The organism is uncultured Draconibacterium sp. (assembly GCF_913060805.1).
GTDB lineage: Bacteria > Bacteroidota > Bacteroidia > Bacteroidales > Prolixibacteraceae > Draconibacterium.
This window is the reverse complement of sequence record NZ_CAJXTC010000014.1, coordinates 57,672-115,342: the sequence shown is the minus strand read 5'-3', so window position 1 is coordinate 115,342 and position 57,671 is coordinate 57,672. Positions and strand designations below refer to the sequence as shown.

The following is a 57,671-nucleotide window of genomic DNA, read 5'->3' as shown; positions in this document are numbered from 1 at the left end:
AAAACGCTTTATAATTTTCCGCTTCCAACATTAAATTAACATTCTAAATTACAAAATGCCACGTGTAATTTACAGCAAATTACCAAAATAATTTTCAATGAAATAGACAATTCACAGCAGTACATTTTACATGAATTGTGCGGTTACCAAGAGGTAGCAAATGCTCCTTGTACGGAAAGAATGTGTTGTTTTTTTTCTGAAGAAGAGTTTTTTCGGTCGGGATAGTACTTTATAAGGCAACAGTCTTCGGAAATAGGTTCTATGCTGTAAGCATTAGTTTTACTGATGATTATATCCGGAGAAACGGTGTTTGTTGCCGGCGTTTGTTTTTGTTGTAACAGCACTTTTTTGCCTTCGAAAACTGCTAGTCCTTTATCGAGAAAAAGCAGATCATCTTTGTATGTATCTTCTGAAATTAGGAAAACGGTATTCGTTAATCGTTTCTGTTGTTTTATGTCCAGCAACGAACTTAAGTTATAATCGTCAACCGAAAGTGTGTCTGCTGAAATTACATACATTTTGTTAGCATTGATAAAACAAACCACCGGTTCTTGCGAGTTAAGTACAATTATTTCGTGCTGATTGATTTGCTTGTATCCTGAAAACAAAATAAACGCAGCCAAAAATACAGCAAACGAAAGTGCCGATTTCAGAAAAACAGTCCGCCGCGAATTCAGAAATAAAAAGATGGTACCCAGAATGGCCAAAACAAAAATTAGCTCGGGCAGATGAAGTACAACATCGGGTGTTGAGTTGGGAAATGATTCGATTGAGAAGAGTGAAAAATATACACCTTTTATAATCCATTTTACAACGAACGCGATTGAAGAAGCCAATAGCGGTATTTTTGAAAAGACCAATAGTCCCAGCCCGAGAGGAATAAGCAGCATGGCGGCCGGAATTACAACAATGTTGCTCAATAAAAAGTAAGTGGGGAATTGACAAAAGTAATAGGCCGAAAGTGGAAAAGTTGCTATTTGTGCTGCAATTGAGACGGTTATCAAATTCCAGAAAAACAAACCTACCTTGTTTTTAATGGGCCATAATGCAGCAATTTTTGGCTGCAGAAAAACAATACCGAAAACAGCCATGTACGAGAGTTGGAATCCAACTTCGAAAAGATTGTTGGGATTTATTAATAAAAGCAGAAAGGCTGAGGCTGCAAGCGTGTTGTAGATATTTGCTCTTCGATTAATATTACCGGCAATTATAATCAGGCTAAACATGGTGCAGGCCCGCAAAACCGATGGCGACAAACCGGTTATAAACGCATAACCCCACAAAAAGCTGATTGAAAGAATGACGTAAATAAACTTGCCGATTCTTCGTTTTTGCAGAAACCCAAAACAGAACGAAAAAGCAAAGAATAGTATACCAACATGTAATCCGGAAACGGCCAGCACATGCATGGCTCCGGCCGAAGAAAATATGCGTTTTGTTTCCCGGTCGAGTTCGCGTTTGTAGCCGAGTGTCAGCGCTGAGAGAATTTCGGTTTCCTGCGCCCCGATTTCCTGGTCGCGGTATATTTTAAGCAGTTTATCGCGAATCGTTTCGGCCCATAAAAGTGGCGTGTTGTTTACGTAGCCTGTTAATTTCCAATTCCCCGATTTTAAATAAACCTGCCTGAAAATGTGTTTCTTCGCGAGGTAATTTTTGTAATCAAATTCGTAAGGATTCCCGCGGTTTTCAACCGGTTCGGGCGACTGCTCAAAAATTATCTGGCTGCCCGGCTTTAACAGTTTAATGTCTTCGCCTTTTTCAAAATAAACCAACACTTTTTCTCGTGTGCCAACCAGTGTGTCTTCTGTTTTTACCGAATGCAAAAGAAGCAGACTTTTGTATGAATTGGTTTTCTCCTGCGGCGTTTCCAGCACTGTGGCTGCCATTAATCCGTTGGTTTCGGGAGACGGTAAATTGTTGTATTGTTGGTAAGTGATGGCACCGAATAATACAAGCAGAACAAAAGTTGTTCCGCCAAAAAGTGGAGCAAGATAAAAGTTGTAACGTTTGTGAAGGAGAATTAGAAATCCGCAAATGGCAATGGCCGCATAAATTAGCAGTGTGCTGATTCCCGTAAATATTGAAGCAAGGAAAATGCCGGTGGCAAAAGCGACCGTGATTCGTAAGAAGGGTATGTTTTTAAATGTATTTTCCAAAACCTACGCCTGAAGGATTAGCCCTTAAACGAAGGTTTTGGAAAAAGGTTACATTATTTTGGAACTTTAATTCGGTAATGTGGACGAACCTTGCCTTTTGAAATGGCAATAAGTTTACTTTTTAATAAACGTTTGCGCAGTGGCGATAAATAATCGACAAACAAAATGCCTTCCAAATGATCGTATTCGTGCTGAATTACGCGGCCGGCAAAACCTTTGTAGGTTTCGGTGTGTTCCTCAAAATTTTCGTCGAGGTATTTAATGGTCACCTCGTCGGGGCGATCCACATCTTCCCTTATTTCGGGCAAGCTTAAACAACCTTCGTTCATTGTCCATTCGTCGCCTTTGGTTTCAATGATTTCAGGATTGATAAAAACCTTTTTAAAACCTTCCAATTCCGGCTCTTCGTCGGCACCCGATGATGCATCGATCACAAACATTCGAATCGACAATCCAACCTGTGGTGCTGCCAAACCAACACCGTCAGAGTAGTACATGGTTTCCCACATATTTTCAATTATCTCATCCAATTTTGGATGATCTTTTTCAATTGTTTTGGCTTTCTTCCGTAATAAAGGGTCTCCGTATACTGTTACCGGGTATTTCATTCTTTTCTATTTTATATCAATTACAACTCTACTAACCTTTTGAAACTTGTTTTTTTAGCGTAACGAGTTGCGTTTCTGTTCTAAATAATTCTGTAAAATAATGGTTGCACTAATGGCATCAACCAATGCTTTGTCTTGCCGTTTTTGTTTTTTCAGTCCTCCGTCAATCATGGTTTGAAAAGCCATTTTCGACGTAAAACGTTCGTCGTAAATTTCCAGATTCATCTCCGGATATTTCTGCTGAAACTTTTTCAAAAACGGATTGATAAATCTAACAGACTCCGAGGCCTGGTTGTTCATTTGTTTGGGATAACCCACAACCACCGTTTCCACCTGTTCTTTTTCGAAATAATCTTTCAGAAAATCCCAAATGGTGTGGGTTGGAACTGTTGTTAAGCGGCTGGCAATAATCTGCCCCGGATCGGTTACTGCCAATCCTGTTCGCTTTTTTCCGTAATCTATTGCTAATATCCGGGCCATACTTTAATTAAATCGCCGCAAAAGTAGAGAGAATTGCTTAGAAAAAAAAGTGCATAAATGCCTGTTCTCTAGTAGCTGTAACTTTTATCACACGCGGCTGTAGCTTTTTTGGCACACGCTTTGCATCTACAAAGGCAGATATCGATTTTTATTTTGGCGCCAACAGAGCATAGCAAACAAATTGTTGAATTTTAAAGTCTATTGTCATGAAAGCAACAACTTTTAAATTGTTTGCCACGATAATTACTCTGGCGGCAATTACAATAATAACAACAGTTCCGGCCCAGGCCCAGCGCAGGGGAGGAGAACGAGGAACAGAAAAAAGAGAAGCTCCGAAAAGGAGTAGCAGAACTGAGGTAAAAACAAAGAGTGCCTCAAAAACTTATCGACAGTCAACTCCGAAAAAAGCGGATAGAAACGTTCGGTCATCGAGTAAATCAAATAGCAGTCGAAGCAGTGCAAACGTTCGTTCGAGCAACAAAACGTACAACGATTCTCGTTCGGCAAATCGCGACGTTCAGCGTAAAAGTAGTTCTAATAACAACTATAAACCGCAAAAAAGTACTACAAGGTCTTCAGCAAATGTTTACCGACAAAGTCAACCACAAAGGGCAGAGCAGGCGCGAGGCAGAGAGGCAAACAGACAGCCATCGCGGGTTTATACAAATTCAAAAAAGTCGAGCCCTGCCGTTTCAAACGGAAGAGGGACAAGCCGAAAATCAGTTTCCGAAGCACGTAGATACTACAATGTTGACAGAAACGACAAACGGTTTACTCCGAATAGAAGTTACCGCGGAAGCAGCCAGCAGTGGAGTAGCAGAAATCGCCCAAAAGCAATGAACTACAACCACCGCGACAGGAAGTATTATTCAAACTATAATTACTACAAGAATAATCACTGGGATCGTCGTTGGGAGCACTACCGCTGGAACCACAACAGCTGGCGCGACTACTACGGTGGGTACAATCCATACTCTTACCGCTATCACAAGTATTATTATTACAATAATCACTACGGTCACGTAATCCGCAAGTTTGTTTATCGTCCAACCGTTTTTGTACACAACCATAATCGCTACTATTGTTACGACGGACATTTTTTCCGTTATCACGCAGGAATTGGTTATGTGTTGGTGAATCTGCCATTCGGGTTTTCATTCGAAAGTTTGCCTTATGGCTACGAGCAAGTTCATATAAACGGCTACCTGTATTTCAGGATTGGAAATTTATTCTTCGAATCATCGGCATTAGGTTTTAGCCTGGTGCACTATCCCGACAGGTATTACGCCTACAACGACGATTATTACAACCAGGGTTATGTTGATGATTACTATTACGAACCTTATTAACAGTAATTTGAGTTAAGATATTGAAACAGGCTAGACCTTAGAATTATACTGTTTCTTACAGCACTGCCCGTCAGCATTTATATGGCGGGCAGTTTTTGTGTTTAAAAAGTCGGATTTTGATTGGCCCATTTTGAGAATATGTTATTGAACCTATTTTTATGTCAAACATTTTGTCTATTTTTAGTAGTCCAAATACAATAAATATGGCAAACAAATTAAAACGAGATCAACTTCCAGCGGCAAAAGCAAAAAACTGGAAAAGTAACTTTAAAGAAGAAGCCGATAAAACCTTCAACCTAAAATTGACTCCAATCATTTTGCAAAAAGAAACCTATAAATCGTTGATTGGCGAGAATGAAAACCGGGTGCGTGTATATCTTGGGTTGGAGCCCGAAAAGGCCGGCGATAAATATGTGCTTTGTGGTTATGCAGTGTCCTCTTTTCTTTTGGGAAGTGGCGATGTTTATGCCGACTACGAAACACCGGTATATAAACTGAGTAAGGTAAACGAAGATTTTTCGGACAATACCGAAGCAGTGATAGAAAGTATACGATTGTACCGTAAATGGCGGGCCGGCGAAATTGATGATAAACACGAAGGTGCAGCCTATCGTCAGTACATTTATCCAAATGCATATTTGCTTACTAAATTCGAGTTACACGAGTTGTTCAATACGCAAAATCATGCCAGTATAAAAATTGAATTCGGAATTAAAAAGACCATGGACGTTATGGTTAGCGCTGCTTCCGATCAATTACTAAAATCGGCAGGAGATGTTGAAGATCCGGAAGATCTGGAAGAATTCAATAATACAGGGGTTTGTCCTCCATTTTGCGACGAACGAAGTATTTATAATCCATAACAATTAAGGTTTGAGCTTTATAATGTATAACTGGGTATCAATTCTGATACCCTTCTTTATTGGTATTTATCGGTACAAACATCTTGACAAGAGCTTGCGTTTGTTCCTTTATTTTGTGATTTATGGAACGGCCAATGAGATTGTTTCCCGTATTGTTATCCAGTATGGACTGATTACTTACGATGGGGAAACCAACACTCAACCTTTATCGCATTTGTATTTAATGCTGGAGTTTCTGCTTCTTGGTTTCTTTTATTCGCATGTTTTAAAAGATATTATCAATAAACGATTAATGATCATCCTGATTATTTCGTTTGAAGTTTATTGTATCATTAATACACTGTTTTTGCAATCTGTATTTCTATATCCGGCTGTGCCACTGGCTCTAAGTAGAATATTTCTTGTCGGGTTCTCTCTTTTGTTTTTTTACAAAATAATGACTGAAGCGAGGATTCTGAAATTATGGAAAGAACCGCTTATATTCCTTAACCTCGCCGTTCTAATCTATTATTCCGGCATTTTGTTTTACTCGCTGTTGTTTAATCTCATTTTAGATTATTCAAGAGAGTTTGCAAAAATTACAAACTACTATTACGCGGGGTTAAATACGCTGTTTTACGTACTTGTTGCTATTGGTTTCTGGAAATCTGACCGGTAACCTCAGTTAGTTGAGGTCGATAATTTTCAGGGGAAATTCAAATTCTGGTCAAACGCATTGTCCGAATATTGTCCTGATTTTACAGAAAGTTCAATTTTGTTAACTATTTTAGCATTGACTAAAATGTGAATTGTGGAGGGAGCCGGGAATTCGGAAATATTATTGGTCTATTTAATAGGTACCATCGGCATGCTGTTGTTGGCGGGTGGCATCTTTTTCTTTTTTATTGCCTATCAGAAAAGATTGCTGCAGAAGCAACTGGAATTGAACCGGGTGGTTCAAAATCAGCAGGAAGAAATTATAAAAAATACGATCCAGTCGCAGGAGAATGAGCGAAAACGTATTGCCCGCGATCTGCATGACGAAGTTGGAGCCATGCTTTCGGTGGTAAAACTTACTGTGGGGAGAATTGAGAAGAAAGCAGAAGAAGGCAAAGCAAAAGAGCTGGCTACCGAAACTAAGACTTACCTCGACGATGTAATCCTTCAGGTACGCCGCATTTCAAGGTCGTTGTTACCGCCATCGTTAGAAAAACTGGGATTGTATTTTGCTCTCGAGGAGCTGGCCAACTGGGTGAATAAATCGGATCAGATGGCTATTGAGTGTTGGAAAAGTGGAGAGCAATTTCGTTTTGACAGTAAACAGGAGCTGGCCGTTTTTCGTATCGTGCAGGAACTGGTAAATAATGCCATTAAACACGCCGAAGCAACACGCATTTTAATTGATATTCGATTTGCCAAACAGTTGGTCTCGCTTGTTGTAGCCGACAACGGTAAAGGCTTTTTACTGGAGGAAAAAATGCAAACCGGACTTGGTTTGCGCAACCTCGAAAGCCGGTCGGAAATGGCAAATGCAAAGTTTAAAATGAAATCATCGCCTGGGAAAGGAACCCGCGCAATTATAGTTCTGCAAGCTGATGAGTGATCAAAAAGTAGATATCGTAGTTACCGACGACCATAAGCTTTTTAGAAAAGGTATGGTTGGCTTGTTAGACGATTTTGATATTGTTGAGAATATTTACGAAGCCGGTAACGGAATCGAATTATTGGAACTGCTCGCCGAACTGGACAAAAAACCTGATCTGGTTTTGCTCGATATTAATATGCCCGAAATGGATGGTGTTGAGGTAACCGGGCATTTACGTAAAGAGTATCCTGACATCCGGATTTTAATACTCAGTATGGAAGAAGCTCCACAGTTGGTTGCTCACCTGGTTAGCGAAGGAGTAAATGGTTACTTATTAAAAAATGCCGAGCCTGATGAGTTGGAGCTGGCCATTAAAAAAGTACTAAAAAACGATTTCTACTTCTCGGGTAGTTTGTCGGGGGCCGTTTTGCAGGGATTAAAGAAAAATACGACGAAAGATTCAGCATTTCTGCTGAAGCTTACAAAGCGCGAAAGCGAGGTGTTGAAGCTGATCTGTGAAGAATTAACGGCCACCGAAATTGGTGAAAAACTGGGACTTAGCGCACGTACCATAGAAGGGCATAAATACAACCTGCTTGAAAAAACCAAAACTAAAAATGTTGCAGGACTTGTAATCTATGCCATCAAAAACAATCTCTATAAAATATAAAAGGAGCACAAAATATGCGCTCCTTTTCGGATTCCATCTTCTTATTTTTTATCACTGTGACTCAGGGAAATGGGACAGTGTATGTTGAAGTAAAATGTGTTGAAAGTTATAGGATAAAAAATAACTAAAAAGAGGGGAGGAAATACAGTTCAGCGTTTGTGATGTGAATGTGTCTAACGAATGTGAATTTATTTTACGCTTCATTTCCATTTGATGGATCCTTTAGTTGTTATGGCAAAGTTCGGGAAGAAGTCTCAAAAAAAATAGCGTAGAATTACTCGATTTTAACCAGGTAATTCTACTTGGTTTTTGGCAACCTGTCAAAAAAAAAGAGCCACTCCGAAGAGCAGCTCTTAATTATTTAGCTTCAATAATTTCTATTTTAAATTAGCTTGTGCAGCAGCTACACGTGCAATAGGTACACGGTATGGAGAACAACTTACGTAGTCCATTCCAACACTGTCGCAGAACATCACTGATGAAGGTTCGCCACCGTGCTCGCCACAAATACCAACTTTTAAATTCGGTTTTGTACTGCGGCCTTTTTCTACACCTATTTTAACAACCTGTCCAACACCTTCCTGGTCGAGTACCTGGAAAGGATCGTTTTTCAGAATACCTTTTTCAATGTAAATAGGTAAGAATTTACCGGCATCGTCGCGCGAGTAACCAAAAGTCATCTGTGTAAGGTCGTTTGTTCCGAACGAGAAGAACTCGGCATGCTCAGCTACTAAATCAGCAGTCATTGCAGCACGTGGAATCTCGATCATTGTTCCAACCATATAGTCACATTTTGCACCTTTTTCAGCAAATACTTTTTCAGCAGTTGCGTTAATGATGTCTGCCTGCATTTTAAATTCTTTTACAGTACCAATCAGCGGAACCATAATCTCAGGACGTGCATCAACACCTTTTTGCTTCAGGTTAACAGCAGCTTCAATAATGGCGCGTGCCTGCATTTCGGTAATCTCAGGATAAGTATTTCCTAAACGACATCCGCGGTGACCCAACATCGGGTTAAATTCGTGAAGGTCTTCAACCAATGCTTTTACCTCTTCAACGCTAATTCCCATTTCGTCAGCCATCTCTTTTTGGTTGGCTTCTTCGTGAGGAACGAATTCGTGTAATGGCGGATCGAGCAAACGAATAGTTACTCCGTAACCGGCCATCGCTTCCAAAATACCTTCGAAATCTTCGCGCTGGTAAGGCAATAATTTATCTAATGCTTTGCGACGGTCAACTTCGGTTTTAGCCAAAATCATTTCGCGCATCGCTTTAATTCTTTCACCTTCGAAGAACATGTGCTCGGTACGGCAAAGACCAATTCCCTGCGCACCAAAGTCGCGAGCAACTTTTGCATCAGCAGGAGAGTCGGCATTGGTACGAACTGTCATACGAGTGAATTTGTCTGCCAGGTCCATAATTTTTGCGAAGTTTCCGCTCAATTCAGGATCCATGGTAGCTACTTTGCCATCGTATACTTCACCAGTCGATCCGTTTAACGAAATCCAGTCGCCTTCTTTAAATTCTTTTCCGTCGATGGTCATAATGCGGGTTTTGTAATTGATTTTTACATTACCGGCACCCGACACACAACATTTACCCATACCACGTGCAACAACCGCTGCGTGCGATGTCATACCTCCGCGGGCAGTTAAAATACCTTTGGCAATGTGCATACCTTCCAAATCTTCCGGCGAGGTTTCAACACGTACCAAAACTGCTTCAGGATATTTGTTGGCTTCGTCGGCAAAGAAAACAACTTGTCCGGTTGCAGCACCTGGCGATGCAGGCAAACCTTTTGCCAATACACTTGCCGCTTTCATGGCTTCGGTGTCGAAAACAGGGTGAAGTAATTCATCCAGTTTTGCAGCGTCGATGCGTTGCAATGCTGTTTTTTCGTCGATACGACCTTCTTCCAGCATATCAACGGCCATTTTTACCATGGCTGCTCCGGTGCGTTTTCCGTTACGGGTTTGCAGCAACCATAATTTACCTTCCTGAATGGTAAATTCAAGATCCTGCATATCGCTGTAATGATCTTCCAGTTTTTGTTGAGTCTCGTTTAGCTGCTTGTACATTTCCGGCATTGCTTCTTCCAGTGATGGAAATTTCGATGCACGTTCTTCTTCCGAAACTCCTTGTAGGGCAGCCCATCTTTTTGACCCCTCGAGAGTAATTTCCTGTGGAGTTCTAATACCTGCAACGACATCTTCTCCCTGGGCGTTTATTAGGTATTCTCCATTAAAAATATCTTCTCCGGTTGCAGCATCACGCGTAAATGCAACACCTGTGCCTGATGTTTGTCCCATGTTTCCAAATACCATAGCCTGACAGTTAACAGCAGTTCCCCATTCGTCAGGAATTTGCTCCATTCTGCGGTAATATATTGCACGGTCATTATTCCAACTTCCAAAAACTGCAGCTACTGCACCCCAAAGTTGTTCCCACGGATCGGTTGGAAAATCTTTGCCGGTAACATCCTTAACGGCAGCTTTAAAACGCTTAACCAGTTCCTGTAAGTCTTCAGTAGTGAATTGCGTATCCAAAGCAATACCTTTTTCTTCTTTCAACTGATCGATGATTTCTTCAAAAGGATCGTGCTCTTCTTTACTGGCAGGTTTCATTTCCATAACTACATCGCCATACATTTGAACAAACCGGCGGTATGAGTCCCACGCGAAACGAGGATTTCCAGACTTTTTAGCAATGCCCTCAACGGCATCTTCATTCATCCCCAGGTTCAGAACTGTATCCATCATTCCGGGCATCGATGCACGTGCACCTGATCGTACAGACATCAAACATGGATTTTCTTTGCTTCCAAACTCGGTTTCTGTTAGTTTTTCAACCAGCGCCACTGCGGCCTCAACTTCTGGCTTTATCAGGTCGAACGTTGCTTGCTGACCTTTTTCGTTGTACATGGTACAAACTTCTGTTGTAATCGTAAATCCGGGAGGAACAGGAACGCCAATAAGGTTCATCTCCGCAAGGTTTGCACCTTTACCTCCAAGTAGGTTTTTCATGTCTGCTTTACCCTCTGCCTGTCCGGCTCCGAAAGTATATACATGCTTTGTCATAAAATTGAAATTTTAGTTATAATAAAATAGAATTAGAAACATTATTGAAATGGATTGCTAAAGTAACTTTATTTTTCCACTTTAGAAAGTTTTTAAACTGCTTTAAAGCCTGTTTTAGAGGCATGTATCGTAATGTATTTAAACATTGTTCTATTTGTATATGTCTGATTTGCTTTAATAGCATTTTGTTCGAATATATACTGTTTTTAGTGCTAATGTTTTTTTTCGTACGGTTTTAATGTTTGTATTTCCGAACGTATGAAAATCCGTTTTGTTTACGCTCTAAACAGCAAGTTTATCTCGTGAAAATGAAGTGTTAACATTCTTTAACTTCCGTTGATACGCGTTAACTAAAATGCGCCGTATTTTTGTAGCATAGAATTTGAATAGTTTAAGTGTTTTTTCATAGAGAATAGATTTGGTTAGGTTAGGAAACAGAGATGAGTTGAAAACGTCTCTGTTTTTTTATGCCCAATTTTTCGGGATGAAAACGTTTCCTGTTTTCGGCAGATTCTTTCCTGAAAAATACAGATTCCCGTACTTATAACATTCTTTAACTTCCGTTGATACGCGTTAACTAAAATGCGCTGTATTTTTGTAGCATAGAATTTGAATAGTTTAAGTGTTTTTTCATAGAGAATAGATTGGGTTAGGTTAGGAAACAGAGATGAGTTAAAAATGTCTCTGTTTTTTTATGCCCATATTTTTGATGAAATGCGCTTCCTGTTTTAAATAATTGAAGGTGCATAGGATAAAGTGAGACATCCCTTTCTAAAATTATCATATTTGTTTGCTGCCGCAGGCTTTCATCTTTGCCTTGAAGCAAAGACGAAACACGAGGAAGGCATTTCCGAGCTCAAGGCTGCTTTTGGCAGTTACCTTCCATTTTCATAAAACCCAAATTCGGACGGGTGATCTCCTCGATCCCTCGGAGCTTCCCGTTCTCATTAAGGTTTTATTTCAATTCCAGGTAAATACCAAAAGAGGCCGTTCCGCTTATGGAAAGTTGAAGGATATGCGATGTTGTTCGAAGCTTCGGCCTCGGCCGGTGAGCCGGAAAACAAGTGATGACGACGGTAAAAAATTACTGTTGTTTGAGGAGGAACGACGAGTTTCAGGAATTTTAGTCGGCATCGCGTAGCTTTTCCGAGTGAAGTGGGCGCAGCCTTGGGTTTTGTGTTTACTATTTGGGCTAAGCCAAATAGTAAAATCGGTCTGATAAGACAAAAGCATTGTTTTCTGAAGTCAGCTCCAATATTGTGTGGAACTTTTATAGAGAAACAAATTATCAGGTATTGAGAATATTGGTACTTGAAAAGAGTTGCTATAATGGAATTATAACAGGTCTGTTTTTAGTGGTTTCGCAACTGCAAAACACAGATACCCATACTTATAACATTCTTTAACTTCCATTTAAACGCGTTAACTAAAATACGCCGTATTTTTGTAGTGTAGAATTTGAATAGTTTAAGTGTTTTTTTCATAGAAATAGATTTGGTTAGGTTAGGAAACAGAGATAATGTTGATTGTCTCTGTTTTTTTATGCCCAAATCTGCCACTTTTTCATACAAATTTCCACTTTCCTGAAAATGTTTCTGTATATTTCTGTGTTGTTGTGACATTCTGTCTGTCAGTTGGTTATGGCTCGAAAGTTGTTTTGGTTAACGACGAATTTTAATACGTAAAGCCATGAATTTTAATAATTTCACAATAAAATCGCAGGAAGCCATTCAACAGGCTTTTCAAATTGCCCAGGGAAATAACCAACAGGCAATCGAAACCGGTCACATTCTTCGCGGAGTACTTCATTCAGCCGAAAATGTAACCGAGTTTTTACTTAAAAAATTAGATGTTAATGTGCCAATTTTTAAACAGGCACTCGATCAGATTATTCAATCGTATCCAAAAGTTTCGGGAGCTGAACAATATCTTTCTTCCGGGGCAAATCAGGCTCTGCAAAAAGCACTTGGTTTGGCGCAGGAAATGGGCGACCAGTATGTTTCGGTTGAGCACATTTTAATGGCGTTGCTCGAAGTAAAAGACAATACCAGCCGTTTGATGAAAGACAATGGTATTGCAAAAAAAGAGTTGAAACTGGCCGTTGAAGAATTACGAAAAGGATCGAAAGTTGACAGCCAAACGGCAGAAGACAAATTCAATTCTTTAAATCGGTTTGCGATCAACCTGAACGAACGTGCCCGCTCGGGTAAACTCGATCCGGTTATTGGCCGCGACGATGAGATTCGTAGAATTTTGCAGATCCTTTCGCGCCGTACAAAAAACAACCCAATATTACTGGGTGAACCGGGAACCGGGAAAACGGCAATCGCCGAAGGATTAGCGCACCGCATTGTACGTGGAGACGTACCCGAAAACCTGAAATCGAAACAGGTATTTTCGCTGGATATGGGAGCTTTGGTTGCCGGGGCAAAATACAAAGGCGAATTCGAAGAGCGTTTGAAAGCCGTGGTTAACGAAGTGGTACAATCAAACGATGAGGTAATTCTGTTTATCGACGAGATTCATACACTGGTAGGTGCCGGAAAAGGCGAAGGTGCAATGGATGCAGCCAATATTTTAAAACCTGCACTGGCCCGTGGTGAACTGCGCGCTGTTGGAGCAACAACACTGGCCGAGTACCAGAAATATTTCGAGAAAGATAAAGCGCTGGAGCGTCGTTTCCAGATCGTACATGTTGACGAGCCGGATACTTTAAGTGCCATTTCAATTTTGCGTGGTATTAAAGAGAAATACGAGAACCACCATAAAGTGCAGATAAAAGACGATGCAATTATTGCGTCGGTTGAATTGTCGCAACGGTACATTTCCGACCGGTTTTTGCCCGATAAAGCCATCGACTTAATGGATGAAGCGGCAGCAAAACTGCGCCTGGAAATTGATTCTGTTCCCGAGGAACTGGATGAAATTCAGCGTCGGGTAAAACAGCTGGAGATTGAGCGCGAGGCAATAAAACGTGAGAATGATACCAAAAAGTTGAATTCGCTGAACGAGGAAATTTCGAATCTGAAAGAGGAGCAATCGCAGCTTCGTGCCAAATGGCAATCGGAGAAATCGGTAATCGAAGCCATTCAGAAAAAGAAAGAAGAGATTGAAACTTACAAGTTTGAAGCCGAGCAGGCTGAACGTCAGGGTGATTATGGTCGTGTGGCCGAGTTGCGCTATGGAAAAGTAAAAGAGGTGGAGGCCGAGATTGAAAAACTGCAGGCCGAGTTGGAAGAAATGAAAAAAGGTGAAAACCTGATTAAAGAGGAGGTTGATACCGAAGATATTGCCGAAGTTGTGGCACGCTGGACCGGTATCCCGGTTTCGAAAATGTTACAGAGCGAGCGCGAAAAGTTGCTGCACATGGAAGACGAGTTGCACAACCGTGTAATTGGTCAGGACGAAGCGATTGTAGCCATTTCGGATGCAGTGCGCCGCAGCCGTGCCGGATTGCAGGACGAAAAACGCCCGATCGGATCATTCATCTTTTTGGGAACCACCGGAGTTGGAAAAACCGAACTGGCAAAAGCGCTGGCTGAATACTTGTTCAACGACGAGAATATGATCACACGGATCGATATGTCGGAATACCAGGAGAAATTCTCAGTAACCCGTTTGATCGGTTCGCCTCCGGGATATGTTGGCTACGACGAAGGGGGGCAGTTAACAGAGGCTGTGCGCCACAAACCTTATTCAGTGGTGCTTTTCGACGAGATCGAAAAAGCGCACCCTGATGTATTTAATGTGTTGCTTCAGGTGTTGGATGATGGCCGATTGACGGATAACAAAGGCCGGACTGTAAACTTTAAGAATACTATTATCATCATGACTTCGAACCTGGGATCGCAGATCATTCAGGAGAATTACGAAACCATGAATGACAGTAATGAATTCCAGGTGCTGGAGAAAACACGTAACCAGTTACTGGAAATGTTGCGAAAAACAATACGGCCGGAGTTTTTGAACCGTATTGACGAAACCATTGTATTCACACCGCTGTCGAAAGACGCGATTAAAGAGATCGTTCGCTTGCAGTTCGAGCAAATTGTAAAACGTTTGGCCTCAAGCGACATGAAAATTGAATTAAGCGAAAAAGCAAGCGAGTGGTTATCGACAGTTGGATACGATCCTCATTTTGGTGCACGTCCGGTAAAACGTGTGCTTCAACGCTTTGTGCTAAATGAATTATCGAAACGGATACTTTCGGGCAAAGTGGATAAAACCAAGCCGATCGTAATCGATTATGAAAATGATTCGTTGGTTTTCAGCAATTAAAATACCGAATAATATTTTTAAGACGGCTCTCTTTGGGGAGCCGTTTTCTTTTTACAGTAATTCCTCTACTTCGGGAGTGGCGGCCTGCAATTGAGTAATGGCATCTTCAACCATTTTCGGAACGTCGTTCAGATTATTGGCCTGGCATTCCAATTGTATTTTTTTCAGTAAGGTTCCGGTATCTTCCATTCCAAATGTCATTGCCGAAGATTTTGCCGTATGTGCCTCGCGTGCCAGTTTTTCCCAGTTTTTTTCTTGCAGGAATGAACTCATGTTCGTCACGAACTCACTAATTTGTTCCAGAAAAATTTCTGCCATCTCCTTCATAAACTCCTTGTCGCCACCTGCAAGTGTTTCTAGCTGAGATGTATCGATGTGTTGAAATTTGTTGCCCATTTTTTTTATGATTGCGGTCAGCAATTTAGCAAAATAATCGAGAAAGCTTTTTGTGCTGTTGCTGATAAAATTCATATTTGCACTGTTTTTGAATACATAGTTTTGCTCTACGATATCCGACCTCGAAGGATAAACGGTTTGCAAAACGTGCTGAATCCGTTAATAACTGAAAAATTAAGATGAAAACAACTGCATTTAATTCGATACACAAAAAATTGGGCGCCAAAATGGTGGAGTTCGCGGGGTACGAAATGCCTATTGAATATAGTGGCATAAAAGATGAACACATGACCGTGCGCGAAGCTGTTGGTGTTTTTGATGTATCGCACATGGGCGAATTTTGGGTAAAAGGCCCGAAAGCCCTGGATCTGGTAGCTAAAATTACATCAAACGATCCACGATTTCTTACACTTGGGCAAGCACAATACAGCTGTTTTCCGAACGGTAAAGGAGGAATTGTTGACGACCTTTTGGTTTATTACTACGAGCCCGAAAAATATATGCTGGTAGTTAATGCCGCCAATATTGAAAAAGACTGGAACTGGGTGGTGCAGCAAAATGAAGAAATTGGCGCCGAGCTGGAAAATGCTTCAGATGATATTAGCCAGTTGGCTATTCAGGGGCCAAAAGCAACCGAGATTCTCCAAAAATTGACAGATGTAAATCTTTCAGAAATAAAATTTTACACATTCGTTACCGATAAATTTGCCGGAGTTGATGAGGTGATCATTTCTGCAACTGGTTACACCGGAGCAGGTGGTTTCGAGTTATACTTCAGAAACGATGTGGCCGAGCAAATATGGAATGCCATTTTTGAGGCAGGTGCAGAAGCAGGTATCAAACCAATTGGTTTGGCTGCCCGCGATACACTTCGTTTGGAGATGGGTTATTGCCTGTACGGAAACGATATCGACGACACCACATCGCCACTGGAAGCAGGTTTAGGCTGGATTACAAAATTCAATAACGGACGTAAATTTATCGATCGCGAATTTTTAACCATGCAAAAAAACGAGGGCGTTACCCGCAGGTTGCGTGGTTTTGTGCTTACCGGAAGAGGTATTCCACGCCATGGATACGAATTGGTAAACTCCGATGGCGAAACAATTGGCGAAGTTACTTCGGGAACTATGTCGCCGGTTTTAAATAAAGGAATTGGAATGGGATATGTTGCCAAAGAATACTCGGCTTTTGGTACCGGTATTTTTGTAAAGATCCGTAACAAAGTAATTCCTGCAGAAATTGTAAAACTGCCTTTTATCTAACCAATAAAACAAATCAGAACTAACTTAGCCGTCTGTTTTTACAGGCGGCTTTTTTATTGATAGATGTTCTCAAAAAAGCAAAAATGTTCACGCAGAGATCGCTAAGTCGTCGCAAAGCACGCAAAACAGATTCTTTTAGTTTTGCGTGCTTTGTGCTTCTTCTTTTCTTTGCGTGAAACGATTTTCGTAGCCTTTCATTTCTGTCGGCGATTACAGTATATTATTAGTGTTTTTTGTTTTAAATCGATAATCATTTCAGTTCAATCATCCATCAACAATCGTTAATCGATATTCTTCACTCAATATTCAATTATCACATTTCTATTTAAATTCTTTTTAAATATTACACCCAAAAAATCATTTATTACGGAAAACGTGGTATTGTTGCTTGGAATAAGATATTTTTGTATGAAATAACAGATTGATACCGACAACGTTAACGTCATGGAGACAGTAGGAATGATATTAGTCAGCTGTTTTTGTGTTGTTAATCAGTGTTTTAAAACTCATAAAAATAAAATAAACTTGATTTTTCTCATCGGCTAAACAATCACTATTTAAGAACTTTATAGTGGTGTTTAAAAGGTAAAAAATTTAATTACTCACCTTAATTGTTGTATTATATGAAGAAGCACAATTTTTACGCAGGACCTTCAATTCTGCCCGAATTTACAAAGGAAAAAACTGCTGAGGCTGCTCTGAACTTTGCCGGAACAGGACTTTCTGTAATGGAAGTTTCGCACCGTAGTAAAGAGTTTGTTGCTGTTATGGACGAGGCAGTTGCTTTGGTAAAAGAATTACTTAAAGTGCCGGAAGGTTATTCGGTTCTTTTCTTGCAAGGTGGTGCCAGCACACAGTTTTTAATGGCTCCATATAACTTAATGGATAAAAAAGCAGCATATTTAAATACAGGTGCATGGTCGAAAAAAGCCATTAAAGAAGCTAAATTCTTAGGCGAAGTTGTTGAAGTTGCTTCATCGGCCGACACCATTTATAACTACATTCCAAAAGGTTACGAAGTACCTTCGGATGTTAGCTATTTCCATTATACATCAAATAACACTATTTACGGAACACAAATTCCTACTCCGGATGTTGACGTTCCTTTGGTAGCCGATATGTCTTCTGATATTTTCAGTCGCCCAATCGATATCTCTAAATACGATTTGATTTATGCCGGTGCACAGAAAAACCTTGGACCATCAGGAGCTACTTTGGTAATTGTGAAAGATTCAGCACTCGGAAAAGTTGAGCGCCCAATTCCAACCATGTTGGATTACACTACGCATATTAACGCAGGTTCGATGTTTAATACGCCATCAACGCTTCCTGTTTTCGCTTGTTTGCAAACCTTAATTTGGTTAAAAGAAAACGGCGGGGTAGAAGCAATGGAGCAAAAGAACATTGAAAAAGCAAAAGTGCTGTACGATGAAATCGATCGTAATAAAATGTTCCAGTGTACTGTGTTGGCAAAAGAAGATCGTTCGTTAATGAACGTAACTTTTGTGATGACTCCTGAGTATGCTGAATTTGAGAAAGAGTTTCTGGAATTCGCAACTGCAAAAGGTATGTTGGGAATAAAAGGACACCGCTCAGTTGGTGGTTTCAGGGCTTCAATTTACAATGCAATGCCTGTTGAAAGTATTCAGGCTTTGGTGGATGCCATGCAAGAGTTTGAAAAAATGAAGTAATTCAATTTATAAAACTAAAGAAAATGCAGGGCAGGCGTCCTGCATTTTTTCTACCTAAATTTTTATGAGTAATGAGAAAAGTCTTAATAGCTACAGAAAAACCGTTTGCCCCGGTTGCTGTAAAAAAAATCAGTAAAATTTTCGAAAAAGCCGGTTACGAGCTTCAGATGCTCGAAAAGTACACCGAAAAACAGGAGCTGTTAGATGCAGTTGCCGATGTTGACGCAGCCATCATTCGCAGCGACAAGTTTACAGAGGAAGTACTAAACGCCGGTAAAAAACTAAAAATTGTGGTACGTGCCGGTGCCGGTTACGACAATGTTGATCTTAACGCTGCAACAGCCAACGATATTGTTGTAATGAATACGCCCGGACAAAACTCAAATGCCGTTGCCGAATTAGCCATTGGTTTGGCAATAATGGGCTTACGCGAAATGTATTCCGGAAAACCCGGTGGCGAAATGCGCGGTCGTACCCTCGGATTGCACGGTTTTGGTTACGTTGCCCGAAACGTTTTCCGCATTGCACGTGCCATGGGAATGAAAGTAATTGTTTACACGCGCTACAGTAAAGGTGCTGCTGCTGCAATCGGATTAAAAGTTGCCAAATCGCTCGAAGATTTGTACGAAAAAAGCGATATCGTTTCCATTCACGTTCCGGCACGTGGCGAACACATTAAATCGGTAAGTGCCGGAGTGCTTTCACATTTAAAAGATGGTAGTATTCTGGTAAACACTGCCCGAAAAGAAGTCATCAACGAGCCCGACCTGGTAGCTTGTATGGAAGAAAAACCGGGTATTAAATACATGTCGGATCTTACGCCAGACTGTGAAGCTGAATTCGAGGAGAAATTCCCGGGAAGATTTTTCTTTACACCTAAAAAAGCCGGTGCACAAACTGCTGAAGCTAACCTGAATGCCGGGCTGGCTGCTGCACAACAAATTGTCGATTTTTTCGAGAATGGCGACACTACGCACCAGGTGAATAAATAACTTGTATTGCAGCACTTTGTGAACCTTTGTGTCTCCTTTGTGTAACTTTGTGGTTAAAATTAGTGCGTACGTTGTTACGTTAACTCAAAGTTGCACAATGAATTATTTCTTAAAATAAATGTCTCAAATAGAAACCTGATTTATATTTTTGGCAATCTAAAAATCTGGTTGTCTAAAAACTAAAACATTAAATAATGGCAATTATAAAACCATTTAAAGGACTTCGTCCTCAAAAAGAAATTGTTGAAGAATTGGCTTGTCTTCCATACGATGTAATGAATTCGGAAGAAGCAGCTGTAATGGCTGAAGGAAAAGAGAAGTCGTTGCTTCGTATTACAAAAGCCGAAATTGAATGCCCGGGAGTAGAAGATATTCACTCTGAAACGGTGTATAACAAAGCCGTTGAAAATTTTAAAGCTTTTCAGGAAAAAGGTTGGCTGCAGGACGATGCCGAGGCCAAATATTATATTTATGCACAAACCATGAATGGTGTTACCCAGTACGGAATTGTTGGTGCTGCTGCCTGTGCCGATTACGAAAACGGGATCATTAAAAAGCACGAACTTACCCGTCCTGAAAAAGAGGAAGACCGTATGGTTTTAACACGTTATTTGAATGCCAACATCGAGCCGGTATTTTTTGCCTACAAAGCAGTGGCTGAAATCGACGCGATTGTTGAGAATATTGTAAAAGGCAAAGCTGCCGATTACGATTTTACGGCTGAAGACGGTTTTGGTCACCATTTCTGGACCATCGACGATGCCGAAACAAATGCAAAACTGGAGCAACTTTTTGAAGAGAAAGTTCCGTTTACATACGTTGCCGACGGTCACCACCGAACTGCAGCCGCAGCACGAATCGGTGCTGAAAAAACTGGTCAGAATCCAAATCATACAGGTGATGAGGAGTACAACTATTTTATGGCTGTACATTTTCCTGATAACCAATTACAGATTATCGATTACAACCGCGTAGTAACCGACTTGAACGGTCTGTCGGAAATCGATTTCCTTGCAGAGCTTTCGAAAGGTTTCGATGTGGAAAACATGGGAACCGAAATTTTTAAACCATCAGCACTGCACGAATTCAGTCTGTACATGGCCGGAAGCTGGTATAAACTAACAGCAAAAGAAGGAACTTACGACGATTCAGATCCGATTGGAATTCTGGATGTTACCATTCTTTCTAATCAGGTGCTCGATCCGATCCTTGATATCAAAGATTTACGTACCTCAAAACGTATCGATTTTGTAGGAGGAATTCGTGGTTTGGCAGAGCTGAAACGACGTGTAGACTCGGGCGAAATGAAAGCAGCTTTTGCGCTTTACCCTGTATCGATGCAGCAATTGATAAATATTGCCGACAGCGGAAATATTATGCCACCAAAAACAACCTGGTTCGAACCCAAATTACGTTCAGGTTTGGTGATTCATAAATTAGACTAAACGTAAAAGGTCAAAGGATGTCATCTTTCAAAAAGATGACATCCTTACAGCGTGACTAAAAATATAATATCCCGGTCCGTCACCTGACGGATCGGGATTTTTTTGCTCTCAGAAGGTGTACGCGCTTAGCGTATCAAAACCGCTTAGCGCATTTTATCCCTGTAAAACATATTGATTTTTCCGTCTGTCATTCTTCAAACACCAAAAATTCCCTAACTTCAAAAGCTAAATAAATATAAACTGGTACTTCGTTAAAGATTGCTTAACCCCGTCCTTTAGGGCGGGGAATAATGTAGACAGAACCGAAAGGATTTATAAAGAATTTTGTAACTTCCAAAGTACAAAATTCTTTATAAATCCGGGCTTGTCAAACAGCATCAAAACCTCCGCCCTAAAGGACGGAGTTAGTAAAACATCTTTAACGAGTCTGAAAGAAAACAACAGCAATGGACATCGACAATATATCTCTATCCACCATCTATAAAAAGCGCAAAAACGACCGCGATATTTTCCAGGAATTAATGCCCACCAAAGTAAAAGAAGTGCTGCTGGTAGCAACGCTTTACGACTCGTATTCCATTGTTCGCGAGGGGCAGTTTAGCGATAAGATTTTTGGCGAATACCTGCAGTTAAACCTCTATGCAGCGCCGCGTTTTACCAGTGTGCACACACAGGAAGAAGCCCAATTGATACTGGAACATCGCGATTTTGATTTGATAATTGTAATGGCCGGTATGGACAAACACACGCCCGTTGAAACCGCCCGTGCCATCCGTAATTTACGTCCGAAAGCACCTTTGTTGTTGTTGGTGAATAACAATGCCGACCTGCGTTTCTTCCAAACCGAGCGCCGAAAACTCGACTTTATCGACCGCATTTTTGTGTGGAACGGTAACTCGAATGTTTTTATGGCCATGATTAAATACATCGAGGACAAAAGCAATGTGGCCCGCGATACGCAGAATGGTAGCGTTCGGATAATTTTGCTGGTGGAAGACAGTATTCAATATTATTCGCGGTACCTGCCAATGCTTTACACCACGGTAATGACCCAAACACAGTTTTTGGTGAACGAAGATGCCGCAGATGAGTTGCACAAGATTTTACGGATGCGGGCGCGGCCAAAAGTAATTTTGGCTGACAACTACGAGGAGGCGGTGAAATTTATAAACAGCTACCGACGTTACATGCTGTGTGTAATTTCCGACGTGAAATTTGAACGAAATGGTGTGGAAGACGAAGATGCCGGTATCGAGCTGCTGAAGTTTACGCAAACCACACGAAAATTTCCTATTCCCTTGCTTTTGCAATCGCACGATATCTCTAATGCACAGCGGGCAAAAGAGGTGGGAGCCGATTTCATCAATAAAAATTCGGAGAGCCTGTCGATGGATATTTTCAATTTCCTGTATCGGCGATTGGGATTCGGAAACTTTGTTTTTAAAGGCATGGACGGTTTGCCCATTGCGCAGGCAAAAAACCTGGTGGAGTTTCAGGAGAAATTCAGAGATATTCCCGAAGAATCGTTGCAATATCACGGAAGTAGAAACTCGTTTTCGACCTGGCTAATGGCGCGTGGCGAGATCAATCTTGCTGAGTTGTTGATGCCGATCCAGATGTCGGATTTTGATTCACCCGAAGAGCTGCGGCAATTCTGCCTCGATAGTTTTAAGAAAATACGTTTCGAACGCTTGCGCGGAACCATTGTAAACTTCGACCCGGAGTTTTTGTCGTCGAGCCGGTTTATAGTGCGAATGGCAAAAGGGTCGCTGGGAGGTAAGGGGAGAGGAATCGCTTTTATCTGCAATATTATCGAGAACATCGACTTCTCGAAGCTGATCCCTGAAATGAACATCCGCATTCCTTCAACGTCGATTATCGGTGCGCTGGAGTTTGATAAGTTTATCGAGACCAACAACCTGTACGACGATATTTATTCGTTTAACGATTATAACGCCATTCGGAAACATTTCCTCGAGTCGGAGTTCGACGATAAGATCAGGAAGAGGCTGATGGAATACCTGAAAAAGATAAAAAGGCCGCTGGCAGTTCGCTCGTCGGGATTGTTCGAGGATTCGTTGCTGCAACCGTTTTCGGGGGTTTATGCCACTTACCTCATCCCGAATAATAATGCCGATTTGGAGGTGCGTTACCAACACCTTGAAATGGCCATAAAACTGGTTTATTCCAGTATTTTTACCGAGTCGGCACAGGCGTATTTCGATGCGGTAAACTACAAAATCGAGGAGGAGAAAATGGCAGTGGTCATTCAGGAAGTGATTGGCCACGAGTACAACGGTAAATATTACCCCACGCTTTCGGGGGTGGCGCAGTCGTACAATTATTACCCGATTGCGTACATGGAACCCGAAGATGGTTTTTCAGTAGCTGCCGTTGGACTCGGTATGTATGTGGTTGGTGGCGAGAATGCATTCCGCTTTAGTCCGAAATATCCAACCCTTAATGCTTCGTCGTTAAAAGATCAGTTGCGCGATACGCAGAAGCAGTTTTATGCCATCGATCTTTCAAATCCTGATTTCGATTTAGCGAGCGACGGCGAAGATGCCGCGATAAAAAAATACCGCATAAAAGAAGCCGAAAAAGATGGAACGCTGGAACATTCGGCATCAACATATTTAATCGAAAATGATGATCTGATACCGGGAATACAGGGGCCCGGCCCCAAAGTGATTGATTTTGCCAATATATTAAAATACGATCATTTGCCGCTTGCCGATGTGCTGCAGTTGTTGCTAAAACTGTTTAAGGAAGCCATGGGCTCGCCGGTTGAAATTGAATATTCGTTAGATCTTGAGCCGGCAGAAAACGGCAAACCAACGCTTTATTTATTGCAGATAAAACCGCTTATCCGTACCGAGGAGCAGGTAGAAGTGGATATTGAGATGGTGGACGAGGACAAAGTGTTTATGTATGCCGAGCACGGAATGGGTAATGGCAAAATTGAAGATATTTACGATGTGGTTTATGTCGATCCGGAGAAGTTCGATAAAATGAAGACCCGCCAAATGGCGCAGGAAATCAGTAAATTAAATGATTGGTTTGAAAAAGAGGGGCGCTCGTATATTCTTATTGGTCCGGGGCGTTGGGGCTCGCGCGACCCATATACCGGAATTCCGGTGTTGTGGGCGCACATCTCGAAAGCCAAGATTATTGTTGAAATGGGCTTGCCCGATTTCCCGTTGGATGCATCGCTGGGTTCGCACTTTTTCCACAACGTTACATCAATGAATGTGGGCTATTTTTCGGTGCCGCATAATTCGCGCAATACAAAACTAAAAATGGAGGCTTTGCAAAAACAGCAGGTGCTTCGCGAAACCGAATTTATAAAACATGTGCAGTTTGATAAGCCACTCACTATTTTAATGAATGGGCGCGACCGACGTGTTTTGATTCATTGTTAATTGTTGCTTGTACGTAATCGGGAGTGTCAGACCCGCAGGAGAGTGGGCGCAAGGTCTGACTTGTCAGACCGCTAAAACCCCCGCCTGCCATATTACAATTTGTTAGCGATTGGTTTTTATTCATTTCATTAAATTTTTAAGTTCATTGATAGAGTAATTCCCTGATATTCCATTTTTACTCAACAGATAGTCCGATATTTCATCATTCTTGAAATCGTATGTCTCTTTTAATCCGTTAATTATTGTTTTTAAATATTCAGGGCTTGGTTTATTAAACTTTTGTATGTTGTCTTGAAACGTAAAAGTAAATATTGGAAATTCTCCATCCATGCCTAAGAATATAACATTCCCATACCACGAATTTTCTTTAACAATCATGCTTCCTCTCTCTGCAATTGATTTAAAATCTATTACTAGTTTTTCTTTTAGATTTATTTCCTGCTTAACTACTTCGACAAATTGCTCTTCACTTATTAAATACATTCTACCATAAGTTTTTTGCAATTTGTCAAATTGGGTTTTTATAAATGCTACGCCACCTTTTGACCATGTTTTAGATTCCTTTGCGAAATATAATTCACTATTAATTAGAATCTTCTTATTTTTTAGAGGTAATGATTTGTCCGAGCAACCAGGAGTAATACTTTTTGCTCCTTTTGGCTGACCTCCCAAAATGTAACACAGGAATCGTTCTTCTAGAAGATTTGAGCCATAACTCGCATACCAAATATGTTTCTTTTCTATTAGCATACTTAATCAAGAGTTACAGTTCCTATTATTATATAATCAAATTCATCGCTTCCTTCTTTCACTAAAGCACCACCAATATTCACAGAATAATATTGCTCCAGCGATTTGAATTTTTCGTTCTCATATCTTGTTTCAAGTTTGATTAAATCACTGGTCAGTTTCTTGCCTTTAATTGGTTTTGTTAATTTGACTAATAAGCTTTTTCCACCTCGGTCAGAAATAACTTTTCCAAAAAGATTTTCTGTCCAATCCCAAGGTTCACTTACAATTATTCGAATTGTTTTTCCTGTTAAGCTCATTGTCTTTCTTCGTTTTAAACTTACCGCTAACGGCAGTCTGTCTAAAAACTCCGTTGCGTTGCGGTTATATAGTTTTGTTTTATAAAATTCAGGTTCAAAAGTGCATTTTCGGTTTCTTCAATTAATCGTTGCTTAAAGATAGGGAAACAGCTTAAAAATGACTTTAATAGGGCAATATTCAACCAAAATAACTGGCTGGTACTTTCCAGGTATTTTTTCAACTCATTTAATCCAATACAATTTACAAGTCGTTTTAAATTATAAGCTACCATTGTAAAACCAAAGTCGGAACTGGCTCTTTGCATTCCATGCTTTGTGATTATGTAGTTAAATCCCCATTGTCGTTTTATCGTTCCAAAAGGATGTTCAACTATAGCCTGCCTGCGTTTGTATAACTTTCCGCTGCCTAATATTCGCTTTTTGTTGTTTTCAATATTTGTTGCGAACTCGCTCCGTCTGACCTGTTTCCCATTTGCTGCCGATTTTGTACATAGTGGGCGTACTTCACACTTTTTACATTTTGGAGTGGTATAGTTTCTGAACCGATAAGCTATCTGCCCATTGGGATTTTTCGCAACATGCCAATAACCTGTGGTTCTCAGTGTATTTCCTTGCGGACAAATGTAGGTGTCGGTTTCAGGATTATAGTCAAAATGTTCTACATCGTAGTTAAGGTCAGGTGCATGAGAAGCCCCTGAAAATGGAGGAATTGCAACCAGAGTATTTATATTAAGTTCATCGACAATAGCCAGTTCCCTGCCCGTATGATAACCTTTGTCGTAAAGTGCAGTAAAGTTGTTATGACGTAGAATAGTTTTTGCTCTACGCAGCATGTTTCCCATCGCCCTTTTATCGTTGGCATTGGTTATTTTATAATCAATCGGGATGTAGTTTTTAGCATCAACGGTAGTTTGTGCAGAGTAAGCTACCTCGGTAATATTATTACGGGTAATTTGATGTCGGCTATCAGGGTCAGAGGTTGATATTTGCGCCTGTCCCGATTCCTTTAGCTGCTTCTCCAGTTTTTTGTACCCGTCTTTGCGCTCGTTTTGTTTGTCTATCTCTTTATTAATCTCGTCTTTGTCGCCATCGCTCTCAGCCAATGCCTTTTCATATTCAGACAGTTTGTTTTCGATGTATTCCAGGTGGCGGTCTATCTTCTTTTGATTAAAGTTGTTTTTCTTGCTGTTCTGCGCACGGAGCTTTGTACTGTCTCCAGCAATCAGAGTACCACCAATCAGGTTAAAGTGCTTTGCAATTTTAACGGTTTCACGGAATACTTTTTTTATGGCTTTCGGGTTATCTCGTCTGAAATTAGAGATAGTATTATGGTCGGGCTGGAGGCTTTTTAGCAGCCACATTACTTCAATGTTTCGCTTGCATTCCTTTTCCAGTTTTCGGGATGAACGTAACTGGTTCAAATATCCATAAATGAATAGTTTCAATAAATCGGAAGGGTGGTACGCTGGTCTGCCATTTTCAATAAAACGGGTTTTAAATCCAAACTCCTCCAGTTCCAGGCTATCAACAAAAACATCGATTAGGCGCACCTCGTTTTCGGCATCAACAGCATCATTTAGTGAAACTGGAAAAAGGTAGATTTGGTCTCTGTTTTGTCCTTGTATAAACTTCATGCCTGAAGTTACAAAGGATTGTTTTTCAGTAGTGTTAGTATGTGTTTTAGTTTTTAACAAAATGAGGTTAGGTTTTTAGACAGTCTGACGGTCACTTGTATGTGGTCGGGCGGGATTTCGAAAAGAAATCCTGTCAGACCCGCAGGAAAGTGAGCAGAAGGTCTGACTTGTCAGACCGCTAAAACCCCCGCCTGCCATATTACAATTTGTTATAGGGTGTTTTTTATTCATTTAATATTTATTGAAATCAAATATAATTTTGCGGTCATCGAAAACTGGAATTAGGTTTTTATCCGATATTTCAAGTCGATATTTATTGCATACTTCCTTTCGTAATATCTTATCTTTCCTATTATCTGGTTTTATATCTGGAGCCATTTCAACATGAATGTATAGAGAATAATTTCGAACCATTTTGAGTTCTCCCAAATCAATGGTATCTCTTTCAATTGGAATATTTATCAGTTCAATATCGTAGTATCCTATGTATTTAATTTCTATTTCTTTTGTTTCTCCTTTAATATTAAAATCAAAATTTCCTTTAGAATCTGTTATTACTCCGTTTAATGGATATTTTTCAAGTATTGTTATTGCCTCGATTGGTTCATTTGTTTCGTAATCTAATATTTTTCCTTTAATAAAAGTTGGCTGTCCAAAAAGCGTTTGAATGCCAAATAAAATCCCCAACCCAACTAATATTATTCTAAAGTTCATTATCCTGTAGCTTTTTAAAATACCCTATAACGGTAAATTGTATGTTGTCGTAGCGGATTGCGGGTGATTGTCTGTCCGGTACGGACTAGGACAATCAGACGGGAATCCGGGCTACGCATACACACAGAAACCGCTATGCAATATACAAAATGTTGTGTGGCGTTTTTCCATTATTCATCTCCATGAACAGTTTCTCTAATCAACTTTTTCTTTTTTGAAGTGTAATAAACGTATGTTGCTTCTTTTGTCTGTTTTCCATTCTCAAAGTATTTTATCAGGAACTCTGGAGCTTTTAGTTCCGTATTGTATATTTCAAAATCTGCTATTTCTATTAATTCTCCTTGTTTGTTGAATTTCTTCCAACCAGTTGGTCTGCCAATAGAATCAACATACGAAATTACTTTGGGAATAGAATTTTTATGAAAAAAGAGTGCGCTATCCAAATATGCAATTGCTATGCTTTTTTCTACTTTAACCTTTTTTCCGATAGCCAACATTTTTAAATTACCATTAGCGTATCTATAATAGAAAAGTTCATATCCTAAACTATCAGGTATTTTTTCAAGTCTTTCTCTGTATTTATCTACTAATTCTTTTTGAGGAAGCTCTTTTGTTGGTTTTTGTTTGCTTCTCCTTAAGGTTGTTTCAATTATTAGATTATGAATATATTCTCCAAGTTCATTTTCTGTTTTTAAATTAGCGACAAGTTTACGCTCTTTTGATAAATGAACATTATTTTCAGGTTTTGAATAATAGTCAACAAATAATTCAATAGAAGCCAATGCAAGTAAAGAATCATTTTCTATCAATTGGGGATTTTCAAGTCGAAGTTTAGTTAATCCTGCCCAATAAACAACCTGATATGCCATATTTCCACCTTTTATCAGTTCTAGCGGATCAGCATCAAGGTTATACACATTATAGTCCTTATTTTCATTAAGTTTTAAAATGATTTTAAAACAATTTGAGTGTGCAATGGATATATGACTTGACTTATTATCCAAAATGTAATCCATACAGTTTAGTATAAACTCTTTTTGATTTAGTACTTTTTCATTTGAACTTAAATCAATAGTATCTGTATTAAATTTAAAATAATCTTTATTCTCAACCTGTGAATAAGTAATCTGTACAGATAAAATTAATAATAAGGCTATTCCTATTTTTTTCATTTATTTTCTATTCTCTTGAAACTGTGTCTTTTTAAATGCCACACAACGGTCACTTGTATGTGGCCGGGCGGGATTTCGAAGAGAAATCCTGTCAGACCCGCAGAAAAGTGAGCGAGTGGTCTGACTTGTCAGACCGCTGAAACCCCCGCCTGCCATATTACAATATGTTAGGCACTGTGGTTTTATTTCGCTATTTCTATTCATCTTTTTTTCTTATCTTTTCAAACTCCGCTATATACTTTTTAAAATCGATACTATCCTTTATTGGATAATCAAATTGCATCCTACACTCATTCGGTGAAAATTTTTTTGGATATAGTACCAAATATTTATTTCCAACCTCAATCCCTTCATTTGGAATTTCTCCAGACCATTCATCATACTTGCAAATGTATTTTTGTCCGTTTATTTTAACTGAGAATTCTATTTCCGCTGGCTTTCCTGTATTCGAAATTTTTGGAGCAGCTATCGGTGATTTAGGAGAAGAATAGTAAATAACCTCTCCAATGGTAAATAATCCATTTTGAAATAAATTTTCTTTTTCTGATTTCCTATTTTTTCGGTGATTCATGCCAACAATCACTGTCAAAATAATTATCGAAATTGTAAATATCCTTTCAACTTTTTTATTTCTTTTCATTTAAAATATCTCGTTACAATTTGGGTTCTCACCATTGTGCCTAACGTATGTGTTAGTTGCAGTGCAATATATACTTTATTGGTTGTCACTCGCGTAACTTGTTGTTATTATTTGTTTTATCCTCGAAAATCCGGTCTAACGGACTTTTTATTTTGTGCAGAGAACTTTTGCTTACGTGGGTGTAAATCTCTGTGGTTTTTGTCGATTCATGTCCTAATAAATTTTGTATATAACGCATATCAACTCCCTGTTCCAGTAAATGAGTGGCAAACGAATGCCGCAACATATGTGGTGTTACTCTTTTATTTAAACCAGCTATAGCAACTGCCTTATTTAGCACCTTTGAAATACTGGATGTATTGTATTTTTTCTTATCAGGGCTTTCAAACATCCAGTATTTGGGTCTGTATTCGGCCATGTAGTTCTTCAGTAAATGCGCATTGGTTTCAGAGAGTAGTGTTATCCGGTCTTTCTTACCTTTTGCGCCTCTGATAAAAATAATGTTTTTGTTAAAATCTACGTCTTCCTTTCGCAGGTTTATTATCTCACTTCGGCGCAAACCCGCTGAATAAATGGTAGCAAGTATGGTCTTATGCTTCAGGTTGGTACTTGCTTCAATAATTTGCATTATCTCCGGTTCCGACAAAACTTTGGGTAAGTCAAAGCTTTTTCTGGGGCGTTCAATATCATAATACTGTTTCGGTAAATCTAATACTTTCTCGTAATAGAATTTAATGGCATTAATCCGTTGATTCTGTTGCGAAGGAGAGATCTTCTGCTTTTTTATCAGGTGAAGAATATAAGCATCAATTTCATTTTTTGTGAGCTTATCAATGTCCTTCCCGTGAAAATAATAGATAAAATCTTTAAAATAGGCCACATAAGACTTTATGGTACTGGCACTGTAACGTTTTTGTTCAAGCTTTTCCAGGTATCCTTCGGGCAGGTTAGTGCTTGTTCGGTAGCTGTATCGTACAGGTTTCGAAGCTTCTTTCTCCGGTGGCTCATCATTCACCTTTTTCAGCGCATCATAGTTAATGTATGCATGGTTTTTAAAGGTTTCGAAGAAATAATGCAAATCGAAATCGCGCATTGGCAAATACCAGCACTTCATGGTAGCACTCCAAACAACAGGCATATTTTGTTTTAATACATCCATTAATTCACGGTTGTATGCAAATTCAATCCTTACGATATTTTGTTGCCGGTGTATGGCTAACCTTAGCGTTATTTGCGGGCGCTTGTTCAACGGGTACAGTTTTTTGGTTTTACCCTTAAAATAAACATAATTTTCGCTAAAAAGCAAACAATCAATAATGTGTGTAAGTTGTTGATTAAGAGTATTCCCGCACGCAAGAATAATAAAATCCGGCGGCCCGGAAATGTTCCCGAACACAAGAAATATAAAATCCGGCAGCCCGGAAATGTTCACGCACAGGAGAAAAGCCTTGTCCGGTGCCCCGGAAAAGTTTACGCCAAACAGAGAAATGAAATCCGGCTTGCCGGAAATGGTGACGAAAAGCAGAATTGTATTTTCCGGCCTGCCGGCAACCGCTGTGCTACTGTGACTGATAAAATCAGGCAGCCCGTAGGATTCGTCGAAAATAATCGTTGGTAAATCGGGCAAAATTTATCTGCCTTTGAAAACAAGAACCCGTTTAGCAGGTACAAAAGAACCCAACAGGTGGGAAGGTAGCTTTCGCACAGTTGCTAACAATGCAAAGAATACGAAATACAATACCTTGTAAGGACTGTAAGTTGCTGTGAAACATATTTTATATTCTTGACAGTTATTTACATATGTTTTAATTTTATTACTCAATCTAATACACATCCAATCGTAAAACATAAATCCTCGAATCATAAAAATCATCAATATTAATTTTAAACCTTAAATTTTTTACTATGAATTTTGTTAATTCTATTTCACTAACCTATTTACGCAACAGCGAGTATTTCGAACTTATTACCGACCTAAAAACCGGCATTACCGGCATTTTACCCGAATCAACAGTAACCACCGGTTTAATGACCCGATTTAATGTCGTGTACAACGAACTGGACGAAGCCACGCGTGTTGACCGCGGAAGCGTTTTAACCGAGAAAGTTCAGGCTGCCGACGAAGAACGTGGAAAAACCTGGCGTGCTATGGATTTGATGGTAGATGCGCATTTGCACAGTCCGGTACCCGAAGAAGTAGAAAGCGCTAAAATTATCCGCCGCATTTTCGATGTTTACGGCGATTTCCGTAAACGTTCATTCGACAGCGAATCGAGCGAAGCACGCAACCTTATTCAAGACATGGAAAAAACACCAAATACGGAACATGTAACCCGTATTCGGCTCAATACCTGGCTGCCTTTGTATAAAAGCCAGCAGGAAAATTTTAAATCGCTACAAAACACACGCGATACAGAAAGAGGATATAAATCAAGTGGCGATGTAAAGGCTGTTCGCGAGAAAATGAGTCCGCTATACCGCGAAATCATTGATCTGGTAAATTCGTACGTAAGAATTGGCATGGCCACACCCGAAATTGAAAACTTTATAGTTGTTATGAATCAGAAAATAAAACGTTATAACGATACGCTGGCTGCCCGCGATGGCAGAAAAGACAACAGCGCCGACGAAAATAACGTCGACACGGAATAAATAAAACTATAATGCCTGCGGGCAGATATTTGTGAGGTTAGCCGGCCTGCCCTTTGGGGTGGGCCGGTTTTTTTGTGTATACCAAGTTCCAATCTGTCGCTCTCTGCTGCCGCAAAGATGGAATGAGCCTTGAAGCTGGTTGCCGTAAATTAAGTGGATAGGTGGTTTGAAAATCCGGCTGGTCGTCCCTCTTTTTGCAAACTATGGTGTACACACAAATATTTTAGGGGTTCTGCTTTATAATCAACTTCTAATAGGCGGCGCAAGGTAGGGCTGTATTTCAAAAAACTGAAGTATTTGCGCCTTTGTCATTTTTCTCTTCTAGCCCCGAAGTGGGCGACAGGCAATAGCCCGGTGCGAGTGGCTGAGTTTACGAAGACACAAAGCGCCGGGCAAATTATCGATAAAAAATCGTTCGGCGTCTAAAATTGATTAGAATTGGTCAGCTTGTTCCGAACGAAAAAACGTTGCAGAATCATTTGAAAATGGGAATATTTAAGTTGTGTGTACACCGTAGCTTTTTGCAAAAGGGAGAAAGACGAGGGGGAGTAAAAAATATTTTTCGGTTAGACATAAATTCAAATGGGGATGTTGCCAAGAGCGCGTCCCTCTTTTTGTTCCCGTTTTAACCGCGATTAACATTCACTTAACCCTCCAACAAATCAGGCAAGCTTTTTTTTGCTTAAAAATTATTCTCTTTCCCCCTGAAAACAGGCACTTTCTACAATTTTTTCAGTCATTTTTTCATGAAAAGCACTCAAAATATTTTCCACCGTTAACGTTAACGGTAAACATTTAAAACTTATATTTGCCCACTCAAAACAAATAGTAAAGTGCTAATTACACCTGAAAAAGGTTATAGATTTTAGATGATGAAGAAATTAAATCGAACGAACGCAACTGAAACAAATAGCTACCCAACACGCATCCTTCAGTTTGGTGAAGGAAACTTTTTACGTGCTTTTACCGACTGGATCGTTGATAAAATGAATAAAGAGATCGGTTTTAATGCCGGTGTTGATGTGGTGCAGCCCTTGCCAAATGGTATGGTTAATATGCTTAACGACCAGGACGGGCTTTACCATGTTTACCTGAAAGGGATTAAAGATGGCAAACCGGTAACCGAGTTTTCGCTGGTCGACTGTATCAATAAAGGCATCAATCCATATAGCGAGTTTGATACGTACAAAGAAAGTATCCTGAATCCCGATCTTCGTTTTGTGTTTTCGAATACTACCGAAGCCGGTATCAGCTGGGAAGAAAGCGACACACTGGATATGGCTCCTCAGGCATCGTTTCCGGCAAAAGTGGCCGCCATGTTGTACATGCGCTACAAGGAATTCGATGGCGACAAATCAAAAGGTTTAATATTCTTCGCTTGCGAGCTGATCGACCGAAACGGCGATATGCTTAAGAAATTCGTATTGCAACATGCCGAAAAGTGGAACCTTGGCGACGATTTTATCAGCTGGGTGAACGAAGCTTGTTGTTTCTGCAGCACGCTGGTTGATCGTATTGTTCCCGGTTTCCCGCGCGACGAGATCAAAGATATTCAGGAGGAGTTAGGCTACGAAGATAACCTGGTTGTTGTGGGCGAATATTTCCACTTGTGGGTGATTGAAGCTCCGGAATGGGTGCAGGATGAGTTTCCTGCAGAAAAAGCCGGCCTTGAAGTGAAGTTCGTAAAAGACATGAAACGTTTCCGCGAGCAAAAAGTACAGGTGCTGAACGGTTGCCACACCGGAAGTTACGCGGTGTCGTACCTTAGCGGAATTGAAACGGTTCGCGATGCTTACGAAAACCTCGAGGTGGGTAGTTTTATGAAAGAACTGGTTTACGACGAGGTGCTTCCGGTTTTGGATGGAACAGAAAAGGAACTGAAGAAATTTGCCAACAAAATTCTGGAGCGTTTTGCCAACCCGTTTATTCGTCACCAATGGCAAAGTATTGCCTTAAATGCCATGTCGAAATGGGAAACACGTAACTTGCCTTCGTTAATTAACTTCGAACAAAAACACGGTATGTTGCCACAAAAGCTGGTGTTCTCACTGGCTGCGATGATCGCTTATTTTAAAGGCGAAGCAAATGGCGAAGCCTACAACGTTCAGGACGATGAGTGGATCGTTGACTTTTACAAAGAAGCCTGGGCTGAATGCGACGGCCGCCCGATTTCGATTTACAACCTGTGCGAAAAAGTATTGAGCCTTGATAAAGTTTGGAAACAAAACCTGAATGAAATTCCAAACCTCACGATAACCGTTAGCCACTACCTGTTCCTGATTACGCAGGTGGGCATGAAAAAAGCGGTTAAAGCGGTGCTTAGCGAAGACAACCCGCTGATGCAAATTACCATCGACAAGATGAACAAAACAGAAGAAACAGTTACAGCATAAAAAATAACATGGCAGATTTCATTAAAATCAATCCGGTTGACAACGTAGTTATTGCTCTGAAAGATTTTTCTGCAGGCGATAAATTAATTGTCGACGGACAAGAGTTGGAGATCAAAAACGATATTCCGAAAGGGCATAAAATTGCCTTGTCTGCAATTGCCGAAAACGAGGATATTATTAAATATGGTGCGCCGATTGGCCATGCTACACAAGCCATCGAAGCCGGAGAACACATTCATGTTCAGAATCTGAAAACAAATCTTTCGGGCACCATAAATTATTCCTTCGATCAGAAATTGAATGAACTGGCTGTTGCCGAACGAGAGCTCACATTCCAGGGCTACAAACGAAGCAACGGTAAAGTGGGAATCCGTAACGAACTGTGGATTGTGCCAACGGTTGGTTGTGTAAACGGTCAGGCACAGCAAATCATCGACATGTTTAAACAGGAAGTGAACCCGACCGACATTGATGGGGTGGAGGTGTTTAAACACAGTTACGGTTGCTCGCAACTGGGCGACGACCATGTGAACACGCAAAAAGCACTGGCCGATGTAATCAATCATCCGAATGCCGGTGGTGTTTTTGTGCTTGGTTTGGGCTGCGAGAATAACCAGATCGATCACCTGAAAAAATTTATTGGCGATTTTGATGAGAGCCGGGTGCGCTTTTTGGCGGCTCAGGATGTTGAAGACGAAGTGGAAACCGGACTGGAGATTTTGAAAGAAATTTACGAGGTGATGCACACCGATAAACGTGAAGCTGTTCCGGTATCGGAGCTGAATATCGGCTTAAAATGTGGTGGATCGGATGGTTTTTCAGGAATTACGGCCAACCCGCTGGTGGGTGCTTTCTCCGATTTTCTGGTGGCGCAGGGAGGAACAACAATTCTTACCGAAGTACCTGAAATGTTTGGTGCCGAAACACTGTTGATGGAGCGTGCTCAGGACAAAGTTGTGTTTGATAAAACGGTTAATCTTATCAACGATTTTAAAGATTATTACCTGCAACATAATTTGCCGGTGTACGAAAATCCGTCGCCGGGAAACAAAAAAGGGGGTATCTCAACCCTCGAAGATAAATCGCTGGGATGTACCCAAAAAGGTGGTACTGCAACAGTGGTCGACGTGTTGAAATATGCCGAGCCTTTAAAAACAAAAGGTTTGAATTTATTGTCGGCACCCGGAAATGATTTGGTGGCAGCATCGGCACTCGGATTTAGCGGTTGTCAGATGGTACTGTTTACCACAGGTCGCGGAACACCGTTTGGTAGTTTTGTGCCCACCATGAAGATTTCTACCAATTCTGATTTGTACAACAAAAAGAAAAACTGGATAGATTTTAACGCCGGTACTTTGCTCGAAGGCAAAACCATGGACGAACTTTTGGAAGACTTTGTTCAGTTTATAATAGAAGTGGCCAGCGGCAAACAATTAAACCACGAAAAAACCGGGTTTAAGGAAATTGCCATTTTTAAAACAGGAGTAACGTTATAGCTACCATAATTGAGAAGTATTATTTACGTCCCTGCAACCACTGGTTGTGGGGATTTTTTATAAAAAACGGAGCCGTCCAAAAAAGTTTATGTTTCGTCATCCTGAACTTGTTTCAGGATCTTTAAATAGTTATATCGTAGTAATAGATTCTGAAACAAGTTCAGAATGACGTTCTTTCTGACATTGTTGGACAGCTCCTTAATTTTTTATTCCATCCCAATGGGTGCCCCTTGCGGAGGCATAACTTCCCGTGCAATTTTAAATTTCTCAGGATCTTTTTCAAACTGAGTGATCCTTGACATCGCATAACCATAATGCGCTTTAGTGCTGCCGCTTGACAAAGCGTATTTCTGTGTTGAGTATATAAGCAAATCCTGCAGTTTTAACCAGGCAATGGCTTTTACTTCGGTTGATGCGGCATCGTCGGTTGCCAGTGCAGCGAGGTAAGTTAAGAAAGAATTATCCACCACTTTTTGCAATTCTCCGTAGTAGCCTTCCGATTTTTCTGCTTTCCATGTGGCTGAAATTATTTCATCCAATACCGAATTCAAACCGGGTAATTCCGCATTTCTGCTGTGGTATTCCAACATGCGTTGTGCTCTTCTGGAGTCGGTAATTTCGCTAAAAACCATATTGGCAAGTGCTTCTGCTGCACTCAGCGGGTCGAAAGTTGCTCCTGTTTTCGAATTCACATTTTCTGCCTGACTACGGTAATATCCCATCGGTTGCGGCGGGATTAATTCCAATATATTTTCTGGAATAGCGAGTGCCTCGGGAGTAAGAGTAGCGAGCAATGCATCCAACGCTTTTTGCTGTTCTTCCGCCGGAACCATTTGCGCAACGAATTGGTCGTCGCCTTTTAAAGCATAACGATAATTAAGCCCGCCCAAAACTTTTGCCGAAGCAGTTATCTGGTAGCGATGGAAGTAGTAAATTGGTACCAGAACATTTTCCAACTCGGCATAAGGAGTGCCTTCTGGAATGGTGTTTTCTCCAAAATTCTTCAATGCTATTTTTCGTATTTCCATCATGCGAAGCAGTTCGTCGTATGGATTTTCTCCGTTATCCCATTGGTGCGTGTATGGATGAACACCGCTGGATGATGTGGCATCGGATAAAAAGGAAAGACCATTTTCCATACTTTTTGAAAGGATCTTATTCAGCTCCGCTTTTTCATCGGTTCCCTCAGGAAATTGTGAGTAACCATAAGCAATGGAAACTTTGTCCCATTCTCCAATTTTATCATCGTAAGCTTCCGAGAGATCGATTTCCCCGTTTTTAATTTTAACTAACGGTTGCGGATAATCCATAACCGAAGTTCGTCCTTCGGAACTTGAGCTGTAGGCATGCGATAATCCGATAGTGTGTCCAACTTCGTGCGCCGATAACTGGCGGATGCGGGCCAATGCCATTTCTTTGGCGCGCTCCACTTCTTTTGCGTCTCCTCCGTAAGGCGATATCAATCCCTGGGCGATCATAAAATCCTGACGGATGCGCAATGAACCTAGCGACACATGTCCTTTCAGAATCTCTCCGGTGCGTGGATCCATTACCGAAGCACCATACGACCAACCGCGTGTTGAGCGGTGCACCCATTGAATAACGTTGTAACGAACATCGAGCATGTCGGCGCCTTCGGGCATTTCTTTTACAATAAAACCATTTTTAAAACCGGCAGCCTCATAAGCCTGATTCCACCAACTGGCCCCCTCAATTAGTGCCGATTTTATTGGTTCCGGTGCTCCACGGTCTACATAATAAATTATGGGCTCAACCGGTTCGCTGATGGCTGCATTCGGATCTTTCTTTTCCAGACGATGACGACGAATAAATCGTTTGGTTATCGGCTCGTCAATCGGAGTGGCATAATCCATATAACTAATGCCACCGTAGCCTGCACGCGGATCAAATTCACGTACTTTATAATTGTCATCAGGAAGTTCAATAAACGAATGATGCTGCCTGATCGTCACTGCATCAGCTGACGGAGTAACACTTCCAACCAGCCTTCCTGCGGGTTTCCCGGTGAAAGTCAGTATCGCTTCAAACTCGCAGTTTTTAGGGAAGCTTCTCAAACCATCCTGATAAATGGCTGATCTTGATTTGTCAATCTTATAAGAACCTTGCAAAGTTGTTGCAACGCGTCCACGATCCTCGAGCAGAAAATCAGTAGCGTCAACGTAATAAGTGCCGTCTTCTTCTTCTTCTTTAATAGTAAAGCCCCACAATACTGAGGTGGCAAATGCATCGTCGACAGCTTTCACCTCGTCGGCATTACTGCTCGATGCTCGGTAATCATAATTTACTTCCGTTAGTAAAAGTTTATTACCGGCTTTTACGAACTTAACAACATGTGTTCCGGTTAATTTCCCACGATCGAGACCGAGGTCGTTCGAACCCACACCCGAGGCCAGCGATGTTACATATAAAAACTCAGTGTTAAGTTGGTTGATTGCCAGTTCAATTTTTCCGTCATCTTCGTTATAGGTAAAATTGAAAAAGCCGGAGAATTCCTGAGCCGCAACTTCTGATATGCCAATCGATAGGGCAATGATTAAAATAAGTAAGTAATGTTTTTTCATTTGTAAATTCAAAAAGTAATATTATTGATGTTGAATGTAGCAATATTTTTAAAGGGAGTTTGTTTGCGTGTTAAAAATCTATTCAAAAGTTGATATTCTAGACGAAATGCTTGGCGGATGTTAAGCTTTTTAGATTAGTGTTAAAAAATATTCAACCTGTTGTCAAATACATAAGCTAATAATCCTCATCTCGTGTAGAAATTTATCTTTGTCTATTGCAAAAACTTTTTTTTGTAAAACCGGACTGGAAACCAAAAGAAGAACAATTTTCAATTTAATACTAAACCGTAGCCAAAAGCTACACTAAAATTATCAATTTATGAGCAGTATTTTTATTATAGTGCCAATTGCCTCGATTTTGGCGTTGGTATTTGCCTGGATATTCTTCAAATCGATGATGAAGAATTCAGAAGGTACTGACAGAATGAAGGAAATTGCCCAATACGTTCGTGAAGGTGCAATGGCTTATCTGAAAAGACAGTACAAGGTTGTAGGAATTGTTTTTGTAATACTCTTTATCCTACTAACAATTATGGCATATTTTGGCGTTCAAAATCCATTTGTGCCCATCGCATTTTTAACTGGTGGTTTTTTCTCTGGCCTTTGTGGATTTTTGGGAATGAAAACGGCAACATTTGCTTCAGCGCGTACAGCTCACGGAGCTTCGCAGTCGTTGAATAAAGGTTTACAGGTTGCGTTCCGAAGCGGCGCAGTGATGGGGTTAATCGTTGTGGGATTTGCATTGTTAGATATTGCAGCCTGGTACTTTTTTCTAAGTGAAGTTGTATTTACACCGGAGCATATGGCTAATGGTGCTGAATTCTTAGGGCTTCATTTTGTTCACGGAAGTGCAGATTATGTAACTAATGGTGTAATCAACGATGCAGGCCAACGAGTAAAATTAATTGAAATAACAGTTACCATGTTAACGTTTGGTATGGGTGCTTCTACACAAGCATTATTTGCTCGTGTTGGAGGTGGTATTTATACCAAAGCTGCAGATGTAGGTGCTGACCTTGTTGGAAAAGTGGAAGCCGGTATTCCGGAAGACGATCCGCGTAACCCTGCAACTATAGCCGATAACGTTGGTGATAATGTTGGTGACGTTGCCGGTATGGGAGCCGACCTTTACGAATCATACGCTGGCTCTATTTTGGCAACCGCTGCTCTTGGTGCCGCTCTTCCTGTGATTGTACTTTCTGATACAGGTATCGATCCTATTAAAGCTGTTACAGCTCCTATGCTTGTTGCTGCCATTGGAATTATTCTTTCCATAGTGGGAATCTTCATGGTTCGTACCAAAGAATCGGCTACACAGAAAAATTTATTAAATGCTCTGTTAATTGGTACCGGAGGAAGTTCATTTTTGATTCTTCTCGCAATGGCCGGAATGGCTTACCTTGGTTGGGTTACCTGGGGGGTTTTCTGGGCTGTAATTATTGGATTGGCTGCCGGTGTTATTATCGGGCAGGCTACTGAATATTTTACATCAGATGAATATAAGCCTACAAAAGGTATTGCCGAACAAGCGCAACAAGGACCTGCAACTACTATTATTGACGGTTTAGCTGTTGGTATGTACTCAACCTGGATTCCGGTTGTAACCATTGTACTTGGTATTATGGGATCATTCTGGGCAGCAGGTGGAGCAACTCACTTTGCTATGGGGGTTTACGGAATTGGTTTTGCTGCTGTAGGTATGTTGTCTACACTGGGTATTACATTGGCTACCGATGCATTCGGACCTATTGCTGATAATGCAGGAGGTAACGCAGAAATGGCTGAGCTTCCGCCAGAAGTTCGTGAAAGAACAGATGCTTTAGATATGCTGGGAAATACAACAGCAGCAACCGGTAAAGGATTTGCGATTGGTTCTGCAGCACTAACAGCAATGGCTTTAATTTCTGCTTATATGGAAGAAATTAGATTGTGGTTTGGAAAAATAGCAACAGCCGGAGAAGGATTTGTTACCAAAGGATCATATATCTTTTATAATGATATTGCTCCGGCAGCACAGGATGGAATGCAAGCAATTAAGATTTCAACTGCTTCTGTAAAAGATTTTACGGCTGCTTACGACGTTACACTTTTTAATCCCCTGTTTTTAGGTGGTCTTTTCTTAGGTTCAATGATGGCATTTTTGTTTAGTGCAATGACAATGAAAGCTGTTGGACGTGCAGCGGGTGCAATGGTTGATGAAGTTCGCCGTCAGTTCCGCGACATTAAGGGAATCCTTGAAGGAACCGCTACACCTGAATATGCCAAATGTGTTGAAATTTCAACTAAAGGAGCACAGAAAGAGATGTTGGTGCCTTCATTAGTCGCAATTATAGTTCCTGTTATTGTTGGGGCTACAATGGGTGTTGCCGGTGTAATCGGTCTGTTGGCTGGTGGTTTAACAGCCGGTTTTACATTAGCTGTGTTTATGAATAACGCTGGTGGTGCATGGGATAACGCTAAAAAATTCATCGAAAAAGGAAACTACGGTGGTAAAGGTAGCGAAGCACACCACGCAGGTGTTGTTGGCGATACTGTTGGCGACCCGTTCAAAGATACTTCAGGACCGTCGTTGAATATCTTGATTAAACTGATGACTATGGTTTCGGTTGTAATGGCCGGTTTAACTGTAACATTGAGTTTACTATAAGAATTTTTTGAACATAAAAATATTGAACCATCTGTCGTGAGGCAGGTGGTTTTTTTTGTTTGATTAGCCCGGAACGCAGATGGCGCAGATTGTGAAAATTGTTTAACTATGTACTGAAACATACAAGTTGTAACTCTCTTTCGCTTTTACAACTTGAGGCTGTTGGCACCGGGTATTGCATATTAGGGTTCTTGCGTGGCGATGAAAGCTTACAATTTTACAATAACAACAATTTGGCATTTTACAAACTCCTCCGTTTTTCTCATCACATCATCCTTTGTCGCTTAAAGTCTCATCTACATACTGTCTCAGGTCTCAATGTCTCTATCGCACATAAACAAAATTTAACTTCATTATTGAACAAATTATTTGTAAATTCAGTTACACTAAGAAAACGTAAATTCTAATCATTAAAAATACTACCATGGCAAATCTTACAACAACTTATATGGGTGTAGAGTTAAAAAATCCACTCATACTTGGAGCAAGTAACTTAGTATCGAAACCCGATGTAATCAAACAAATTGAAGAAGCCGGAATTGGGGCGATTGTTTATCGTTCGCTTTTTGAGGAGCAAATTCAGCTCGAAAGTCTTCAAATGGACGAGCTTCTTAGTGAATACGAAGATCGTAATGCAGAGATGACCGATCTTTTTCCGGGATTAAAACACGCCGGACCAAAAGAGCATTTATATAATGTTGAGAAACTGGTAAAAAGTGTTGATGTACCTGTGTTTGCAAGTTTGAACGCCATTTACGAACCAACCTGGGTTGAATATGCACAGGAACTGGAGAAAACAGGAGTGGCCGGTTTGGAAATCAATCTTTATGCGGTGCCTGGTTATTTCGAGGTTACCGGCGAATCGATTGAAGACAAGCAGGTGCAAATTGTTAAGGCCATTAAACAAGTGGTTAAAATTCCTGTAAGTGTAAAAATGAGTTTGTTTTACACCAATCCGCTGAACTTTATTAAAAAGGTGGATGAGGCCGGTGCTGATGGCTACGTGCTGTTTAACCGCTTTTTCCAACCCGAAATAGATATTGACAAAGAAGAATATTTCTATCCATGGGAATTAAGCAATCCAAAAGACCACATGATAAGTTTGCGTTACGCAGGTTTGCTGCATGGAAATGTTGAGGGAAGTGTTTGTGTGAGTCGGGGAATTTATGATGCCAACGATGTAATAAAAATGCTGCTTGCCGGTGCCGATGTGGTACAAATGGTAAGTACTATTTACCGTAATTCGCCATCAGTAGTTTCTGATATTTTAATGGACATTAATAAATGGATGGACGACAAAGGATATAAAACTTTAGCTGATTTCAGAGGAAAACTTTCGCGTAAAAACATGAAAGATCCATTTGCTTATCAGCGTGCACAATATGTTGATATACTAACTAAATCGGAAGATATTTTCAAAAAATATCCGATGGTTTAATTGAGTAGATTTTTCGTAGCATAGAAAAACAGGAGCCGTTTGGTTCCTGTTTTTTTATGGCCTAACCTAAGGCATTGGTTGCAAATATTGATACTTAACAATGTTTTGATTATTTACATTTTGTACTAACTTCGTAAAAAACAATTCAATACACCTTAAATCATGAAAAAACTAAGTTTTCTCCTCAGTCTCAGTTTTGCATTCATACTGTTTCTGAGTTCGTGCACTACCACAAAACAAAACGATGAAAAACTTTCGGTACCGTACGTTCAGTATCAGCTGGATAACGGTCTTGATGTAATTTTACACCAGGACAAATCAGACCCGATCGTAGCCGTTGCAATTATGTATCACGTCGGGTCAAACCGCGAAGTTCCCGGTAAAACCGGCTTTGCTCACTTGTTCGAGCATATGATGTTTCAGCAGTCAGAAAATGTTGGTCAGGATGAATTCTTCTCAAAAATTCAGTCGGCCGGAGGAACATTAAATGGCGGAACCGGAAACGACCAAACTATTTATTATGAGGTTGTTCCTAAAAATGCACTCGAAATGGTGCTTTGGATGGAATCAGATCGCATGGGTTACCTGGAGAATACGGTAACCAATTCGGCATTTGCCAACCAGCAAAATGTTGTTCAAAATGAAAAACGTCAATCCTATGATAACCGTCCTTACGGTTTTAACCAGTGGGTAATTGCCAAAAATCTGTATCCGGCAGGTCATCCGTACAGCTGGACTGTAATTGGCGAAATGGAAGATTTATTCAATGCGTCGGTTGATGATGTAAAAGCCTTTCACTCGAAATTTTATGTGCCTAACAATACCACAATTGTGTTAGCCGGCGATTTCGAGGAAGAGGATGTAAAGCCAATGCTCGAGAAGTATTTTGGTGAAATTCCGGGAGGAGATAAGGTGGCAGATATGGAGCCGCAGAATGTAACACTGGAAGAAACCAAAAAACTGTATCACGAAGATAATTTTGCCCGGACACCGCAGTTAACCATGATTTGGCCAACTGTAGAACAATACAACGACGATGCATATGCACTGAGATTTCTTTCACAAGTCTTGGGAAGCGGCAAAAAATCGCCTTTTTACCGGGTTATTGTAAAGGACAAAAAATTGGCACCGCGTGCATCGGTATACAGTCGCCCGATGGAGTTGGCCGGGCAGTTTACTGTCTCTGTAAATGCCAATGCCGGAACAAGTCTTGCCGATGTTGAAAATGCCGTGTTCGAAGCATTTCAGTTGTTTGAAGAGGAGGGAATTACAGAGAAAGACCTGGAAAAGCACAAAGCCGGTTTGGAAACACAGTTTTACAATGGTGTTAGTTCGGTGCTGAATAAGTCATTTCAGTTGGCGATGTATAACGAATTTGCCGGATCGCCTAGTTTTATTGAGGAAGACATTGCAAAAATTCAAGCCGTAACAATCGACGATATCAACCGTGTTTACGACAAATATATCAAAGGAAAAAATTACCTGGCAACCAGTTTTGTGCCTAAAGGGCAGCTTGATCTGATTGCCGAAAATTCGGTTGATGCAGGCATTGTTGAAGAGAATATTTTAGAGGCTACACAAGTTGATCAGTCGGCAATTGCGGAAGACGAAGAGATTGCAAAAACACCAACAGAATTTGATCGTTCGGTGGAACCGGCGAAAGGACCTGATCCTGAAATTTCTGTACCTGCAGTTTGGACCGATGAAACCGCAAACGGCATTAAAGTTTACGGCATTGAGCATAACGAATTGCCTTTGGTTCAATATTCAATTATTATCGACGGCGGTCATATTCTGGCTCCTACAGATAAAGCCGGAGTGGCAAGTTTTATGGCGAGCATGTTAATGGAGGGGACCGCAACAAAAACGCCAGAAGAACTGGAAGAAGAAATCGATTTGCTTGGTGCTAATATTAGCGTTCGGGCAGGTACCGAAAGTATTTCGGTTTATGTGAACAGCCTTACCCGAAACTATGAAAAAACGTTGGCGCTGGTTGAAGAGATTTTGTTGCAACCGCGTTGGGACGAGGAGCAATTCGAGCTGGTAAAATCGCGAATGATAAACAGTGTTAAACGCAACGAAGCCAATCCTAATTATTTGGCAATGGTGGCCTTCGATAAGTTGGTTTATGGCGACGATAATATTCTGGCAATGCCAACTTCAGGTACTGTTGAAAGCCTGGAATCGATAACTATGGATGATTTGAAAGATTTCTACAGCAAAGCAATTTCGCCATCTGTGGCACGGATGCACGTTGTAGGTAAAATTGATCACGACAGGGTTGTAACAGGATTAGCAAGTTTGAGCTCGAACTGGGAAGCACACGATGTTGTATTTCCTGAAATTGCAGCGCCAAAACTTCCGGAGAAATCAGCCATCTATTTTGTTGATGTTCCGGGGGCAAAACAGTCGGTAATTAACATTGGCCAAAATGCCATTCCGCGCACTTCTGACGATTTTGAAAAGGCAACTGTAATGAATTACAAGTTGGGCGGAAGTTTCAACGGAATTGTAAACCTGATACTGCGCGAAGAAAAAGGCTACACTTATGGTGCGAGAACTTATTTCTCGGGAGGTAAAAATTACGGAACTTTCCAGGCAAGCTCGAGTGTTCGCACAACGGCTACTGAAGAATCGGTGCAGATTTTTAAAGACGAAATTGAAAAATACCGCGAAGGAATTTCGGATACCGATTTGCAGTTTACCAAAGATGCGCTGATAAAATCGAATGCCCGCGGTTTTGAAACGCTGGGTGCATTACATTCGATGCTTACCAATATTAGTGCTTACGATTTGCCTTTCGATTACGTGAAGCAAGAGGAAGAGTTTATCAAGTCGTTAACGCCTGAGCAGCACAAAGCACTCGCTCAGAAATTACTGGATCCGGAACACATGTATTATGTTGTTGTTGGCGATGCAGAAACGCAACTTTCAGCATTAAAGAATATCGGTTTAGGCGACCCGGTTTTATACGAACTGTAATAGTTGAGATAAAAGAAAAGAGCCGTTCTGAAATTTACAGAACGGGTCTTTTTTTCTGAAAGTCGAGTGAAAATTGATAGCCAAATATGCTCCAAAATTTATTGACTCACCCTGATTGTGCCTTCGACACAATCGTCCCTCGCTTCGCGAAGAGAGGGAGTGAGGGAGAGTTTGTTGAATATTGTTTCACTTTCATTCCGGTTGATGATTCACTGGAATCGAATGTTTTATTCTTTTTACAATCCACTAAAATCAACATCGTTGAAAAGAATCGACGGTGTGCGCCACGAAGAATCTTCGCGCACGTCGTTACCAATTTCTCCAACGTTTGCCCATAGGGTTTTCATGTTTCCGGTAATGTTCATTTCTGTAACCGGTTTTACAATCTCGCCGTTCTCCACCAAAAATCCTTCAATTCCGTACGAGAAATCTCCGGTTGATCCATTGCTGTTACCCCCGTTAAAACCTGTAACAAAAATTCCCTTTTTAACCGATGTAATTAATGCGTCAAGGTCTTTATCGCCGGTTTCAAAAACCAAGTTGGTGGTTGCTCCACTGTTAGGCTCCATTTCCAGTTTTTTACCGTAATAGGTGTCGATGTAATACCTTTTCAAAACACCTTTTTCAAAAACCGAACGTTTTTTAGTGGCAATACCTTCGCCATCGAACAGGCGCGAACCACGGCCTCCGATAATAAACGGATCGTCGGTTAAGGTTAATTTCTCAGATGCAACTTTTTCGCCCAATTTATCGATCAGGAATGAATTTTTCTGCTGAATAGCCGATCCGTCGAGTGCATTCATTAGCGGACTAAAAATGCGGCTTACCACACGGTTTTCAACGATCATCGGCATGGTTCCTGATTCAATTTTTTTCGCCCCGATTTTATCAAGCGCACGTTTTAATGCGGTTGTTCCGGTGCCTGTTTTTTTCAGCTCATTGTATTTAATAGCTGTCTCTCCCCAGCCAAATTCAGGTCGTGCATCGCCATCGCCTTTTACCGAAACGTTGGTGTACAATCCAAAGTAAGAGTTGGCGGTGTCGCCCTCGAAACCATTGCTGTTTACCATTACACGCTCGTTCAAACCGTCGTAATAACTGCTGGATACGGAGATAATGCGTTCGTTGCTGCCCAAAATTTCTTTCTCGGCAGCAAAAGCAGCTTGTATTTTTTCTTCCGGATCAACGTTACCAAAGTTTTTGTCTAACGAACCCAAATCCGGTCCGTCGCCTTTGTAATACAATTCCGGATCGGGCAAGGTTCTGAATTCATCTTCCGAAAGGTATTTTGTGCCTTCGATAGCTTCTTCGATAAAACGTGCCAGATCTTCTTTGTTTAAGCGGCTGGTAGAGTGCGATGAGTATTTTTTGTCGACAAACAAACGAATAGACAAGTTGCTTTGCAGCGCCTGTTCCAGTTTGTCAATTTTCTCTTCGCGCACTTCAATGCTGCTACTTTGGTTGTTCGATATATTTACGCTTACTTCCTGGGCTCCGTTCTCCAATGCATGATTCATAGCCCATTTTGCCAATGTATATTTTTCTTCTTTTGTCATGGTTTTAAAATTTAAACATTAAACACTGCATGTGCTATGCATTTGTTCCTCCAACGGTCATTTTCTTCACTAAAACAGTTGGCAGGCCAAGTGTTACCGGAACTGATTGTCCGTCTTTTCCACAGGTCCAGGTGCCACTGTCGTTTTTGTAGTCGTTGGCAGCCATTGAAATATCTGCCAGAGCCTGGGGTCCGTTACCAACAATGTTAATGTCCTTAATTGGAGTGGTGAGTTTTCCGTTTTCGATAATGTAACCCGATTTTACAAAGAAGGTAAAGTCGCCGGCACCGATTTTAACCTCACCGTTGCTGAAGTTGTCGACATATACGCCGTAATCAACTGCGGCAAAAATTTCTTCGGTGGTGTGCGGACCATTTTCCATGTAGGTTGATCGCATACGTGGCAGTGGCATGTGGCGGAACGATTCGCGACGTCCGTTACCCGTTGGCTCAACACCATAATATTTGGCACTGATGCGGTCGTGAAGGTAGCTGTTCAAAATACCGTCTTTTACCAGGTAAGTTTTTTGTACGTCGTTTCCTTCGTCGTCGATGTTAATGGCACCGCGGTCGTTTGGCAGCGTACCATCGTCGATGATATTAATGAAATTCTCAGCAACTTTTTTGTTCAGTTTGTCGCTAAAAATAGAAGTTCCTTTTCGGTTGAAGTCGGCCTCAAAAGTATGGCCAATGGCTTCGTGAAGTAAAATTCCCGAACCTCCGGCACCTAGAACTACCGGCATTTCTCCGGCTTTTGGTTTTCCGGCTTTAAAAAGCAGGTTGGTTTTTTCAACTGCTTCGTTGGCCAGCTCATCAACCAAATCATCTGTCAGCCATTCGAAACCGCGGCGAACCGAACGTGCCGAGTAAGCATTCTCAATTTGCTCACCGTCCTGCATAACGCAAACCGCATAAAAGCTGATCATTGGTCGGTAATCGTGAGTTAAACGTCCTTCCGAGTTATAAAACATTACGTAGCTGCTTTCGTCGCTCATTCCGGCATTTACTTTAATAACCTTTTCGTCGAGACCGAAAATTTTATCGTTTACCTTTTGTACAAAAGGCACTTTGTCTTTTACCGAAACGTCTTCCCACTTTTTCGAAATTTTGTAGTAGTTGGCGGGCAGTTTTTCGTTGTAATCAGCCGCATTAAAATTAGAGCTGCTGTTGGCAATGTTTGCGGCCATTTTTGCTGCATTCAGCATATCGTCGAGCGCAATATTTTCGGAGTAGGCAAAACCGGTTTGGTCTCCTTTTAACACGCGAATGCCAACTCCGAAATCGATGTTGGAATAAGCGCGGTTTACTTTCCCGTCTTCAAGCGCCAGGCTGTTGGTAATTTTGTGTTCGAAAAATAAGTCGGCATAATCGCCGCCTTTGCTCATGGCTGTTGCAATAACTTTTTGCAACATCTCGGTAGTCACTTCAAAATGATCTAAATAACTTTTCACGTCTGCTGAAATTTGTACGTTTTGGCACGATTGCACAAAGGGAGGTAAAACCATACTTCCCGCTGCAAACATACCACTTGTTTTAATAAAATCACGTCTGTCAACTTTCATAGTGCATGTATTGTTTTTAATTTTCAATTGCGTTTTCGTTTTTCAATCTATCAATTGGTAATGCTTGGGTGTATAAAATTACATTTCGCCATAAATATCTACAATAGGCAACCTTGAAAAATGATAAAAACAGGGGTGTGTTCTGTTTTGGGGGCATTCTGATGAAAAGATGCAAATATCTGGCGGGGGTAGCATAAATTTTAAGAGCTTTTAACGTTAAAAATGAAGAATTTGTGAGGGGGTATCATTAATTTTGGGGTGTTTGACAAAAATCTATTTTCAATGTAAATTTTGTATTAATTTATTACAATTTGTTAGTAAAATGGTTTTATTAGTTTCATTTGCTCCTATTTTTGTGAACGACAGTTAGAAAAAATCTACATTTATATAAAATTTATTACATCATGAAATCAAAATTGGAATACATTTGGTTGGATGGTAGTGTGCCAACTCAACAATTAAGAGCTAAAACTCGTGTAGCTGATAACTTCAGCGGTAAATTGGAAGATTGTCCAGTGTGGTCATTCGACGGATCTTCTACTAATCAGGCTGGAGGCGAAGCTTCTGACCTTCTTTTAAAACCTGTATTTATCTGTCCTGATCCGGACCGTAAAAATGCTTACTTAGTTTTAACTGAAGTTTTGAATCCTGATGGAACAGCACACGAAACTAACGGCCGTGCACACATTACAGAAGAAGATGAAGATTTCTGGTTCGGTTACGAGCAGGAATATTTCTTGTACGATCCACAAACTCGTCTTCCATTAGGTTTCCCGGCAGGCGGTTTCCCTGAGCCACAAGGACCTTACTACTGTGGTGTAGGTGGTTCTAAAGCTTTCGGTCGTGCAATTGTTGAAGAGCACTTCGACCTTTGTTTAGAAGCTGGGTTGAACGTTGAAGGTATCAACGCTGAGGTTGCTGCCGGACAGTGGGAATTCCAGATTTTTGCTAAAGGTGCACACGATGCAGGTGACCAAATTTGGATGGCTCGTTTCTTATTAGAGCGTACTGCCGAAAAATATGGTGTTGATGTAGAGTGGCATCCAAAACCACTAGGAAAAGACCTTGACTGGAACGGTTCAGGTATGCACGCTAACTTCTCTAACGGTTTGATGAGAACTTGTGGAGACGAAAAAGTATTTACTGCAATTTGCGAAGAATTCGGTAAACACATTACTGAGCATATTGAAGTTTACGGAGCATACAACGATCAGCGTCTGACTGGTTTACACGAAACTCAAGCTATTACAGAATATAGCTATGGTGTTTCTGACCGTGGTGCTTCTATCCGTATTCCTGTAGGAACTGTTGAAGATGGTTGGAAAGGTCGTTTGGAAGACCGTCGTCCTGCTTCAAACGGTGATCCTTACAAAATTGGTGCTCGCATCATCAAAACGGTTAAAGCTGCAAAAGTTTAAAACCAAGACATAATTGCATAATAAAAAGAAACTGTCCTTATTGTAGGGCAGTTTTTTTTTGCTCAAATTTGTCGTCGCAAAAATTAATGCCCAAAAATTTAAAGCCATGTTAGGGAAACAAATTGAAATAAAACGTCACTTGTTTAACGAAACTTCTCATTCGCCGTCGTTAATTGATATTGTTGGAGAAGAACAGTTGGGCGATGTGGTGGATTTTTGTTTCATTGAGAATCCTTACTTCCCCGATGAGAAATTGCTTCAAAAACTTCAGGATAAATTGCCCGAGGTGATAAAAGCATACCCGTCGAGTAATCCGAAATTGGCTCAGCAGGATTTAGCTGCCGTTGTGCATGTAAAACCCGAATACCTTGTATTAGGAAACGGTGCTACTGAACTGATCACGATCATTCAAAATAATTTTCTTGAGGACATGGGGATTCCCATTCCAACATTTAGCGAATACATCGAGAAGGTTCAGAACCTGGAAAAGGTGAAGTTGTTTCAGTTACCTGCTGATAAACAGTATCAGCTGGATTTGGATGAATACGCTGACTGGCTGGAGAACGAAAAATTGTCATCAGCACTAATTATTAATCCCGGAAATCCTACAGGGCAGTTAATTTCGATTGAAGACATAACAGGTTTTTTTAACCGCATGAAGCATTTGAAACTTGTGCTGGTTGATGAGTCGTTTATTGATTTTGCCGGCGAAGAAATACCAAGTCTGATGCCAATGGTTGAGCAGTTTCATAATTTGATAATTGTGCGCAGCATGAGTAAACATTGTGGTGTGCCGGGTTTGCGTTTGGGCTATTGCTGTACTGCTAATCAGGAGTACCTGAAGCAAATAAGAAATGCTTTGCCCGTATGGAACATCAACACGCTGGCCGAGTACTTTTTAACGCAGCTAAAAGATACCGATGTTGAATACCACAATGCCCGCAAACATGTCATTTCCGATGTTCGGGAATTGCACGAAGCATTGTGCAAAATCGATGGATACGAAGTTTATCCGTCGAACAGTAATTTTATACTTCTGAAAGTAAAATTTGCAATGAGTGCTTACGATTTGCAAATGAAATTGCTGCAGGATTTTGGCGTTTATGTGCGCGACTGCTCCAATAAAATCGGCCTCGACGATAAACACATCCGAATCGCTTCAAAAGGCCGTGATAAAGATCAACTGCTAATTCATGCACTGAAAGAGGTGGCAGCAGAATTTTAAAGGCAAAAGGTAAAAGTTCAAAGTCAAAAGTGATAATAGAACTATAGGTTTATAGTAACTAGTCTCAGTTTACAGTCACAGTTGTCAGTTTACAATTTGACATTTCAGCAGTTTAATAATTTCCCTCTTTAAGTGAATGAGTTATTGAGGGAATGAGTAGGCAATATGCAAATAGCAATACGCAAATAGCCCCAAAGGGGAGAACGTTTAAAGCCCGGTGCGTAAGCGCCGGGAGATAGGACCATTTTTACGATTTCCCTTTCTGAAAAACGCAAAGCCTTCCAGCATCCAGCATCAAGTATCCAGCATCCAGTTACAACTCAATAACTGCCGAGTCGCAAACGTAAGTTGGAATAATTCCCGAACTAACGATTTTAATCTTGGCATTATCCGGCAATGTGTTTCCCGATAGAACAAGTACAGTGTCGAGCCCGAATTTATTTCCGCCAATAATGTCAGTGTAAAGCGTGTCGCCAACCATTAAAATCTCGTTTCTTTTAATGTTCGGAACATCCTTCATTGCACGTTCGTAAGCCAGCAAAAACATCTGTGCATCGGGTTTCCCGAAACGTATAAATTTCTTTCCAAGAATCTGCTCAACCAAGTCGGCAATTCCTCCAACGGCCACCGAAATATCGTTTTTATTTACCGGGTAATTAATGTCGGTATTTGCTACAATTACCGTCATGTTTTTGTGACGTAGCAGGTTGATGGTTTTATCAATGTCCTTGTTCCAGTCAAATCCTTCGTCGTCGAGAAAAGCAAACGATTTAATATGCTCAAGATCTTCGAGGTTTACTTCGCTGATGGGCACTGTGTTTTGCCCGGCCGACTCAAGGTAATGAGCAGATGCTTTTGTGCCAAGGTAAGCAACCGCTTTTCCGTTGGCCAGTTTTGTTTTAAAAAATTCCATGGCCAACATCCCCGACGACAAAATCTTATCGGTGGTAATTGTGGTCAGGCCTTTGTTCTGATACCAGTTTGCCAGTTCATCAGGGCTTCTCGATGAATCGTTTGTTAATACGTAGTAAGGAATTCCCTTTGATTCTAAATAGTCGAAAGTATTTCCCACGCCCTCAATCAATCCCGAATGATTTTTTAATACACCAAAAGCATCAAAAAACACGGCCCGGTAGTTTTTCACTACACTTCTAAAACTTTTTGTTCTCATCATAATACAGCATCAGAGTTTTAATATTTTCAAAATTTTCTCTACCCTGTATTTCTCTTCCATGGCAGGAAAATAAGTATCGTAGGCCTCTTTAATCAGCTTGTTCGAATAGTATCTTCTGAAAAAGTAAGGCCCGTCTTTAATCACATAATTCAAAATAAAAAAGCGGTAAACTTCTTTAATTAAATGCACTTCGGGAGGTGTAAGTGGAAAAACTTTGTGGTATTCTTTCAGAAACAGCATAAAGCGGTCTTCCATCAAAGTGTCGACCTTGTAACTGAAAACCGTGCGGTCGCCAACATCGGAAACCACGCGGCTAAAAAAGTAAAAATCCATAACGCGCGATGACATTCGGAACCAGTCGTAATCCCATCGCGAATAGAATTTTCCGTCGCCGGTTATCGAGAAATTCCCAATGTTCCAGTCAACCAAAACGGGTATGGTTTCAATTTCGGTGTTGTAATTCACGCGGTCGGCATTCTCCAAAAAATAATCGGCATGACGAAGAATCAAATCCTTGTGCGACTCGTCCATTTGTATTTCGCTTTTATGGATCGAGCGTTTCAATTTCTGAATATCGGTAATTACATTTTTCGAGGAGTGTGGCAACTGGTTCGAAACGTTGGTGCACGCTTTATGAAAACGAGCCAACTCGCGTCCCAGTTTTTTTATGTGTTTTTCTTCCAGCCGGCGGGGCAGTTTATTACGTATCTGAATAGGATTGTAGAACACCACCCAGGCACTGCGATCGCGCTCGTGGTAACGATAAATGAACAGTTCGTTTCTTTTTACAAGCGATTGTGCCAGAAACATCTGGTAAGGATATTCGAGATTGTTTGCCAGATTGTTTATAATAATGTGGTCTTCGCGAAAATCTTCGAAGTTTCCGTATTCCGAGATTTTTGCAAAAACAGGCTCGCGTTTGTAAAACGATAATTTATATACATGATTGGTGGAAACCTTGGCACTCACATCAAAAACACCTTTTATCTCGTGTCTTTCGCCATCAAATTCTTTCCAGGCCAGTTTGATTATCTCTCCATAATCCAGTTTCTGCATCATCTCTTTCTTGTTTTTTTCAAAGTTAGTTGGTTTTGCTTCGCAGCCTTCCTGTTGTTTAAATTATTTCGAAATACCTTTTCAGTTCCCATTGCGGATCGCTGTTGTCGATTTGCTGGCATTCCCACTCGCGGGTTAGCGTGAAATGTTTTACGAATTCCTCGCCAAACAATTCGTTGGCAATTTCCGATTCGGCCATTTTTTTCGTTGCTTTTTCCAGCGAATCAGGCAAAATGCCATTTCCTGTTTCCAGGTAACCATTTCCTGTGGTCGGGGCAATTTTCAGCGGCAGTTTATTTTTAATACCGTAAAGTCCTGCAGCCAGCGAGGCGCCGAGTGCCAGGTAAGCATTTGTGTCCGATCCCGGAACGCGTAATTCGATGCGTGTAGATTTCTCACTTCCCGGAATGGCGCGAACAGCACAAGTGCGGTTGTCGATTCCCCAGGTAAGCGTGCGAGGTGCCCAGTCGCCGCCGCTCAATCGTTTGTAACTGTTTGGGTTGGGCGCAAACATCGGCAGTATTTTGGGCAAACATTTTAGCAGTCCGGCAATATAATGTTGCATTGTTGAACTTATTCCATCGTTCGAGTTTGCATCTAGAAACATATTCTTCTTTTTGTCGATATCCCACAAACTTTGGTGGATATGACCGCCACAACCTGGCAATTTATCATTCCATTTGGCCATAAACGTAGCCATGAAATTGTGTTTGTAAGCCACTTCTTTTACTGCCGATTTAAACAGCAGCGCTTTGTCTGCAGCAGCCAGAATCTCGTCGTAAATAACAGTGGCTTCCATAACGCCGGGGCCGGTTTCGGTGTGCATGCCTTCCAACGGAATATCAAACTGCTGAAGCAGCTCGAACAAGTCGTTAAAAAAGGGCTGGTTAAGCGAAGTTCGTAATATCGAATAACCAAACATTCCCGGAGTTATCGGCTGCAAATCTTTAAAATCAGCATCGGCAATTTCGCTTGGTGTTCCCTGAAAATTGAACCACTCAAATTCTTGCGAAAAGATAGGTTTAAATCCCATTTCTTCGCTTCGGGCGGCAATTCGCTTTAACAAACTTCGCGAGCAGGCCGCACTGGCATATTTCGGGTCGTTGCTAAAATCACCCAGCAGAAAAGGCGTATTATCTTCCCACGGAATCTGGCGGTAAGTTTCGGTGGCAACGCTGGCTTTTGCATCGGGGTAGCCGGTGTGCCAACCTGTAACCTGGCTGTTTTCGTAGCACTTGTCGGCACAGTCCCAGCCAAAAATTACATCGCAAAATCCGAGTCCATTTTCAAGGGCATTCAAAAACTTGTTTTTATGAATGTATTTGCCGCGTAAAATCCCGTCGATATCGGCTACGGCAAACTTTATTTTCGTGAAATTTCGTTCCTTTATTTTGGTTAGTATTTCTTGCTTATCCATTGCGCGCTCTAAATTTAATTTAAAATAAACGATGTTTGAGGAAATAACAAATATCAGCATTAGATCTTTCGCTTAACGGGGTGGTGGTATTTGTATGTTGTGTTACGAAAAAATGGAAAATTTCCAGAATTACCCCTGTTCTTTCGAGGTAGGAGTAAACATTTTCTTAAAAAACGAAGATTAAGCATGATAAATGTCAGTGTTGAGTTTGGAAAATATTATTTTTGAGCACAGACAAAAAACAGACTTAATAAAATTAATCATGGCACAATTTAGATTTAAAGCGCTTGATGAAGTGCTTAACCGTAAGCCGGTGGAAATCGAACGCGAAGAAAACCTGGTTTCGGATTACTATGGCATGTTGGTGTTCGATCAGTCAAAAATGAAAAAATATTTGTCGCGCGAAGCCTACAAAGCAGTAACCGATGCGGTTGAACGAGGAACTACTGTTGACCGTAAAATGGCCGACCAGGTAGCTCAGGGCATGAAAGCCTGGGCGATTGAAAACGGCGCAACTCACTACACGCACTGGTTTCACCCGTTAACAGACGGTACAGCCGAAAAACATGATGCATTTATTGTTCATGGTGCCGATGGCGGTGTGATCGAATCATTCTCGGGTAAATTGTTGGCACAGCAGGAGCCCGATGCTTCGTCATTTCCAAGTGGCGGAATTCGCCAGACTTTTGAAGCCCGCGGCTACACTGCCTGGGATCCGTCTTCGCCGGCATTTATCAGCGAAACTACACTTACCATTCCTACTATTTTTATTTCGTATACCGGCGAGGCACTCGATTATAAAACACCTTTGCTGCGCGCGCTAAATACAATCGACAAAGCGGCTACCAGCGTGTGCCAGTATTTCGATAAAAACGTTACCCGAGTTCAGGCTAACCTGGGATGGGAACAAGAATATTTCCTGATTGATGAAGCTTTATTTATGGCGCGTCCTGATCTGATGTTAACCGGACGAACTTTGATGGGCCACGCTTCTTCAAAAGATCAGCAACTTGATGACCACTATTTTTCATCGATCCCAACGCGCGTAAACAAGTTTATGCAGGATGTTGAGAATGAAGCATACAAACTTGGTATTCCGGTAAAAACACGCCATAACGAGGTGGCACCAAACCAGTTTGAGCTTGCTCCGATTTACGAAGAGGCCAATTTGGCCAACGATCATAACCAGCTGTGCATGGACATTATGCAAAAGATTGCCCGTCGCCATAAATTCCGTATTCTTTTCCACGAGAAACCATTTGCCGGAATTAACGGATCGGGAAAACACAACAACTGGTCGTTATCAACCGACACCGGTGTGAATTTGTATTCGCCGGGTAAAAACCCAAAATCGAATCTGCAGTTTTTGACGTTTGTAATTAACACATTAAAAGCTGTTTACGATAATCAGGATTTGCTGCGCGCCAGTATTTTAACGGCATCGAACCAGCACCGTTTGGGAGCCAACGAAGCACCTCCGTCAATCATTTCAGTATTCCTCGGATCGGAAGTGTCGGCTATGCTCGATTTGATGGAAGAGGCGGTAGTTGATCGCAAAATGACTCCGGATGAAAAAACAGCTTTAAAACTGAATATTGGTCGAATCCCTGAAATTATTCTCGATAATACCGACCGAAACCGCACATCGCCATTTGCTTTTACCGGAAACCGTTTTGAGTTCCGCGCTGTAGGATCGATGGCCAACAATGCATCTGCTTTAATTGTGTTGAACACGGCAGTAGCCGATCAGCTGAAAAAGTTTAAAATAGAGGTAGATACCCTGATTGAAAAAGGAGTGAAAAAAGATGAGGCGATCTTCCAGGTATTGAAAACGTTGATCATCGATACAAAGCCAATTTGTTTTAACGGAGATGGTTACAGCGATGATTGGGTAAAAGAAGCCGAAAAAAGAGGTTTGACCAATATTGGAAATGTACCTGATTCACTGGCAGCGTATCTGCGCGAGGATTATGTTGATCTGTTCAAACGAAACGGTATTTTCAATAAGTCCGAAATTGAAGGCCGGGTAGAGGTTGAATACGAGAAATTCATCATGAAAGTGCAGATTGAATCGCGCGTTCTGGCCGATATTGCCATTAACCACATTGTGCCAACAGCAGTGGAGTACCAAACCATGTTGCTGGAAAATGTGAAAAACCTGAAAGAAGTATTTCCTGAGGAGGAATTTCTGTCGCTGGCCGGTGGTCGTTTAGAGCTGATCCGGGAAGTGGGAGGTCATATATCGGCAATTAAAGCAAAACGCAAAGAGATGATTGCAGCCCGTGCAAAAGCCAATAAGGTTGAGGATGTGGTTGAACGATCGAAAGAATACGATAAAGAAGTCCGTCCGTACCTGGATGAAATTCGTGATCATATCGACCGATTGGAGTTGATTGTTGATAACGAAAAATGGCCGTTACCAAAGTACCGCGAGCTGCTTTTTGTTCGATAACGAGACGTTTACAACGATACAAAAAAGACTTTCTGATTTTCGGGAAGTCTTTTTTTGTTTCCGTATACTTAAGCAACTATTAATTCGTTAGATAAAAGACGAAATAAATTTATACCAATTGTTCTTCAAAATTTCTCTTAGAATTTCGAAGTCT

At 40.9% G+C, this 57,671-nt stretch carries 38 protein-coding genes; 20 read left to right on the top strand and 18 right to left on the bottom strand.

Going from position 1 to position 57,671, the window contains the following annotated elements:
- Positions 1–143: 143 nt before the first annotated feature.
- From QZ576_RS10660 to ruvX, 3 genes are read right to left on the bottom strand one after another with little or no spacing between them, the layout of a single operon-like run.
- Positions 144–2,156: a ComEC/Rec2 family competence protein gene (locus QZ576_RS10660; protein WP_297096907.1), complete on the bottom strand. Its 2,013-nt coding sequence runs from the start codon at positions 2,154–2,156 to the stop codon at positions 144–146.
- Positions 2,157–2,209: 53 nt separating this feature from the next.
- A complete protein-coding gene (def, locus tag QZ576_RS10655) occupies positions 2,210–2,764 on the bottom strand; it encodes a peptide deformylase (protein ID WP_297096905.1) in 555 nt (184 codons plus the stop codon).
- A gap of 54 nt (positions 2,765–2,818) precedes the next feature.
- Positions 2,819–3,244, bottom strand: coding sequence for a Holliday junction resolvase RuvX (ruvX, locus tag QZ576_RS10650; protein ID WP_297096903.1), 426 nt, complete (start codon positions 3,242–3,244; stop codon positions 2,819–2,821).
- A gap of 206 nt (positions 3,245–3,450) precedes the next feature.
- On the opposite strand from ruvX, the gene QZ576_RS10645 reads away from it, so the two are divergent.
- From QZ576_RS10645 to QZ576_RS10625, 5 genes are all read left to right on the top strand, one after another.
- Positions 3,451–4,593 carry a hypothetical protein gene (locus QZ576_RS10645; protein WP_297096901.1) on the top strand — a complete coding sequence of 381 codons (1,143 nt, stop codon included), beginning with the start codon at positions 3,451–3,453 and terminating at the stop codon, positions 4,591–4,593.
- Between the two features lie 203 nt (positions 4,594–4,796).
- The gene (locus QZ576_RS10640; protein ID WP_297096899.1) at positions 4,797–5,456 is read left to right on the top strand and encodes a hypothetical protein; all 660 of its coding nucleotides are present in this window, start codon (positions 4,797–4,799) and stop codon (positions 5,454–5,456) included.
- A gap of 10 nt (positions 5,457–5,466) precedes the next feature.
- A complete protein-coding gene (locus QZ576_RS10635; protein WP_297096897.1) occupies positions 5,467–6,114 on the top strand; it encodes a hypothetical protein in 648 nt (215 codons plus the stop codon).
- A 132-nt stretch (positions 6,115–6,246) separates the two neighbouring features.
- A complete protein-coding gene (locus tag QZ576_RS10630; protein ID WP_297096896.1) occupies positions 6,247–7,038 on the top strand; it encodes a sensor histidine kinase in 792 nt (263 codons plus the stop codon).
- The gene (locus QZ576_RS10625; protein ID WP_297096895.1) at positions 7,031–7,690 is read left to right on the top strand and encodes a response regulator transcription factor; all 660 of its coding nucleotides are present in this window, start codon (positions 7,031–7,033) and stop codon (positions 7,688–7,690) included. Before QZ576_RS10630 ends, QZ576_RS10625 begins: the two co-directional genes overlap by 8 nt.
- A 377-nt stretch (positions 7,691–8,067) precedes the next feature.
- Here QZ576_RS10625 and ppdK read toward each other — a convergent pair whose 3' ends face one another.
- Positions 8,068–10,770, bottom strand: a complete 2,703-nt coding sequence (gene ppdK, locus QZ576_RS10620) for a pyruvate, phosphate dikinase (RefSeq protein ID WP_297096893.1) — start codon at positions 10,768–10,770, stop codon at positions 8,068–8,070.
- A gap of 1,689 nt (positions 10,771–12,459) precedes the next feature.
- Between ppdK and clpB the strand changes: the two genes are divergently transcribed.
- Entirely contained in the window at positions 12,460–15,048 is a 2,589-nt protein-coding gene (gene clpB / locus QZ576_RS10615) for an ATP-dependent chaperone ClpB (protein WP_297096891.1), read from the top strand.
- A 51-nt stretch (positions 15,049–15,099) separates the two neighbouring features.
- On the opposite strand, the gene QZ576_RS10610 is transcribed toward clpB, so the two are convergent.
- Positions 15,100–15,519: an Hpt domain-containing protein gene (locus QZ576_RS10610; protein ID WP_297096889.1), complete on the bottom strand. Its 420-nt coding sequence runs from the start codon at positions 15,517–15,519 to the stop codon at positions 15,100–15,102.
- 104 nt (positions 15,520–15,623) lie between these two features.
- Between QZ576_RS10610 and gcvT the strand changes: the two genes are divergently transcribed.
- The 5 genes from gcvT (at position 15,624) to QZ576_RS10585 (ending at position 24,259) form a co-directional block, all read left to right on the top strand.
- A complete protein-coding gene (gene gcvT, locus QZ576_RS10605) occupies positions 15,624–16,709 on the top strand; it encodes a glycine cleavage system aminomethyltransferase GcvT (RefSeq protein WP_297096887.1) in 1,086 nt (361 codons plus the stop codon).
- A gap of 623 nt (positions 16,710–17,332) precedes the next feature.
- A complete protein-coding gene (serC, locus tag QZ576_RS10600; protein ID WP_297096885.1) occupies positions 17,333–18,400 on the top strand; it encodes a 3-phosphoserine/phosphohydroxythreonine transaminase in 1,068 nt (355 codons plus the stop codon).
- Between the two features lie 71 nt (positions 18,401–18,471).
- Positions 18,472–19,392, top strand: coding sequence for an NAD(P)-dependent oxidoreductase (locus QZ576_RS10595; RefSeq protein ID WP_297096883.1), 921 nt, complete (start codon positions 18,472–18,474; stop codon positions 19,390–19,392).
- A 194-nt stretch (positions 19,393–19,586) separates the two neighbouring features.
- Positions 19,587–20,837 carry a DUF1015 family protein gene (locus QZ576_RS10590; RefSeq protein ID WP_297096881.1) on the top strand — a complete coding sequence of 417 codons (1,251 nt, stop codon included), beginning with the start codon at positions 19,587–19,589 and terminating at the stop codon, positions 20,835–20,837.
- A 446-nt stretch (positions 20,838–21,283) separates the two neighbouring features.
- Complete coding sequence (locus QZ576_RS10585; protein ID WP_297096880.1) at positions 21,284–24,259, top strand: PEP/pyruvate-binding domain-containing protein; 2,976 nt, start codon at positions 21,284–21,286, stop codon at positions 24,257–24,259.
- Between the two features lie 120 nt (positions 24,260–24,379).
- Here the strand turns inward: QZ576_RS10585 and QZ576_RS10580 are convergent, their stop codons facing one another.
- The 7 genes from QZ576_RS10580 to xerA form a co-directional block, all read right to left on the bottom strand.
- Complete coding sequence (locus tag QZ576_RS10580) at positions 24,380–25,009, bottom strand: hypothetical protein (protein ID WP_297096878.1); 630 nt, start codon at positions 25,007–25,009, stop codon at positions 24,380–24,382.
- 2 nt (positions 25,010–25,011) lie between these two features.
- Entirely contained in the window at positions 25,012–25,308 is a 297-nt protein-coding gene (locus tag QZ576_RS10575; protein WP_297096876.1) for a hypothetical protein, read from the bottom strand.
- A gap of 41 nt (positions 25,309–25,349) precedes the next feature.
- Positions 25,350–26,942, bottom strand: coding sequence for an IS1182 family transposase (locus QZ576_RS10570; RefSeq protein WP_297096874.1), 1,593 nt, complete (start codon positions 26,940–26,942; stop codon positions 25,350–25,352).
- A 231-nt stretch (positions 26,943–27,173) separates the two neighbouring features.
- Positions 27,174–27,656 carry a carboxypeptidase-like regulatory domain-containing protein gene (locus QZ576_RS10565; protein WP_297096872.1) on the bottom strand — a complete coding sequence of 161 codons (483 nt, stop codon included), beginning with the start codon at positions 27,654–27,656 and terminating at the stop codon, positions 27,174–27,176.
- 170 nt (positions 27,657–27,826) lie between these two features.
- A complete protein-coding gene (locus QZ576_RS10560; RefSeq protein ID WP_297096871.1) occupies positions 27,827–28,828 on the bottom strand; it encodes a hypothetical protein in 1,002 nt (333 codons plus the stop codon).
- A 196-nt stretch (positions 28,829–29,024) separates the two neighbouring features.
- Positions 29,025–29,468 carry a hypothetical protein gene (locus tag QZ576_RS10555; RefSeq protein WP_297096869.1) on the bottom strand — a complete coding sequence of 148 codons (444 nt, stop codon included), beginning with the start codon at positions 29,466–29,468 and terminating at the stop codon, positions 29,025–29,027.
- An 85-nt stretch (positions 29,469–29,553) separates the two neighbouring features.
- Entirely contained in the window at positions 29,554–30,627 is a 1,074-nt protein-coding gene (gene xerA / locus QZ576_RS10550; RefSeq protein WP_297096867.1) for a site-specific tyrosine recombinase/integron integrase, read from the bottom strand.
- Between the two features lie 746 nt (positions 30,628–31,373).
- On the opposite strand from xerA, the gene QZ576_RS10545 reads away from it, so the two are divergent.
- The 3 genes from QZ576_RS10545 (at position 31,374) to QZ576_RS10535 (ending at position 36,009) form a co-directional block, all read left to right on the top strand.
- A complete protein-coding gene (locus QZ576_RS10545; RefSeq protein ID WP_297096865.1) occupies positions 31,374–32,120 on the top strand; it encodes a DUF6261 family protein in 747 nt (248 codons plus the stop codon).
- 872 nt (positions 32,121–32,992) lie between these two features.
- Positions 32,993–34,513: a tagaturonate reductase gene (locus QZ576_RS10540; protein ID WP_297096863.1), complete on the top strand. Its 1,521-nt coding sequence runs from the start codon at positions 32,993–32,995 to the stop codon at positions 34,511–34,513.
- A gap of 8 nt (positions 34,514–34,521) precedes the next feature.
- Positions 34,522–36,009 carry a UxaA family hydrolase gene (locus tag QZ576_RS10535; RefSeq protein ID WP_297096862.1) on the top strand — a complete coding sequence of 496 codons (1,488 nt, stop codon included), beginning with the start codon at positions 34,522–34,524 and terminating at the stop codon, positions 36,007–36,009.
- Between the two features lie 206 nt (positions 36,010–36,215).
- Here the strand turns inward: QZ576_RS10535 and QZ576_RS10530 are convergent, their stop codons facing one another.
- The gene (locus QZ576_RS10530; protein ID WP_297096860.1) at positions 36,216–38,591 is read right to left on the bottom strand and encodes a zinc-dependent metalloprotease; all 2,376 of its coding nucleotides are present in this window, start codon (positions 38,589–38,591) and stop codon (positions 36,216–36,218) included.
- 319 nt (positions 38,592–38,910) lie between these two features.
- On the opposite strand from QZ576_RS10530, the gene QZ576_RS10525 reads away from it, so the two are divergent.
- The 3 genes from QZ576_RS10525 to QZ576_RS10515 all read left to right on the top strand — a co-directional run bounded on the left by QZ576_RS10525 (position 38,911) and on the right by QZ576_RS10515 (position 45,658).
- Positions 38,911–41,238, top strand: a complete 2,328-nt coding sequence (locus tag QZ576_RS10525; RefSeq protein ID WP_297096858.1) for a sodium-translocating pyrophosphatase — start codon at positions 38,911–38,913, stop codon at positions 41,236–41,238.
- A gap of 424 nt (positions 41,239–41,662) precedes the next feature.
- Positions 41,663–42,676, top strand: a complete 1,014-nt coding sequence (locus tag QZ576_RS10520) for a dihydroorotate dehydrogenase-like protein (protein ID WP_297096856.1) — start codon at positions 41,663–41,665, stop codon at positions 42,674–42,676.
- Between the two features lie 162 nt (positions 42,677–42,838).
- On the top strand, positions 42,839–45,658 hold the full coding sequence (locus QZ576_RS10515) for a pitrilysin family protein (protein ID WP_297096854.1): 2,820 nt from the start codon (positions 42,839–42,841) through the stop codon (positions 45,656–45,658).
- 236 nt (positions 45,659–45,894) lie between these two features.
- Here the strand turns inward: QZ576_RS10515 and QZ576_RS10510 are convergent, their stop codons facing one another.
- Both QZ576_RS10510 and QZ576_RS10505 read right to left on the bottom strand, forming a co-directional pair.
- Positions 45,895–47,214, bottom strand: coding sequence for a TldD/PmbA family protein (locus QZ576_RS10510; RefSeq protein WP_297096852.1), 1,320 nt, complete (start codon positions 47,212–47,214; stop codon positions 45,895–45,897).
- A gap of 34 nt (positions 47,215–47,248) precedes the next feature.
- Positions 47,249–48,775, bottom strand: a complete 1,527-nt coding sequence (locus QZ576_RS10505; protein ID WP_297096850.1) for a TldD/PmbA family protein — start codon at positions 48,773–48,775, stop codon at positions 47,249–47,251.
- Between the two features lie 416 nt (positions 48,776–49,191).
- Here QZ576_RS10505 and QZ576_RS10500 point away from each other — a divergent pair, with 416 nt between their 5' ends.
- On the top strand, positions 49,192–50,193 hold the full coding sequence (locus QZ576_RS10500) for a glutamine synthetase beta-grasp domain-containing protein (protein ID WP_297096849.1): 1,002 nt from the start codon (positions 49,192–49,194) through the stop codon (positions 50,191–50,193).
- A gap of 106 nt (positions 50,194–50,299) precedes the next feature.
- A complete protein-coding gene (locus QZ576_RS10495) occupies positions 50,300–51,418 on the top strand; it encodes a histidinol-phosphate transaminase (RefSeq protein WP_297096847.1) in 1,119 nt (372 codons plus the stop codon).
- Positions 51,419–51,731: 313 nt separating this feature from the next.
- On the opposite strand, the gene QZ576_RS10490 is transcribed toward QZ576_RS10495, so the two are convergent.
- The 3 genes from QZ576_RS10490 to QZ576_RS10480 are packed head-to-tail and all read right to left on the bottom strand — an operon-like array spanning position 51,732 to position 55,065.
- Entirely contained in the window at positions 51,732–52,592 is an 861-nt protein-coding gene (locus QZ576_RS10490; RefSeq protein WP_297096845.1) for an HAD-IIA family hydrolase, read from the bottom strand.
- A 9-nt stretch (positions 52,593–52,601) separates the two neighbouring features.
- Entirely contained in the window at positions 52,602–53,651 is a 1,050-nt protein-coding gene (locus tag QZ576_RS10485) for a hypothetical protein (RefSeq protein WP_297096843.1), read from the bottom strand.
- Between the two features lie 55 nt (positions 53,652–53,706).
- The gene (locus tag QZ576_RS10480; protein WP_297096841.1) at positions 53,707–55,065 is read right to left on the bottom strand and encodes a hypothetical protein; all 1,359 of its coding nucleotides are present in this window, start codon (positions 55,063–55,065) and stop codon (positions 53,707–53,709) included.
- Positions 55,066–55,327: 262 nt separating this feature from the next.
- Between QZ576_RS10480 and QZ576_RS10475 the strand changes: the two genes are divergently transcribed.
- On the top strand, positions 55,328–57,517 hold the full coding sequence (locus QZ576_RS10475; RefSeq protein ID WP_297096839.1) for a glutamine synthetase III: 2,190 nt from the start codon (positions 55,328–55,330) through the stop codon (positions 57,515–57,517).
- Positions 57,518–57,671: the final 154 nt, after the last annotated feature.

Coding starts and splice junctions, on each gene's coding strand:
- QZ576_RS10495 (WP_297096847.1), top strand. CDS start 50,300: ATGTTAGGGAAACAAATTGAAATAAAACGTCACTTGTTTAACGAAACT.
- QZ576_RS10525 (WP_297096858.1), top strand. CDS start 38,911: ATGAGCAGTATTTTTATTATAGTGCCAATTGCCTCGATTTTGGCGTTG.
- QZ576_RS10570 (WP_297096874.1), bottom strand. CDS start 26,942: ATGAAGTTTATACAAGGACAAAACAGAGACCAAATCTACCTTTTTCCA.
- QZ576_RS10490 (WP_297096845.1), bottom strand. CDS start 52,592: ATGATGAGAACAAAAAGTTTTAGAAGTGTAGTGAAAAACTACCGGGCC.
- ruvX (WP_297096903.1), bottom strand. CDS start 3,244: ATGGCCCGGATATTAGCAATAGATTACGGAAAAAAGCGAACAGGATTG.
- QZ576_RS10595 (WP_297096883.1), top strand. CDS start 18,472: ATGAGAAAAGTCTTAATAGCTACAGAAAAACCGTTTGCCCCGGTTGCT.
- QZ576_RS10560 (WP_297096871.1), bottom strand. CDS start 28,828: ATGAAAAAAATAGGAATAGCCTTATTATTAATTTTATCTGTACAGATT.
- QZ576_RS10535 (WP_297096862.1), top strand. CDS start 34,522: ATGGCAGATTTCATTAAAATCAATCCGGTTGACAACGTAGTTATTGCT.
- QZ576_RS10505 (WP_297096850.1), bottom strand. CDS start 48,775: ATGAAAGTTGACAGACGTGATTTTATTAAAACAAGTGGTATGTTTGCA.
- QZ576_RS10515 (WP_297096854.1), top strand. CDS start 42,839: ATGAAAAAACTAAGTTTTCTCCTCAGTCTCAGTTTTGCATTCATACTG.
- QZ576_RS10645 (WP_297096901.1), top strand. CDS start 3,451: ATGAAAGCAACAACTTTTAAATTGTTTGCCACGATAATTACTCTGGCG.
- xerA (WP_297096867.1), bottom strand. CDS start 30,627: ATGGATGTATTAAAACAAAATATGCCTGTTGTTTGGAGTGCTACCATG.
- QZ576_RS10475 (WP_297096839.1), top strand. CDS start 55,328: ATGGCACAATTTAGATTTAAAGCGCTTGATGAAGTGCTTAACCGTAAG.
- QZ576_RS10565 (WP_297096872.1), bottom strand. CDS start 27,656: ATGAACTTTAGAATAATATTAGTTGGGTTGGGGATTTTATTTGGCATT.
- ppdK (WP_297096893.1), bottom strand. CDS start 10,770: ATGACAAAGCATGTATATACTTTCGGAGCCGGACAGGCAGAGGGTAAA.
- QZ576_RS10610 (WP_297096889.1), bottom strand. CDS start 15,519: ATGAATTTTATCAGCAACAGCACAAAAAGCTTTCTCGATTATTTTGCT.
- QZ576_RS10555 (WP_297096869.1), bottom strand. CDS start 29,468: ATGAAAAGAAATAAAAAAGTTGAAAGGATATTTACAATTTCGATAATT.
- QZ576_RS10530 (WP_297096860.1), bottom strand. CDS start 38,591: ATGAAAAAACATTACTTACTTATTTTAATCATTGCCCTATCGATTGGC.
- serC (WP_297096885.1), top strand. CDS start 17,333: ATGAAGAAGCACAATTTTTACGCAGGACCTTCAATTCTGCCCGAATTT.
- def (WP_297096905.1), bottom strand. CDS start 2,764: ATGAAATACCCGGTAACAGTATACGGAGACCCTTTATTACGGAAGAAA.
- QZ576_RS10585 (WP_297096880.1), top strand. CDS start 21,284: ATGGACATCGACAATATATCTCTATCCACCATCTATAAAAAGCGCAAA.
- QZ576_RS10520 (WP_297096856.1), top strand. CDS start 41,663: ATGGCAAATCTTACAACAACTTATATGGGTGTAGAGTTAAAAAATCCA.
- gcvT (WP_297096887.1), top strand. CDS start 15,624: ATGAAAACAACTGCATTTAATTCGATACACAAAAAATTGGGCGCCAAA.
- QZ576_RS10625 (WP_297096895.1), top strand. CDS start 7,031: ATGAGTGATCAAAAAGTAGATATCGTAGTTACCGACGACCATAAGCTT.
- QZ576_RS10480 (WP_297096841.1), bottom strand. CDS start 55,065: ATGGATAAGCAAGAAATACTAACCAAAATAAAGGAACGAAATTTCACG.
- QZ576_RS10545 (WP_297096865.1), top strand. CDS start 31,374: ATGAATTTTGTTAATTCTATTTCACTAACCTATTTACGCAACAGCGAG.
- clpB (WP_297096891.1), top strand. CDS start 12,460: ATGAATTTTAATAATTTCACAATAAAATCGCAGGAAGCCATTCAACAG.
- QZ576_RS10640 (WP_297096899.1), top strand. CDS start 4,797: ATGGCAAACAAATTAAAACGAGATCAACTTCCAGCGGCAAAAGCAAAA.
- QZ576_RS10485 (WP_297096843.1), bottom strand. CDS start 53,651: ATGATGCAGAAACTGGATTATGGAGAGATAATCAAACTGGCCTGGAAA.
- QZ576_RS10540 (WP_297096863.1), top strand. CDS start 32,993: ATGAAGAAATTAAATCGAACGAACGCAACTGAAACAAATAGCTACCCA.
- QZ576_RS10575 (WP_297096876.1), bottom strand. CDS start 25,308: ATGAGCTTAACAGGAAAAACAATTCGAATAATTGTAAGTGAACCTTGG.
- QZ576_RS10580 (WP_297096878.1), bottom strand. CDS start 25,009: ATGCTAATAGAAAAGAAACATATTTGGTATGCGAGTTATGGCTCAAAT.
- QZ576_RS10510 (WP_297096852.1), bottom strand. CDS start 47,214: ATGACAAAAGAAGAAAAATATACATTGGCAAAATGGGCTATGAATCAT.
- QZ576_RS10590 (WP_297096881.1), top strand. CDS start 19,587: ATGGCAATTATAAAACCATTTAAAGGACTTCGTCCTCAAAAAGAAATT.